At 68.2% G+C, this 55,868-nt stretch carries 51 protein-coding genes (2 of these 51 running past the window's edge); 26 read left to right on the forward strand and 25 right to left on the reverse strand.

Annotation, left to right across the window (positions count from 1 at the left end; all coding sequences use genetic code 11):
* The 5 genes from tauB to ABNQ40_RS33220 form a co-directional block, all read left to right on the forward strand.
* Nucleotides 1–60 carry the 3' portion of a taurine ABC transporter ATP-binding subunit gene (gene tauB, locus ABNQ40_RS33200; protein WP_109049854.1) on the forward strand. Its footprint begins 744 nt before the window's first position, so only the last 60 of its 804 coding nucleotides appear in the window; the start codon falls outside the window, past its left edge; its stop codon occupies nt 58–60.
* A gap of 71 nt (nt 61–131) precedes the next feature.
* A complete protein-coding gene (locus ABNQ40_RS33205; protein ID WP_199235527.1) occupies nt 132–938 on the forward strand; it encodes an ABC transporter permease subunit in 807 nt (268 codons plus the stop codon).
* A gap of 26 nt (nt 939–964) precedes the next feature.
* Nucleotides 965–1,720 carry a sulfite exporter TauE/SafE family protein gene (locus ABNQ40_RS33210; RefSeq protein ID WP_109049855.1) on the forward strand — a complete coding sequence of 252 codons (756 nt, stop codon included), beginning with the start codon at nt 965–967 and terminating at the stop codon, nt 1,718–1,720.
* A 14-nt stretch (nt 1,721–1,734) separates the two neighbouring features.
* Entirely contained in the window at nt 1,735–2,508 is a 774-nt protein-coding gene (locus ABNQ40_RS33215) for an SDR family NAD(P)-dependent oxidoreductase (protein WP_391349412.1), read from the forward strand.
* A 44-nt stretch (nt 2,509–2,552) separates the two neighbouring features.
* Nucleotides 2,553–3,950 carry an aspartate aminotransferase family protein gene (locus tag ABNQ40_RS33220; RefSeq protein ID WP_109046693.1) on the forward strand — a complete coding sequence of 466 codons (1,398 nt, stop codon included), beginning with the start codon at nt 2,553–2,555 and terminating at the stop codon, nt 3,948–3,950.
* A 74-nt stretch (nt 3,951–4,024) separates the two neighbouring features.
* Here the strand turns inward: ABNQ40_RS33220 and ABNQ40_RS33225 are convergent, their stop codons facing one another.
* Nucleotides 4,025–4,945: a LysR family transcriptional regulator gene (locus ABNQ40_RS33225; protein ID WP_109046694.1), complete on the reverse strand. Its 921-nt coding sequence runs from the start codon at nt 4,943–4,945 to the stop codon at nt 4,025–4,027.
* A 101-nt stretch (nt 4,946–5,046) separates the two neighbouring features.
* Between ABNQ40_RS33225 and speB the strand changes: the two genes are divergently transcribed.
* Genes speB through ABNQ40_RS33245 form a run of 4 tightly spaced genes read left to right on the forward strand, consistent with a single transcriptional unit; the run spans nt 5,047 to nt 8,709 of the window.
* The gene (speB, locus tag ABNQ40_RS33230; protein WP_109046695.1) at nt 5,047–6,063 is read left to right on the forward strand and encodes an agmatinase; all 1,017 of its coding nucleotides are present in this window, start codon (nt 5,047–5,049) and stop codon (nt 6,061–6,063) included.
* A 36-nt stretch (nt 6,064–6,099) separates the two neighbouring features.
* Nucleotides 6,100–7,107: an ABC transporter substrate-binding protein gene (locus ABNQ40_RS33235; RefSeq protein ID WP_109046696.1), complete on the forward strand. Its 1,008-nt coding sequence runs from the start codon at nt 6,100–6,102 to the stop codon at nt 7,105–7,107.
* A gap of 17 nt (nt 7,108–7,124) precedes the next feature.
* Nucleotides 7,125–7,919, forward strand: coding sequence for an ABC transporter permease (locus ABNQ40_RS33240; protein WP_109046697.1), 795 nt, complete (start codon nt 7,125–7,127; stop codon nt 7,917–7,919).
* Between the two features lie 10 nt (nt 7,920–7,929).
* The gene (locus ABNQ40_RS33245; protein ID WP_109046698.1) at nt 7,930–8,709 is read left to right on the forward strand and encodes an ABC transporter ATP-binding protein; all 780 of its coding nucleotides are present in this window, start codon (nt 7,930–7,932) and stop codon (nt 8,707–8,709) included.
* 81 nt (nt 8,710–8,790) lie between these two features.
* Here the strand turns inward: ABNQ40_RS33245 and ABNQ40_RS33250 are convergent, their stop codons facing one another.
* From ABNQ40_RS33250 to ABNQ40_RS33290, 9 genes are all read right to left on the reverse strand, one after another.
* Nucleotides 8,791–10,656 carry a methyl-accepting chemotaxis protein gene (locus ABNQ40_RS33250; RefSeq protein ID WP_158285478.1) on the reverse strand — a complete coding sequence of 622 codons (1,866 nt, stop codon included), beginning with the start codon at nt 10,654–10,656 and terminating at the stop codon, nt 8,791–8,793.
* Between the two features lie 46 nt (nt 10,657–10,702).
* Nucleotides 10,703–11,815: a chemotaxis response regulator protein-glutamate methylesterase gene (locus tag ABNQ40_RS33255; RefSeq protein ID WP_109046699.1), complete on the reverse strand. Its 1,113-nt coding sequence runs from the start codon at nt 11,813–11,815 to the stop codon at nt 10,703–10,705.
* A gap of 3 nt (nt 11,816–11,818) precedes the next feature.
* Entirely contained in the window at nt 11,819–12,706 is an 888-nt protein-coding gene (locus ABNQ40_RS33260; RefSeq protein ID WP_109046700.1) for a protein-glutamate O-methyltransferase CheR, read from the reverse strand.
* Nucleotides 12,703–13,221: a chemotaxis protein CheW gene (locus ABNQ40_RS33265; RefSeq protein ID WP_109046718.1), complete on the reverse strand. Its 519-nt coding sequence runs from the start codon at nt 13,219–13,221 to the stop codon at nt 12,703–12,705. Before ABNQ40_RS33265 ends, ABNQ40_RS33260 begins: the two co-directional genes overlap by 4 nt.
* 81 nt (nt 13,222–13,302) lie before the next feature.
* Nucleotides 13,303–15,531 carry a methyl-accepting chemotaxis protein gene (locus ABNQ40_RS33270; protein WP_109046701.1) on the reverse strand — a complete coding sequence of 743 codons (2,229 nt, stop codon included), beginning with the start codon at nt 15,529–15,531 and terminating at the stop codon, nt 13,303–13,305.
* 90 nt (nt 15,532–15,621) lie between these two features.
* A complete protein-coding gene (locus ABNQ40_RS33275) occupies nt 15,622–16,074 on the reverse strand; it encodes a chemotaxis protein CheW (protein WP_109046702.1) in 453 nt (150 codons plus the stop codon).
* A gap of 52 nt (nt 16,075–16,126) precedes the next feature.
* Nucleotides 16,127–18,142: a chemotaxis protein CheA gene (locus tag ABNQ40_RS33280; RefSeq protein ID WP_109046703.1), complete on the reverse strand. Its 2,016-nt coding sequence runs from the start codon at nt 18,140–18,142 to the stop codon at nt 16,127–16,129.
* Nucleotides 18,139–18,507, reverse strand: a complete 369-nt coding sequence (locus ABNQ40_RS33285; protein ID WP_109046704.1) for a response regulator — start codon at nt 18,505–18,507, stop codon at nt 18,139–18,141. Before ABNQ40_RS33285 ends, ABNQ40_RS33280 begins: the two co-directional genes overlap by 4 nt.
* 4 nt (nt 18,508–18,511) lie before the next feature.
* Nucleotides 18,512–18,835, reverse strand: coding sequence for an STAS domain-containing protein (locus ABNQ40_RS33290; RefSeq protein WP_109046705.1), 324 nt, complete (start codon nt 18,833–18,835; stop codon nt 18,512–18,514).
* A gap of 390 nt (nt 18,836–19,225) precedes the next feature.
* On the opposite strand from ABNQ40_RS33290, the gene ABNQ40_RS33295 reads away from it, so the two are divergent.
* The 5 genes from ABNQ40_RS33295 to ABNQ40_RS33315 all read left to right on the forward strand — a co-directional run bounded on the left by ABNQ40_RS33295 (nt 19,226) and on the right by ABNQ40_RS33315 (nt 23,760).
* Nucleotides 19,226–19,780, forward strand: coding sequence for a hypothetical protein (locus ABNQ40_RS33295; RefSeq protein ID WP_247879404.1), 555 nt, complete (start codon nt 19,226–19,228; stop codon nt 19,778–19,780).
* Nucleotides 19,777–21,126, forward strand: coding sequence for a GAF domain-containing protein (locus tag ABNQ40_RS33300; RefSeq protein ID WP_109046707.1), 1,350 nt, complete (start codon nt 19,777–19,779; stop codon nt 21,124–21,126). The genes ABNQ40_RS33295 and ABNQ40_RS33300 overlap by 4 nt, the downstream gene beginning before the upstream one ends.
* A 150-nt stretch (nt 21,127–21,276) precedes the next feature.
* A complete protein-coding gene (locus ABNQ40_RS33305; RefSeq protein ID WP_109046708.1) occupies nt 21,277–22,242 on the forward strand; it encodes a thiamine pyrophosphate-dependent dehydrogenase E1 component subunit alpha in 966 nt (321 codons plus the stop codon).
* A 17-nt stretch (nt 22,243–22,259) separates the two neighbouring features.
* On the forward strand, nt 22,260–23,231 hold the full coding sequence (locus tag ABNQ40_RS33310; protein ID WP_109046709.1) for an alpha-ketoacid dehydrogenase subunit beta: 972 nt from the start codon (nt 22,260–22,262) through the stop codon (nt 23,229–23,231).
* Nucleotides 23,232–23,250: 19 nt separating this feature from the next.
* Nucleotides 23,251–23,760 carry a c-type cytochrome gene (locus ABNQ40_RS33315; RefSeq protein ID WP_109046719.1) on the forward strand — a complete coding sequence of 170 codons (510 nt, stop codon included), beginning with the start codon at nt 23,251–23,253 and terminating at the stop codon, nt 23,758–23,760.
* A gap of 23 nt (nt 23,761–23,783) precedes the next feature.
* Here the strand turns inward: ABNQ40_RS33315 and ABNQ40_RS33320 are convergent, their stop codons facing one another.
* The gene (locus ABNQ40_RS33320; RefSeq protein WP_109046710.1) at nt 23,784–25,013 is read right to left on the reverse strand and encodes a plasmid replication protein; all 1,230 of its coding nucleotides are present in this window, start codon (nt 25,011–25,013) and stop codon (nt 23,784–23,786) included.
* Nucleotides 25,014–25,806: 793 nt separating this feature from the next.
* Between ABNQ40_RS33320 and ABNQ40_RS33325 the strand changes: the two genes are divergently transcribed.
* The 5 genes from ABNQ40_RS33325 (at nt 25,807) to ABNQ40_RS33345 (ending at nt 31,408) form a co-directional block, all read left to right on the forward strand.
* Complete coding sequence (locus tag ABNQ40_RS33325; RefSeq protein ID WP_109046711.1) at nt 25,807–26,628, forward strand: helix-turn-helix domain-containing protein; 822 nt, start codon at nt 25,807–25,809, stop codon at nt 26,626–26,628.
* A gap of 11 nt (nt 26,629–26,639) precedes the next feature.
* Entirely contained in the window at nt 26,640–27,272 is a 633-nt protein-coding gene (locus ABNQ40_RS33330; RefSeq protein WP_199235165.1) for a hypothetical protein, read from the forward strand.
* A gap of 160 nt (nt 27,273–27,432) precedes the next feature.
* A complete protein-coding gene (locus tag ABNQ40_RS33335; RefSeq protein ID WP_109046712.1) occupies nt 27,433–28,452 on the forward strand; it encodes an AAA family ATPase in 1,020 nt (339 codons plus the stop codon).
* A complete protein-coding gene (locus tag ABNQ40_RS33340; RefSeq protein ID WP_109046713.1) occupies nt 28,445–29,371 on the forward strand; it encodes a ParB/RepB/Spo0J family partition protein in 927 nt (308 codons plus the stop codon). Before ABNQ40_RS33335 ends, ABNQ40_RS33340 begins: the two co-directional genes overlap by 8 nt.
* 921 nt (nt 29,372–30,292) lie before the next feature.
* The gene (locus ABNQ40_RS33345; RefSeq protein ID WP_109046715.1) at nt 30,293–31,408 is read left to right on the forward strand and encodes an NADH:flavin oxidoreductase; all 1,116 of its coding nucleotides are present in this window, start codon (nt 30,293–30,295) and stop codon (nt 31,406–31,408) included.
* A 335-nt stretch (nt 31,409–31,743) separates the two neighbouring features.
* Here ABNQ40_RS33345 and ABNQ40_RS33350 read toward each other — a convergent pair whose 3' ends face one another.
* Nucleotides 31,744–32,469 carry an SDR family NAD(P)-dependent oxidoreductase gene (locus ABNQ40_RS33350; protein ID WP_109046716.1) on the reverse strand — a complete coding sequence of 242 codons (726 nt, stop codon included), beginning with the start codon at nt 32,467–32,469 and terminating at the stop codon, nt 31,744–31,746.
* Between the two features lie 114 nt (nt 32,470–32,583).
* Here ABNQ40_RS33350 and ABNQ40_RS33355 point away from each other — a divergent pair, with 114 nt between their 5' ends.
* On the forward strand, nt 32,584–32,976 hold the full coding sequence (locus tag ABNQ40_RS33355; RefSeq protein WP_109046717.1) for a helix-turn-helix domain-containing protein: 393 nt from the start codon (nt 32,584–32,586) through the stop codon (nt 32,974–32,976).
* Nucleotides 32,977–33,371: 395 nt separating this feature from the next.
* Here ABNQ40_RS33355 and ABNQ40_RS33360 read toward each other — a convergent pair whose 3' ends face one another.
* The 10 genes from ABNQ40_RS33360 to ABNQ40_RS33405 all read right to left on the reverse strand — a co-directional run bounded on the left by ABNQ40_RS33360 (nt 33,372) and on the right by ABNQ40_RS33405 (nt 44,702).
* Nucleotides 33,372–34,298 carry an electron transfer flavoprotein subunit alpha/FixB family protein gene (locus ABNQ40_RS33360; protein WP_391349426.1) on the reverse strand — a complete coding sequence of 309 codons (927 nt, stop codon included), beginning with the start codon at nt 34,296–34,298 and terminating at the stop codon, nt 33,372–33,374.
* Nucleotides 34,299–34,352: 54 nt separating this feature from the next.
* Nucleotides 34,353–35,102: an electron transfer flavoprotein subunit beta/FixA family protein gene (locus ABNQ40_RS33365; RefSeq protein ID WP_391349428.1), complete on the reverse strand. Its 750-nt coding sequence runs from the start codon at nt 35,100–35,102 to the stop codon at nt 34,353–34,355.
* Complete coding sequence (locus ABNQ40_RS33370) at nt 35,099–36,007, reverse strand: aldolase/citrate lyase family protein (protein ID WP_109047781.1); 909 nt, start codon at nt 36,005–36,007, stop codon at nt 35,099–35,101. Before ABNQ40_RS33370 ends, ABNQ40_RS33365 begins: the two co-directional genes overlap by 4 nt.
* Nucleotides 36,004–36,879, reverse strand: a complete 876-nt coding sequence (locus ABNQ40_RS33375) for a MaoC family dehydratase N-terminal domain-containing protein (protein ID WP_247879539.1) — start codon at nt 36,877–36,879, stop codon at nt 36,004–36,006. The genes ABNQ40_RS33370 and ABNQ40_RS33375 overlap by 4 nt, the downstream gene beginning before the upstream one ends.
* Complete coding sequence (locus ABNQ40_RS33380) at nt 36,876–38,354, reverse strand: FAD-binding oxidoreductase (protein WP_247879538.1); 1,479 nt, start codon at nt 38,352–38,354, stop codon at nt 36,876–36,878. The genes ABNQ40_RS33375 and ABNQ40_RS33380 overlap by 4 nt, the downstream gene beginning before the upstream one ends.
* A gap of 29 nt (nt 38,355–38,383) precedes the next feature.
* Nucleotides 38,384–39,838 carry an aldehyde dehydrogenase family protein gene (locus ABNQ40_RS33385; protein WP_109047780.1) on the reverse strand — a complete coding sequence of 485 codons (1,455 nt, stop codon included), beginning with the start codon at nt 39,836–39,838 and terminating at the stop codon, nt 38,384–38,386.
* 50 nt (nt 39,839–39,888) lie between these two features.
* Nucleotides 39,889–40,872 carry a ketopantoate reductase family protein gene (locus tag ABNQ40_RS33390; RefSeq protein WP_109047779.1) on the reverse strand — a complete coding sequence of 328 codons (984 nt, stop codon included), beginning with the start codon at nt 40,870–40,872 and terminating at the stop codon, nt 39,889–39,891.
* Nucleotides 40,873–40,891: 19 nt separating this feature from the next.
* A complete protein-coding gene (locus tag ABNQ40_RS33395) occupies nt 40,892–42,682 on the reverse strand; it encodes a TRAP transporter large permease subunit (RefSeq protein WP_109490692.1) in 1,791 nt (596 codons plus the stop codon).
* A gap of 169 nt (nt 42,683–42,851) precedes the next feature.
* Nucleotides 42,852–43,472: a TRAP transporter small permease subunit gene (locus ABNQ40_RS33400; protein ID WP_109047778.1), complete on the reverse strand. Its 621-nt coding sequence runs from the start codon at nt 43,470–43,472 to the stop codon at nt 42,852–42,854.
* A 144-nt stretch (nt 43,473–43,616) separates the two neighbouring features.
* On the reverse strand, nt 43,617–44,702 hold the full coding sequence (locus ABNQ40_RS33405) for a TRAP transporter substrate-binding protein (RefSeq protein ID WP_109047777.1): 1,086 nt from the start codon (nt 44,700–44,702) through the stop codon (nt 43,617–43,619).
* A gap of 509 nt (nt 44,703–45,211) precedes the next feature.
* On the opposite strand from ABNQ40_RS33405, the gene ABNQ40_RS33410 reads away from it, so the two are divergent.
* The 6 genes from ABNQ40_RS33410 (at nt 45,212) to ABNQ40_RS33435 (ending at nt 52,946) form a co-directional block, all read left to right on the forward strand.
* Nucleotides 45,212–46,129, forward strand: a complete 918-nt coding sequence (locus ABNQ40_RS33410; protein WP_391349295.1) for a hypothetical protein — start codon at nt 45,212–45,214, stop codon at nt 46,127–46,129.
* Complete coding sequence (locus ABNQ40_RS33415) at nt 46,060–47,895, forward strand: thiamine pyrophosphate-dependent enzyme (RefSeq protein WP_391349297.1); 1,836 nt, start codon at nt 46,060–46,062, stop codon at nt 47,893–47,895. Before ABNQ40_RS33410 ends, ABNQ40_RS33415 begins: the two co-directional genes overlap by 70 nt.
* Nucleotides 47,896–47,975: 80 nt before the next feature.
* Nucleotides 47,976–49,679: an acyl-CoA dehydrogenase family protein gene (locus tag ABNQ40_RS33420; protein ID WP_391349298.1), complete on the forward strand. Its 1,704-nt coding sequence runs from the start codon at nt 47,976–47,978 to the stop codon at nt 49,677–49,679.
* A 102-nt stretch (nt 49,680–49,781) separates the two neighbouring features.
* Complete coding sequence (locus ABNQ40_RS33425) at nt 49,782–50,741, forward strand: LysR substrate-binding domain-containing protein (RefSeq protein ID WP_391349299.1); 960 nt, start codon at nt 49,782–49,784, stop codon at nt 50,739–50,741.
* Nucleotides 50,742–50,891: 150 nt separating this feature from the next.
* Nucleotides 50,892–51,644 carry a glucose 1-dehydrogenase gene (locus ABNQ40_RS33430; RefSeq protein ID WP_109047773.1) on the forward strand — a complete coding sequence of 251 codons (753 nt, stop codon included), beginning with the start codon at nt 50,892–50,894 and terminating at the stop codon, nt 51,642–51,644.
* Nucleotides 51,645–51,740: 96 nt separating this feature from the next.
* Complete coding sequence (locus ABNQ40_RS33435; protein WP_109047772.1) at nt 51,741–52,946, forward strand: CoA transferase; 1,206 nt, start codon at nt 51,741–51,743, stop codon at nt 52,944–52,946.
* 48 nt (nt 52,947–52,994) lie between these two features.
* Here the strand turns inward: ABNQ40_RS33435 and ABNQ40_RS33440 are convergent, their stop codons facing one another.
* The 3 genes in view from ABNQ40_RS33440 to ABNQ40_RS33450 are tightly spaced (at most 38 nt apart) and all read right to left on the reverse strand, a layout consistent with a single transcriptional unit that may run on beyond the window.
* Nucleotides 52,995–54,179, reverse strand: coding sequence for an HlyD family secretion protein (locus tag ABNQ40_RS33440; protein ID WP_109047771.1), 1,185 nt, complete (start codon nt 54,177–54,179; stop codon nt 52,995–52,997).
* A gap of 38 nt (nt 54,180–54,217) precedes the next feature.
* Nucleotides 54,218–55,420 (reverse strand): ABC transporter permease, encoded by a 1,203-nt coding sequence (locus tag ABNQ40_RS33445; RefSeq protein WP_247879536.1) that lies wholly within the window; start codon nt 55,418–55,420, stop codon nt 54,218–54,220.
* A 23-nt stretch (nt 55,421–55,443) separates the two neighbouring features.
* On the reverse strand, nt 55,444–55,868 hold the 3' portion of the coding sequence (locus ABNQ40_RS33450) for an ABC transporter ATP-binding protein (RefSeq protein ID WP_109047769.1). The gene runs 268 nt beyond the window's last position; only the last 425 of its 693 coding nucleotides appear in the window; its start codon lies beyond the right edge, outside the window; the stop codon is at nt 55,444–55,446.

Genomic DNA, 55,868 nt, shown 5'->3' on the forward strand with positions numbered 1-55,868 from the left:
GGCTTCATTCACGAGCGCAGCGACCACCGCAGCGACGCCGCCACAGGAGAGGCCGCATGAAACCCACCGCCACGGAGCAGGTCCGATCCGCCAAAAGCCCAGGGGCCGGGCTGACCGGCATCCCGGCCGGGATGGTCCCGTTGAACCGGCTGCGCCGCCGGATGCAGGGATTCCGGTCGCAGCCGGTGCTGATCAGCATGGCGGCCATCCTGGCAGCGCTGGCACTGTGGGCGGCGCTGACCGGCCAGGGCGTCGTCAAGCCGCTGTTCCTGCCGAAGATCGGGACGGTCTTCCAGGCCTTCCTCGATGCGGTGGACGGACGGATCGACGGCGCGCCGCTGACCGAACACATCGCCATGAGCCTGGTGCGTGTGGTCAGCGCCTTTGTGCTGGCGGCATTGATCGGCATCCCGGTGGGGCTGGCGACCGGGTTGAGTACGACCCTGCGCGCCGCACTCGACCCCTTCATCGAATTCTACCGGCCGCTGCCGCCGCTGGCCTATCTGCCGCTGGTCATCATCTGGTTCGGCATCGGCGAGACCTCGAAGATCCTGCTGATCTTCTTCGCCTGCTTCGCCCCGGTGGCGTTGGCCGCCCGGGCCGGCGTGTCGGCGGCGGCGGCCGATCAGGTCAACGCCGCCCGCGCGCTGGGCGCCAGCCGCTGGCAGGTGGTGGTGCATGTGGTGCTGCCGGCAGCATTGCCCGACATCCTGGTCGGCCTGCGGATCGGCATGGGGGTGGGCTGGACGACGCTGGTCGCCGCGGAGATGGTCGCCGCCTCCACCGGGATCGGACAGATGGTGCTGAACGCCTCCAACTTCCTGCGCACCGACATCGTGCTGATGGGGATCTTCGTCATCGGCGCCTTCGCCACCCTGTTCGAGTTCGGCATGCGCTGGCTGGAACGCCGTCTGGTGCCCTGGAAGGGCAAGGTTTGAGTCACTGAGGGAAGGTTGCGAAACCGATGTCCATGCTCCTCTTCGGGGGCGTGACCTTCCTCGCCGCCGCGTTTCGCGGGGTGACGGGGTTCGGATACGCCCTGATCGCGGCGCTGGGGCTGCTGTTCCTGCCCTCGCCCGCCGCCGGCATCCCCTTCATCCTGGTCAGCGATCTGCTGTTGACCTGTTTCCTGCTGCTGGACCGCGAACAGGGGGCGGTGGATTGGGCGGTGGCGCGGCTGATGCTGGCGATGGGGTTCGCCGGCGCGCTGTGCGGCAGCCTGATCGCCGCCAGCCTCGACGATGGCACCTCGCGGCTGCTGGTCGCGGTGACGGTCTTCGCGGCGGCCTGCGTCGCCCTGGTGCGGGAGCCGCCGCACTGGCTGCGGCACCGGACGGTCGGGGCCGGCATCGCCTTCGTCGTCGGCGTGCTGCTGGCGGCCTTCGCCGTCGGCGGACCGCTGATCGCGGCATGGCTGCTGGCCGGGGGGCGGGACCGGCGGACCATCAAGGGAACGCTGGCGGTGTTCTTCGGCGCGGTCGATGCGCTCAGCCTTGCCGGGCGCGCCATGGTCGGGGCCATCGACCCCGGCGTGGTCGGTCTGCTGGCGACCTTCATCGGTCCCACGCTTGCCGGATTCGCCGCCGGCCGGTTGCTGTCCGCCCGCCTCAGCCTCGACGGCTGGCGGCGGCTGGCCTCCGGGGGCCTGTTCGCCGTGGCGGTGGCCGGCCTGATCCAGACCGCTGTCACCCTGGGCCTGAACTTCACCACTCCGTCATGAGGAAGAATCACAGGATGTCGAATACCGCCCCGAAGACAGCAATCGTCACCGGCGCCACCTCCGGCTTCGGCGACGCCATCGCCCGGCGGCTGGTGGCGGAGGGCTGGCGGATCGTCGCCACCGGCCGGCGCCGGGACCGGCTGGACGCCCTGGTCGAGGCGCTGGGCGGGCCGGATGTCGTCCATCCGCTGTGCTTCGACATCCGCGACGAGGAGGCGACCAGCACCGCGCTGGCCACCCTGCCCGACGCCTTCGCCGACATCTCGGTCCTGGTCAACAATGCCGGGCTGGCGCTCGGCACCTGGGCGGCGCAGGACTGCGACCTGGAGCAGTGGCGCACGATGATCGACACCAACGTCACCGGGCTGGTGACGATCACCCGGCTGCTGCTCGACCGGCTGATCGCCCGGCGCGGGCTGATCGTCAACCTCGCCTCCATCGCCTCCAACTGGCCTTATCCCGGCGGTAACGTCTATGGCGGCACCAAGGCCTTCGTGAAGCAGTTCTCGCTCGGCCTGCGCAGCGACCTGTCGGCGCAGGGCGTGCGCGTGACCTCCATCGAGCCAGGCCTGTCGGAAAGCGAATTCACCCTGGTGCGCACCGGCGGCGACAAGGCGGCCTATGACGCGCTCTATGGCGGGGCCAACCCGCTCCAGCCCGAGGATATCGCCGAGACGGTGCGCTGGGTAGTCTCGCTGCCTCCGCGCGTCAACATCAACAGCGTGGAGATCATGCCGGTGAGCCAGTCCTGGGCACCGTTCAAGCTCCACCGCGAAACGCTTTCCTGATCCCGCCGTAACCGGCACCGCATCCGACCCCTAGGAGATGACCGATGGATGACGTCCTTCGGAACGACGCGTCACGCGTCAACGACATCCGGCACGTGATCGAAGCCGACCGCGCCCATGTCTGGCACCATCTGACCCAGCACAAGGGCTTCGAGACGACCGACCCGCGCATCTTCGTCGAAGGCAAGGGGATGCGGGTGTGGGACGCCGCCGGGCGCGAGTATCTCGACGCCGTGTCGGGCGGCGTGTGGACGGTCAATGTCGGCTATGGCCGGGCCAGCATCGCCGACGCGGTGCGCGACCAGCTGGTCAAGCTGAACTATTTCGCCAATTCGGCCGGGTCGATTGCCGGCGCCCGCTTCGCCGAAAAGCTGATCGGCAAGATGCCGGGGATGAGCCGGGTCTATTATTCGAACTCCGGTTCGGAAGCGAACGAGAAGGTGTTCAAGATGGTGCGCCAGATCGCGCACCGGCACCATGGCGGCCGCAAATCCAAGATCCTCTACCGCGAACGCGACTATCACGGCACCACGCTCGGCACGCTGGCGGCGGCGGGGCAGGCACAGCGCCGCGCCCAGTTCGGCCCCTTCCCCGAGGGCTTCGTCGAGGTGCCGCATTGCCTGGAATACCGCAGCCAGTACGGCGCGGTGGAGAACTACGGCGAGCTGGCCGCCGACGCCATCGAGGCGGTGATCCTGCGCGAGGGACCCGACACGGTCGGCGCGCTGTGCCTGGAGCCGATCACCGCCGGCGGCGGCGTCATCACTCCGCCCAAGGGCTATTGGGAGAAGGTGCAGGACATCTGCCGCCGTCACGAGGTGCTTCTGCACATCGACGAGGTGGTGTGCGGTCTCGGGCGCACCGGCACATGGTTCGGCTACCAGCATTACGGCGTGCAGCCGGATTTCGTCACCATGGCGAAGGGCGTGGCGTCCGGCTATGCCGCCATCTCCTGCACCGTGACGATCGAGCGGATCTTCGAGCTGTTCAAGGACGACCCCGCCGACCCGATGTCCTTCTTCCGCGACATCTCGACCTTCGGCGGCTGCATCGCCGGGCCGGCGGCGGCGCTGGAGAACATGCGGATCATCGAGGACGAACATCTCCTCGCCAACACCCAGGCGATGGGCGAACGGCTGATGTCCGGCCTGTGGGAGCTGTCGGAGCGCCACCGCGCCGTCGGCGACGTGCGCGGCAAGGGGCTGTTCTGTGGCGTCGAGCTGGTGCAGGACCGGACGACGAAGGAACCGGCGGAGGAAAGGCTGGTGCAGGCGGTGGTCGCCGACTGCATGGCGAACGGCGTCATCATCGGCGCGACAAACCGCTCGCTTCCCGGCCTGAACAACACGCTGTGCCTCAGCCCGGCGTTGATCGCCACCGCCGATGACATCGACCGCATCGTCGCGGCCATCGACGGCGCGTTGTCGCGCGTCTTCGGCTGAAGGACAGCAATTTCCCAATCCCGAGTTGCCGCCGGGTTGCCGGTGCCCCGCTGAATGCGGGGCACGCGCCCGACCTACCGCGGTTTGCGGGCGTGGACCTCCAACAGGCATTCGCGAAAGGCCCTCGCCACCCGCGACAGCACGCTTTGCGGAAGATGGGCGAGGCAAAGCGGGATTTTGAAGCTCAGCAAATCGGGCCGCAATGCCCGCATTTCGCCGCGTTCGACATAGCGCTGCGCGAAATGCCGCGGCAGAAAGCTGACGAACCGGCCACTCAGAATCAGATGCGCCTGACCTTCCATGTTGTAGGCCGTCGCACTGGGCGCATGTTTGAAAAGCGTGTTGTAAGCGGTCGCCACGGCATAGCCGCGGCGCGCATAAGCCTGCTCTGCGATCAGCTCCAGCGACAGCCGCCCCGTGTCCGTCTCGAACAGCGGATGACGCGCGCCGCAGAACAGATTCTGTTCTTCATGGAACAGCTGCTGCAATTGGACCGCACCGTTCATCGGCTGGTTGGGGACGATGGCGATCTCCATCTGCCGGCTGAGCAGTTCGGTTTCGATCTGGTTGGGCGAGATGACCGTCAAGGTCAGATGAACGTTCGGCACCCGTTCGTTGAATATGGCAATCGCCCGGTCGAACGCGCAATTCGGGTTCTCGACGACCGCGTCGACAATCCCGATCCGCAGTTCCCCGACCAGGCTGCCGCGCATGGCCCCGACTTCGGTGCGGAAATTGTCCATGGCCGCGAAGAACTTGATGGTCTCCGTATAGATCTTCTGCCCATGTTCGGTCAGCGCGAATCCTGAACGGCCGCGCCGGCAAAGCGTAAGCCCAAGCCGCGTTTCGAGCGCCGCCATCTGCGCGCTGATGGTGGAGCGTGAAATGCCGAGTTCACCCTGTGCCTGGGTGAACCCCCTGCTCTCCACGACAGTTCGGAAAATGCGGAGCTGACGCAGATCCACGTCGCTGAGCGGCGGCAGAGTGGGCTGCATGATAGGTTGGCATCGTCGGACGTTTAGATTTGAAATCTGATATTATTGGACGTTTCATCCTATGGCAACGTTGCGGTCACCGATCCCCTGCGGAGACCGCGATGCCCTTGAAATCCGACGGCGAAAAGCCCCTGCCGGGCGCCACGCCGACTTCCTTCCAGCCGGTGTCGGCGTTCGACCTGCCGCGTTATGCCGGGCTGCCCAGCTTCATGCGGCTGCCCTATCTTGGGCTCAACGATCCCGCCACCGCGGAGGTGGACATCGCCATCGTCGGCGTGCCCTGGGATGGCGGCACCACCAACCGTCCCGGCACCCGCCATGGTCCCCGCCAGCTGCGCGACCTCTCGACCATGATCCGGCCGGTCCATCCCGTCACCGGCATGAACCCGTTCAGCCTGCGCAACGTCGCCGATCTCGGCGATTCACCGGTCAATCCGGCCGATGTCGCCGACGCGCTCGACCGCATCGCCGGCTTCTTCGGCACGCTCAAGAGCCGCGGGATCGCACCGCTCAGCGCCGGCGGCGACCATCTGGTCTCCTACCCCATCCTGAAGGCGCTGGCGGCGGACGGACCGCTCGGGATGATCCATTTCGACGCGCACACCGACCTGTTCGACAATTACTTCGGCGGCTTCAAATACACCCACGGCACGCCGTTCCGCCGCGCCATCGAGGACGGCTATCTCGATCCCCGCCGCGTCGTGCAGATCGGCATCCGCGGGACGATGTATGATGGCGCCGACGTCGTCTGGGGTCTGGAACGGGGGGTGCGGATCATCCGCATCGAAGAGGTCGAGGATCGCGGCATCGCCGCCGTGATGGAGGAGGCACGCGCCATCGTCGGCGACGGTCCCACCTATGCCAGCTTCGACATCGACTGCATCGACCCGGCCTTCGCGCCCGGCACCGGCACGCCGGAGATCGGCGGCCTGACCACGCGCGAGGCGCAGCGCATGGTGCGCCTGCTGTCCGGCCTCAACCTGATCGGCGCCGATCTGGTGGAGGTCTCGCCGCCCTTCGATCCGTCGGGCGGCACCGCCTGGGTCGGCATCTCGATGATGTACGAGCTGCTCTGCGTGCTCGCCGCCTCCCCCCTCACGCTCCGCCGCCGGACCTGACCCGCAGCAATGCCCTTCAGAAAGAGAGACCGAAGCATGAAGCAGTTCCTTTCGCGACTTCGCGGCCCGGCGCTCGCCCTTCTCGCGGCGTTCGGCGGTCTTGCCGCCCCCGCCGTCGTCGTCGGCCTCGCCTCCAGCGCAACGGCGGCCGAGCTGACCGTCGCCCATTCGACCTGGGTCGGCTACGGCCCGCTCTACATCGCCAAGGAGAAGGGGTTCTTCAAGGACGAGGGGCTCGACGTCAGGCTGGTGCTGATGGAGGACGTCAAGACCCGCATGCCGGCGCTGACCGCCGGCCGCATCGACGTGGCGGTGACGACGGTCGACGCGGTGCTCGGCTTCACCTCGGCCGACCGTCCGCTCACCTACCTGTTCGCCGTCGACGACAGCCGCGGCGGCGACGGCATCGTCGCCAACAAGGCGATCAAGGACATCGCCGGGCTGAAGGGCAGGAAGGTCGCCTTCACCGAAGGCTCGGTCTCGCAGTTCTTTCTCAGCGTGCTGCTGAAGGACGCCGGGCTGAGCGTCAAGGACGTCGAGGCGCTGAACATGACGGCCGGCGACGCCGGTGCCGCCTTCGTCGCCGGCAAGGTCGACGCCGCCGTGACCTGGGAGCCCTGGCTCAGCCGCGGCAAGGCCACGTCGCATGGCGCGCTGCTGGTCGACAGCTCGGCCAAGCCCGGCCTGATCACCGACGTGATGGTGACGACCAAGGCCAAGCTGGAGGCGCGCCGGCCGGAGATGGTCGCGCTCTACCGCGCCTGGAGCAAGGCGGTCGACTGGCAGAAGGCCCATGCCGCAGAAGCCGACGCCATCATGGCGAAGGGCGTGGGCGGCTGGCTGGAGGATCCGGCGGTCTTTGCCGAAACCCGCGCCGGCATCGCCTTCTACGATTCCGCCATGAATGCCGCCTTCATGGATCCGGCCAAACCCGATGGCATTGCCGCCACCATCGCCAACGCCAGGACGCTGGGCGAGGCGGCCGGCCTGTTCAAGCTCGACACCGATCCGGCCGCCATGATCGCCGCTGGCATCGTCAAGTAACCCACGGAGCAGGCACCATGTCGACCCGTTCCCTGTTCGCACCGAAAGTCGATATCCCGCGCAGCGCCACCCTGGCGCTCGGCACAGGCTCTGTCGCCGTCCTGATCGGTTTCTGGTGCCTGCTCACCTATGGAGGCTTCACACCTCCCGACTTCCTGGCCGCGCCCGACAGGGTGCTGGCGGCCGGGATCAAGCGGATCGGCGACCTGTCGCTGTTCCGCCACATCGGGTCGAGCCTGACCGTCATCCTGTCGGGCTTCCTGCTGGCCTCCATCCCGGCGGTGCCGCTCGGCATCCTGATGGGCAGCTTCCGGGCCGTGCAGGCGGCGATAGAACCGATCACCGGCTTCATGCGCTACATCCCGGTGTCGGCGCTGATCCCGCTGCTGATCCTGTGGATCGGCATCGGCATCGAACAGAAGATCATGGTGATCTTCCTCGGCACCTTCTTCCAGCAGTTGATCCTGATTTCCGACGTGTCGGCCCGCGTGTCGAAGGATCTGATCGACTGTGCCTACACGCTGGGCGCCAGCCGCCGGCAGGTGGTGCAGCGCATCCTGTTCCCGGCCTGCATGCCCGGCGTGCTGGACAATCTGCGCGTCACCATGGGCTGGGCCTGGACCTATCTGGTGGTGGCGGAGCTGGTCGCCGCCGACAGCGGGCTGGGCTACATGATCCTCAACGCCATGCGCGGCCTGTTCACCGACGTGATCCTGCTGGGCGTCTTCACCATCGGCGTCCTCGGGCTGATCACCGATTTCCTTTTCAAACTGCTGCGCCAGCGCCTGCTGTCCTGGTCCGCCGATCTGTAAGGAGCATCCCATGAGCCTGCTCGCGCTCGATCACATCACCGTCCGCTTCCAGCCCAAGGGCAAGCCGGAGGTGACGGCCCTCGACGATGTTTCGCTGCGGGTCGCCCACGACACCTTCGCGGTGATCGTCGGTCCGTCCGGATGCGGCAAGTCCACCCTGCTCCGTCTCGTCGCCGGACTGGAGACGCCGACTTCCGGCAACATGACGCTGGACGGCCAGCCGATTGCCGGCCCGTCGGCCGACCGCGGCATGGTGTTCCAGAGCTACACCCTCTTCCCCTGGCTGAGCGTGCGCGAGAATGTGATGTTCGGCCCGAAGCTGAAGGGGCTGCCGAAGGCGGAGTGCGAAGACATCGCCGACGACCTGATCCGCGCGGTCGGGCTTTCCGGGTTCGAGCGGTCCTTTCCAAAGGAGCTGTCGGGCGGCATGCGCCAGCGCGTGGCCCTGGCGCGGGCGCTCGCCAACGATCCGCGCATCCTGCTGATGGACGAGCCGTTCGGGGCGCTCGACAGCCAAACCCGGCAGCTGATGCAGGAATTGCTTCTCGAAGTCTGGCAGGCGCGGCGCAAGACGGTCCTGTTCATCACCCACGATATCGACGAGGCGATCATCCTTGGCGATACCGTGCATGTGATGACCGCGCGGCCGGGGCGCATCAAACGATCCATGTCCATCGATATTCCACGTCCCCGCAACCTCGATGCCCTGACCTCCACGGAATTCATGCAGTTCAAAAGGGAGATTCTGCACCTGATGCACGACGAGGCGGTGCTCGCCGCCCGAACCTGACGCGGTGGAAAGCAGACTTGCAGTTCCACGATGCCGCCGGGCGTTCCGACAGGCCGGTGTGCGGCAACTAAGGGCAGTTTCTCAAAGAAAGAACTCGTCGATCTCGCCGCCCTGCTCCTGGCCGGTTTGCCGCTGGCCGATTTGCTCCCGGCCGCCTTGCAGGCCGCCGAAAAGGTCGGAATGGATGTTTCTCTCCCGTTCCGCGGTGTAGAGCGACGCGAAGAGCCGGTTCAGGTCGTCGGAAATTCCCGGGGCATGGATGTCCCCCCGTCCGGCATAGGGCTGCATCCGGTCGACGAAGCGCTGGGTGAATCCTCCGAGCCGAAGCTCCATGCCCAATCGGCCGACCGTGCCGGTCAGCACCTTGGAGGCCTCCGCGCAATCGCCGGTCATGGTCGACAGGGAACGCATCTGATCGGCGTGCAGCCGCTTCAGGCAGTCCATGGAGCCGGTCATGGCATCCACCAGTTCCATCGCCACCCGATGGTTGGTGCCCGACCGCCGGTCCAGACCGTTCGCCCGGTCGGTGGCCGCATGGATCGCCTCGGTGATCGCCTTCGACATGTCCTCGGTCCGGCGGCTGCACGCGCGCAGTTCCTGCGCAACCACGCCCAACGCCCGCCCCGCATCGCCAAGCCGCGCGCATTTCAGCGTCGTGTTCAGCCCCATCAGCCGCATGTCGGTGTCGATTGAGCGGATGGCGAGAACGTCCCGTCCCATGGCGACGAACCCGCCCGAGACTTCGCCCACCTGCCTGCGGATGATGTCGTCGGAGCGGCGATAGTGATGCAGCAGCTCCAGCGCCCGGTCGACATCGCCCGCGACATCGTGCAGGACGGACCGCCCTGCGGGCCTGCCGGCGGCCGGGATGTCACCGCCCGCCCCGAACAGCTCACGGGCTTCCTGCGCGATGCTGTCCGCATCACGGGCAAGCGCTTCCAGATTGTCCTTCAGCGACGCCACCTGACTGCTGAAATCGGCGCACGCCTCGACGCACTGGCGGATTTCGAGGGTGCAGATCGCCGCCGACAGATCCTGCCTGTGTCCCAGCTCCAGCTCGGCGAGCCATCGCAGATCCCGTGCCAGGGCCGAGGCCGGGGGTGGGTCCGCCAGCAGGGCCAGCACATCCATGGCCACGCCGATGTGGGCCAGCCGCTGGCAGGTGAAGTCGCCGACCTGAAGATCGCTGATGCAGCGGGCGATGCGCCGGCCGATCTCCTCGACACGGCCGGCGAAGCGCTGTGAAGCAGCCTGCGCGGTGTGGCGGTATGCCGTCAAGCGGTCCAGGCTTGCCTGCAGACGGCTGCCGACATCGTCCAGCCGGGTGCGGTTGTCGCGCTCAAACGCACCGGCGCCGTCCTTTGCCGCGGACATGGTCGTGCGCAGATCGGCGAGACGCCCGATCGCCTGCGTCGTCGCCGCCTCGGCCAGACGGTGGAGCCGGTCGATTTCCCGGTTGAACACACTGAAATCGTCGCTGCCGGTGCGGATCTGGACCGACTGGACCTTCGCGTTGATCGCCAGGGCGGTGATCTCGCCGATGATCTTCGCCAGGGTGGCGAGCAGGGCGGCCATATCGGCCCCCGTCCCATCGAGATCGGTCAGATCGGTCAGCGTTTGCCGGAGATTGCCCGCCAGACCGTCGGTCACGCTGCGGACGGTGCCCAGCCGCCTGCAAGCCTCGGCGCCATCCTCGCTGTCGATCAGCATGGACAAGGCGCTGAAGCGGCCGCCGATTGCCGTCATCCGCTCCAGCGTTTGCGACAGCGTTTCGCCGACCGTCAGGAAGGTCGTCTCGATGGGCGCCGATGCGGCGCGCAGTTCGGCGCTCAGCGAGCGGATCAATCCCGTGTCCGGGCCGGACTGATCCGAGCTGGTGGGCTGGGGAGCCGCCGGGAAGGCGCCGCCCGGACCGCCGATGGCCGCTGCGTCAACGGTGCTGTACATGCCGGAAGCCTTTTCCAAACGGATGCGTCAGGGGAAACGGATGACGTCACGAGCGGTCATGGCGCAGGATCTCGCGCGGGATCGACGAAAGTCCCACCACCTTGTCCACCCCGCCCCGCGCGATCGCCTCCTTCGGCATGCCGAAGACGACGCAGCTCTCCTCGTCCTGGGCGACGGTGAAGGCGCCGGCCTGCTGCATCTCGCGCATCCCGGTGGCGCCGTCGTCCCCCATTCCCGTCATGATGACGCCGACGGCATTGCCGCCGGCGCAATGGGCGGCCGACCGGAACAGCACATCGACCGACGGCCGGTGCCGCGACACCAGCGGCCCCTCCTTCACCGCCACCAGATACCGGGCGCCGCTGCGTTGCAGCAGCATATGGCGGTTGCCCGGCGCGATCAGCACCTGCCCGCGCAGCACCGTGTCGCCGTCGCGCGCCTCGCGCACCGTCATCTCGCACAGGCTGTCGAGCCGGCGGGCGAAGGCGGCGGTGAAGCTCTCCGGCATATGCTGGACGATGACGATGCCGGGACTGTCGGCGGGCAGCGCCTCCAGCACCTCGCGCAGGGCCTCGGTGCCGCCGGTGGACGCGCCGATGCAGATGACGCGCTCGGTGGTGCGCGCCATCGCCCCGCCGCTGGGGGCCGGCATCATCACGTCGGCGCTCAGCTTCGGTTCCGGGACGCGGGTGCGGCCCAAGGGTGTGGCGAGGGAAGTGGCGGCGGTGGAAACTGTGCGGGCGGAAGGGCGCGGGCGGGCGCGGGCCGCCGCCTTCACCGTGTCGCAGATGCGGACCTGGGCGTCGAGCAGGCTCTGGCGGGTGTCGATCCGCGGCTTCAGGATGACATCGACGGCTCCGGCCTCCAGCGCCTGCATCAGCGTCTCGCTGCCGTCCTCGACCAGCGAGGAGCACATCACCACCGGAATCGGGTGCTGGCTCATCAGCTTGCGCAGGAAGGTGATGCCGTCCATGCGCGGCATCTCGACGTCGAGCGTGATGACGTCCGGCGCCTCCTCCGCGATGCGGCGGACAGCGGCATAGGGATCGGCGGCCGTCCCCATCACCTCGATCTGCGGATCGGACGACAGGATGCCGGCCAGGGTCTGGCGGACGGTCGCGGAATCGTCGACGATCAGCACGCGGATCTTCTGGCCCATCGTTCAGCTCCGGACGAAAATGGCGGAACCCACCTGTTTCACGGGCAGGTCCATGTTGGCGATGGTCTCGCTGTGGCCGACGAACAGGTAGCCGCCGGGCCGGAGATGGCCGCACAGCTTCTCCAGCACCCTCTGCTGCGTCTTCTTGTCGAAATAGATCAGGATGTTGCGGAAGAAGACGACATCCATGTCCGTCGGCATCGGATAGACCGGATCCATCACGTTGAGATGGCCGAAGCGGACCGACTGACGGACCGGCGGCACCAGCCGGACCGTGGGATTGTCGTCGTCGCGCGATCGCATCAGATAGCGTGACGCGAAAGGGGTGGGCACCATCTTTGCCATGTCGAGCGGGTAGACGCCGGTCTTCGCGGCGGCCAGCGCCTCCGTGCAGATATCGGTGCCGACGATCTCATGGCGGATCGGCGTTCCGGTGCTGGCACGGTCGAGCAGCAGCATCGCCACCGTGTAGGGCTCCGCCCCGGTCGAACAGGCAGCGCTCCAGATCTTGAGCGGGCGGTCCTGGCCGGGCCGGTGGGGGAGACGGGACAGGGCCGGAATGGCGGTGCCCATCAAATAGCGGAAATGCTCGATCTCGCGGAAGAAGTCGGTCTTGTTGGTGGTGACGGCATCGATCAGGTCGACCATCTCGCCGTCCAGCCCGCCTTCGTCCAGCACATGGCGGCAATAGGCGCTCATGTCCGGCAGGCCGAGCGCCCGCAGCCGGCGGCGCAGCCGGCCTTCCACCATGGTCCGCTTGCTGGGCGGCATCCGGATGCCGGCATGGCGTTCGATGATGACGGCGAGCCGGGCGAAGTCGCGCTCCGACAGGATGTCGGAGGACGGACGCCGCGGTCCTTCGTCTGGCTGCGGATCGTCGGGATCGATCATGACACCCCGTCCGCCATCAGCCCCGCCATACCATCGGCCATGTCCAGCAGAGCCACGTCGTCCTCGGCGAACAGCCGGGCGATGTCGAAGACGATGACGAAATTGCCGTTGGAGCGGCCGATGGCCTGGATGCAGTCCGAACGCCAGCGCCCGCCGACCTGGGGCGGCGTCTCCAGCCCGCGCTCGTCAAGCGAGGTGACCTCGAACACCCGGTCGGCGATGACGCCGACGGTGATCGACTGCCCCCGCTGCGGCACGTCGAGTACGACGATCCGGGTGTTGGCGGTGGGGTGTGCCGCCGGCAGGCCCAGCTTGACCCGCAGATCGACGGTGGGCACCCCCTGCCCCCGCACGTCGATCATGCCGACCAGGAAGGACGGCGCGTGCGGCAGGCGGGTGATCGGCTGGAGATCGAGGATCTCGCGCACGATGGCGACCTCTATGGCGAACACTTCGCGATCGATGCCGATCGTCACATATTGCGCCGGTTCGCGGGGCGCGGTCGCGCTGGTCATCTGCGGCTTCCGGTTCGGGGGACGGAACGGCGGGATGGCGCTGCTGGGCACCATCCCCTTGCATGGGAAACGGCCCAGCGATCAGAACGCGGTGTAGCGGGCATCGAGCGCGTCGGGGCCGCTGCCGCCCTCCAGCGCGATCTTCACGCCGCGGTCCTTGCCGTTCAGCTTCGCCGCCGGCTTGTGCGTCAGGGTGACCGCCGTCACCGGACGGCGGGCGGCCGGAGCCGTGGGCTGAGCCTGCGCCGGCCGGGCCTGAGCGGCCACGGAGACCGGGCTGCGGGCGGCGGAGCGGACGGCGGCCTTCTCCTCCACCGTGAAGTAGGAGATGGTGTCCTGAAGCTGCGTCGCCATCGACGACAGCTCCTCCGAGGTCGCGGCCATCTGTTCCGACGCGCTGGAGTTCTGCTGCGTCACCTTGTCGAGCTGCTGGATCGCCTGGTTGATCTGCTCGGCGCCGATGTCCTGCTCGCGGCAGGCGGCGCTGATCTCCTCGACCAGTTCGGCGGTCTTGCGGATGTCGGGCACCAGCCGGCCCAGCATCTGCCCGGCCTCCTGGGCGATCTTGGTCGATTCCGCCGACAGGGAACTGATCTCCGCTGCCGCGCCCTGGCTGCGCTCGGCCAGCTTGCGCACCTCCGAGGCGACCACGGCGAAGCCGCGGCCATGCTCGCCGGCCCGCGCCGCCTCCACCGCGGCGTTCAGCGCCAACAGGTCGGTCTGGCGGGCGATCTCCTGCACGATGCTGATCTTCTCGGCGATGGTCTGCATCGCCTGCACCGCCTTGTTGACCGCCTCGCCCGACGCCTGGGCGTCCTTGGACGACTGGCGGGCGATCTTCTCCGTCTGGGTGGCGTTCTCGGCGTTCTGCTTGATGTTGGCGGCCATCTCCTCCATCGAGGCCGAGGCCTGCTCGGCGGCGGACGCCTGCTCGGTCGAGCCCTGCGACAGCTGCTCCGAGCTGGCCGACAGCTCCTGGCTGCCCGCGGCCACATTGTCGGAGGCGGACAGCGCGTCGGTCACCACACCGCGCAGCTTCTCCAGCATGGTTTCCAGCGCCAGACCCAGCGTGTCCTTGTCGGATTGCGGGCGGGCCTGGACGGTCAGGTTGCCGCGGGAAATCTCGTCGGCGACCTCGGCGGTCGCCCGCAGGTTGGCGGTCATGCTGTTGAGCGCCGTGATCAGATCCTTGATCTCGTCGTCGGTCGACACCTCCACCTTCTGGCCGAGATCGCCGATGGCGACGGCATCGGCCAGACCGACCGCCTTGCCGAGGCCGCGGGCGATGGAAATGGCGATGTAGGCGCCGGCGGCGATGGCGATCAGCAAGGCGAGCGCGACGGCGCCGATGGTGACCGCGCGGATCTGGGAGTAGGTGGCCTCCGCCGCCTGCCTGTCCGTCGCCATGCCCTTCTCGGCATCGGCGACCAACTCGTTGGCGGCCTGTACCAGCTTGGTGGCGACGGTGCGCACCTCACCGACGGAGAGCGCCAGGGCCTTGTTCTCGGTGTTCTTCAAAGACAGGGCGAGAACTTCGTTGGTGATGCGTTCATAACCCCGAAAACGTTCGATGAAGGTGTTGAAGGCGCGGATGTCTTCATCGGCCGTCAGGCGGCTGCGGATGTTGTCCTGCTGCTGGGAAAGGCTTTTCAACAGGTCGGGCAGCGGTTTCAGCATGGCGGCCGTGCCCGCATCGTCGGACACGAGCAGCGAGTTCCTGATGATGATACGCGCATTGGCCCAGTCCGTCGTCATGTGCCGGATCATGTGGGCGATGGCCGTCTGTTCGGCAGTCGCCTGAGATCCGGTTTCCACACGGTCGAGCAAAGGCCGCAAGCTTTCCTGCGCCGAGACGACCGAGTCGTTGCCGGGACCGATCAACAGATCGGCACCCTTTGAGTTGGAATGGACACGACCGATGGAGCGAACCTTGTCCTGAGCTGTGTTGAACTCCGTCATCAGGGTTTCGATCTGGGCCAGCTTGCGCACGGCCTCCGGATCGGCGACGCGCCGGTACTGCTCCAGAATGCCCTTGAACTCCTCACGGCGGGCCAGGATTCCCTTGTCGAAGCGGTCCATGTCCTCGTCGCTGCTCGACAGCAGGAAGTTCTTCTCCTCCCGCTGGATCAGGTAGACCGTGGCCGGCATCTGGCGGGCGATGTTGATCCGCTGAGACGATACGCTGACGAGTTCCTCGATCTTCTGGTTCAGGTCCGACAGCCCGTTCAGGGCGATGCCGGCGGTGGCGGCGGACAGCAGGATGACCGTGCCGAATGCCGCGACGATTTTCGCTTTGATGGAGATGCGCATGGTCGCTCCTTGCTCCCCGGGCATGAACCGCTCCCGGTCGATGGGGCGGTGCCGGTTCGTCTGGTTTCCGTTGACCGGGTTTCGGTCGAGTCAGTGGGTCGTGAAGATCCGGACGATGTCGGGGATGACGATGAAGTCGTCGCCGCGCTTGCCGATCCCCTTGATCAGATCGGGATTCCAGCGCATGCCGATGTCGGGCGTGTCCTCGATCGAGGCGCCGGCGATGCTGGTCACCTCATGGACCTTGTCGGCCAGCAGCCCGACCACCGTCGGCTCGTCGTCCAGCAGGATTTCGACGACGACGATGCGGGTGTCGATGGTCGGCGGCGTGCGCTCCATGCCGAAGCGGATGCGCAGGTCGGCCAGCGGCACCACCTTGCCCCGCACGTTGATCAGGTGGCCGACCAGCGGTGGCGCGCCCGGAACCTCGGTCTGGGGAACGATGTCCAGGATCTCGTGGACCGCATTGGCGTCGATGGCGAAGATCTCGCCGCCCAACCCCAGGGTCAGCGCTTCGAAGGTCTCTGTCCCGGTGACGGCCATGCCGGCCTCCCTGTGACGTCTGTCGGTGGAATCGGTGCGCTTTGAGGTCTGCTCAGCAGGCTTCGCGCCGCAGCTCCTGCGTCTGGCCGGCGGCCACGATCTGCCCGATGTCGAGGATCAGCGCCACCGAGCCATCGCCGAGGATGGTGGCGCCGGAGAAGTTGGCGACGTCGGCATGCAGCTTGGACATCGACTTGATGACGGTCTGGTGGTCGCCCAGGACCTGATCGACCACCAGACCGATGCGCTTGTCGCCGGAGGAGATGATGACGATCTTCTGGTAGGGATCGGGGGGATGACGCACGGCGAAGCTGTCGCGCAGACGCAGGAACGGCACCAGCGCACCACGGATGTTCAGGAAGCTGCGGTTGGCATGGCGGCGTTCGACATCGGCCGGCAGCTCGACGCATTCCTCCACCGCGAACAGCGGGATGACGTAGCGCCCCTGCCCGACCCGGACCAGCAGCCCGTCGATGATCGCCAGCGTCAGCGGCAGGCCCAGCGTGATCTCGGTGCCGCCGCCCGGCAGACTGGACACCTCGATGGTGCCGCGCAGCCCATCGATCGTGCGTTTGACCACGTCCATGCCGATGCCGCGGCCCGATACGCTGGTCAAGGTCCGCGCCGTCGAGAAGCCGGGATGGAAGATCAACTGGAACAGCTCGGCGTCCGACAGCTTGGCGCCGGGCGGGATCAGCTCCTGCTCCTCGGCCTTGGCGCGGATGCGGTCGCGGTCCAGCCCGCGCCCGTCGTCGCGGATGGTCATCAGCACGCGGGTTCCGGCATGGCGGGCCGACAGATGGATGCGGCCCTGCGGCGCCTTGCCCGCCGCCACGCGCTCCGCCGCCGGTTCCAGACCGTGATCCAGGCTGTTGCGGATGATGTGGACGAGCGGGTCGTTCAGCCGCTCGATCATCGTCTTGTCCAGCTCGGTCTCCTCGCCGGACATCGTCAGCGCCACGTCCTTGCCCAGTTCCTGCGAGAGGTCGCGGACCAGCCGGCGGAAGCGGCCGAACAGCGATTCCACCGGCACCATGCGGATGCCCATGGTGATGTCGCGCAGGCCGTTGGACAGCCGTTCGATCTCCTCGGTCACCGACTTGATCTGGAGATCGACGCTGTCGGAGATCAGCTGCTTCAGGCGGGCGTGCGCAATCACCAGCTCGCCGACCTGATCCATCAGATCGTCGAGCCGCTCCGCCGGCACGCGGATCGAGTTGGCCGCCGGCTGAGCCCTGCCCTTCTCGGGCGCCCCGTCCGCCTTCGGCAGGGCCGGCTCCTTCGGCGGGACAGGCCCGGCCGCCATCGCCGGCACCGGCACCGGCACTGTCATCGCCACCGGCACCGGTTCCTGCTCGCCCCCAAGCTCCGGCAGCGCCGACACCGGTTCGATGGTCAGTTCGGTCTCGTCGATGACGAAGATGAACACGTCTTCGATGGTCGAGCGCGGATGTGCGGTGGTGAGGATCAGCTCCCAGCCGATGTGGCAGCGGGTCGGTTCCAGCTCGCCCAGCGGCGGAACGTCGTCGGTCAGGGCGACGATCTCCGCCTCACCCAGCCCGCGCAGTTCATCGAGCAGTAGCAGCGGGTTGGTTCCACGCTCCAGCGCGTCGGGAGCGAGCCGGAAACGGACACGCCAGGTCGCCCGGCTTTCCTCGTCGTCGCGCTCCCGGTCAAGGGGAACGGACATCGCGGCACTGCCGCTCAGGTCCGCCAGCCGGGCCAGGATGCCCTCGGCTACGGCAGGGTCGGCACTGGCGGGGTCCTCGATCAGGATGCGGATATGGTCCTTGGCGGCAAGGGCGATGCCGATCATCGCCGTCGTGGCGGCCAGTTCGCCCTTGCGCATCCGGTCGAAGGCGCTTTCCAGATGATGGGTGAAGCTCGCCGCAGCCTCGAACCCGAACATAGAGCCGGAGCCCTTGATCGTGTGCAGGGCACGGAACGCGGTGTCGAGCGGCTCGCGGTCGGTGGGGTTCTGTTCCAGATGGAGCAGTGCGGATTCCAGATCGGCCAGAAGCTCCGCCGCCTCTTCGCGGAAGACCTGGCCCGGGTCGCCGCCAGTCATGTGCCGACGATCTTTCGCACGACGCTCAGCAGCTGGTCCTGCTGGAACGGCTTGACGATCCAGGCGGTGGCGCCGGCCGCCTTGGCTTCGGCCTTCTTGCCGGCGTCGGATTCGGTGGTCAGGAAGACCATCGGGATGCCGCGATAGGCCGGCAGCGTCCGCAATTCGCGGATCAGCGTCAGGCCATCCATATTCGGCATGTTCAGATCGGTCAGCACCAGATTGAAGCTGCCAGACTTCGCCTTGACCAGAGCGTCACGCCCATCCGCGGCCTCCACCACCTGATAACCGGCGGAGGACAGGGTCAACTTGACCATCTGGCGCATGCTGGCGGAATCGTCGACGGCTAGTATGGTCTTCGCCATGATATCAGGGCACTCCAATCCAGAATTCATCCGCCTTGCGCGTCGGTCCGGACAGACCGATGAAGCCGCCCCGTTCGAGCGCATCGCGCATCGATGCGGAGATCGGCTGCTTGAGATGCAGGCCGACGCCCCGCCCGGCTGCGCTGATGCGCGCCGCCAGCAGAAGTTGAATGAAGCAGATCGATGTCTCTCCAACCTTGCTGCAATCGACATCGACCCGGCCAGCCGAACTCAGCGAATCCCGAAGCCGGTCGCGAACGTCCTCGACTTCGATGAGCGTCATCGGGCCGACGCAGTCCACAACAACGCTTCCACTGAGATCAGCCATTCGTCTTCACCGCATTCGCCGCGCCATCGCAGTCGCCACGTCACCGCAAGGCACATGTTGAAATTTTATATCTTGTTGGTCTGCGTAATTGAAATTCGGGATATCCCCAACCCCGGTTTCATCGCAACTTAATGGCAGCGAAAGATGATATGGCGTCTATATTAGATTCTTCATTGGAACCGAGCCGATTGTGACGGGCAGCGGATCATTTTGCGCCAATGGCCGACTCCTCGCTCTTGGTCATGCACGCGCCCTTCTTCGGCAGCGTCCCGCCGACGCGGCCGACGGCGCCTTCCCTTCCCCTTCCGGTCACGGCCGGCAATCGTGTGCGTGTTTGCGGCCCCTGCCCGCCTCTTGGTAGTCTGGGGCTGGACGACCGGAGAGGCTTTCGTGGCGAACGGCGGGCAACGGGGCGGGCAGCGGGCCGGGTGGCCGGAAAGATTGGGGCCGGAGGGCGGAAGGCCGGCACGGGCAGGTCTGAGCGAGGCGATCCTGACCTTCCTGGAGCGTGGCGTCAGCCTGGTCGTATCGTCGAGCGATCGGGCGAACCGACCGCGGGTCGGCCGGGCGCTGGCGGTGCAGGTGCCGGCCGACGCGGCTTGGATCGGCGTCTGCCTCGACCGGACGGCGAACGCCGCCCTGCTGGCGGCGGTTGCCGAGACCGGACGCTTCGCCCTGGCGGCGACCGAGCCGAGCACGCATCTCTCCATCCAACTGATCGGCGATGATGCCACCGTCACCGCAGCGGATGCAGAGGCGACGGCGCTGGCCGCCCGCCACGTCGACGCCTTCGCCGCCGAACTGGCGCTGATCGGCTACGGCGATGCCTTCACCCGTGCCCTGATGGCCCATGACCCGGCCACACTGGCAGTGGTCCGCTTCTGCCCGTCGCGGCTCTACGACCAGACACCGGGCCCGAAGGCCGGCACCGCGGTGCCGCCATGAGTGCCGCCATCAGCGCCTCCCTGACGCTCGATGCGATCCGCGCCTGCCTGGAGGGGGCCGTGCCGGCGACGATCGCCACCTGCGCGCCGGACGGAACGCCCAACGTCTCGCTGCTGTCGCAGGTCCATTACGTCGATCCCGACCACGTCGCGCTGTCCTACCAATTCTTCAACAAGACGCGCGCGAACATCCTGGCCAACCCGATTGCCGTCCTGCAGGTGATCGACCCGCCGACCGCTGCGCAGTACCGGATGGAGCTTTGTTACCTGCGCACCGAGACCACCGGGCCGCTGTTCGAGAGCATGAAGGCCAAGCTGGCCGGCATCGCCTCCCACGTCGGAATGCAGGACGTGTTCCGGCTGCTCGGCGCCGACCTCTACCGGGTGACGGCAATCGAGGCGGTGCCCGGCGGCGCGCCCCTTCCCGCCCCGGTCGCCCAGCGCAGCCTCCTGTCGGCGACCCGGCGGGCCTGCGAGGCCTTGCGCGGCTGCGCCGACCTGACGGAGCTGCTCGACCACAGCCTGTGCGTGCTGCGGCGGCTGTTCGGGGTCGACCATGCGCTGATCCTGATGCCGGACGAGGCGACCGGCCGGCTCTTCACCGTCGCGGCGCTCGGCTACGACTCCTCCGGCGTCGGGTCGGAGGTGGCGCCCGGCGAGGGGGTGATCGGCGTGGCCGCGCGGGAACGGGTGCCGATCCGCATCACCCACATGACCAGCGATGTCGCCTACAGCCTGACCGCCCGCGACAGGGCGGAGGACGCCGGGCTGACCGGCGGCCCGGCCCGCGAGATTCCCTTTCCCGGGCTGGACCGGCCGCACAGCCAGCTGGCGGTGCCGATCCTGGCCGGGCGGCGGCTGGCCGGCGTGCTGTTCGTCGAAAGCCGGCAGGAGATGCGCTTCACCTACGACGACGAGGATGCGCTGGCGACGCTGGCGGCCCAGCTCGGCGCGCTGATGCAGGCCCTGCCCCCGGCGGAGGAGGTGGCGCCCGTTCCCGCCACCTGCCCGGAGGCCGGCGGCGCCCCGGTGGTGGTCCGCCACTACGCCGCCGACGACAGCGTGTTCGTCGACCACGATTATCTGATCAAGGGCGTGGCCGGCGCCATCCTGTGGAAGCTGGTGCGCGACCACACCACGCTCGGCCGCACCGACTTCACCAACCGCGAGCTGCGGCTGGCACCCGACATCCCGCTGCCCGACTTCGCCGAAAATCTGGAAGCGCGGCTGATCCTGCTGCAACGCCGGCTGGAGGAGCGCTGCGGCGTGCTGCGCATCGAAAAGACCGGGCGCGGACGCTTCCGCCTGGTGGTGACGAAGCCGCTCCTCCTGCAGGACACGGCCTGAACGCCGTCCGGCTTTACTTTCGATCCCGACAGTTATCGGGCCAGAAACAGTTACGAATATTTTAGCATTCCGTTAGGCAACAGTTAGCAAGTCAACGGCGATTGCCTGCGTAGGGTCCGTTCCGCACACAACGTCACGGAGCCGACCGACATGACCGCCCTCCCTCCCGTGGAGGCCCTGGAGCGCATGATGCTGGAGCGCATGATGCTGATCCGGGCCTACGAAGAAACCCTGGTCGACCTGCATGGCCGCGGCCGCGCCGCCGGAACCTGCACCGCCATCGGGCAGGAGGCGTCGGCCGTCGGCGTCGTCGCGGCGCTGACCCCCGACGACCTGATCCTCACCAACCACCGCAGCGCCGGCCATCTGCTGGCCCGCGGCGCCGACCCCGGACGGATGCTGGCCGAGGTGCAGGGCAAGAGTGGCGGCTATTGCGGCGGCAAGAGCGGGTCGCTGCACATCTCCGCCAAGGAGCTGGGCGTCGTCCTGACCTCCACCATCGTCGGCGGCGAGCTGGCGCTGGCGACCGGCGTGGGGCTGTCGCGCTCGATGCAGGGTGGCCCCGGCATCGTCGTCTGCTTCTTCGGCGACGGGGCGGCCTGCGAGGGCCGCTTCCACGAATCGCTGAACCTCGCCGCGGTGTGGACCCTGCCGATCCTCTATGTCTGCGAGAACAACCAGTGGCAGGCCTTCGTCCACCGCAAAGAGACGATGACGGCCGACGGCGTCGCCGGCCATGCCGCCGCCTACGGCATCGACAGCGCCGTGGTCGACGGCAACGACCCGCTGGCGGTGTTCGAGGCCGCCGCCGCCGCCGTCGCCACCATCCGCCGCACCGGCAAGCCCTTCCTGCTGGAGGCCATGACCTACCGGCTGCGCGGTCATTTCGAGCCGGACGACCAGTCCTATGTCGACCCCGGCGAGCTGGCCCGCTGGCGCGAGCGCGACCCCGTCATCCTGCTGCGCGGCCGGCTGGAGCGCGACGGGCTGCTGGACGCCTCTGCCGCCGCCCGGATGGAGGAGTCGGTCAGGGCGCGGATGGAGGCGGCCGCCGCCTTCGCCGAGGCAAGCCCCTACCCTGCGCCCGAAGAACTGACCCGCGACGTCTACGCCTGACCCGGGAGACCGACATCATGACCCAGATGACCGTGAACGATGCGATCTCCGCCGCGCTGGCCGAGGAGATGCGCCGCGACCCCTCCGTGCTGATCTTCGGCGAGGGCGTCGCCACCAAGCGCCGCGACCTGCTGGGCGAATTCGGCCCGGCCCGCGTCCGCAACACCCCGCTGGCCGAGGGCATCATCGCCGGCACCGCCGCCGGGGCCGCCGCCACCGGCCTGCGCCCGGTGATCGACCTGCTGTTCGCCCCCTTCCTGTGCTACGCGATGGACGAGATCGTCAACAGCGCCGGCAAGCTGCGCTACGTCTCCGGCGGGCAGTTCAAGTTCCCGATGGTGGTGCTGGCGATGACCGGCGCCGGCTGGGGCGTCGGCGCCCAGCACAACCACAACATCGAATCCTGGTTCGTCCACAGCCCCGGCCTGAAAATGGTGATGCCCTCGACCCCCGCCGACTTCAAAGGGCTGCTGAAAGCGGCGATCCGCGACGACAACCCGGTGCTGGTCTTCGCCGACATCGCGCTCGGCTACAGCGCCGGCGAGGTGCCGGACGGCATCGATGCGATCCCGCTGGGGCAGGCCGCGCTGCGGCGGACAGGCGACGACGTGACGCTGGTCTCCTACGCCAAGACCGTAGGCATCTGCCTGGATGCCGCCGACCGGCTGGCCGAGTCCGGCATTTCCGCCGATGTCCTCGACCTGCGCAGCCTGAAGCCGCTGGACGAGGACGCCATCCTGCGGTCGGTTGCCAAGACCGGCCGGCTGGTGGTCGTCCACGAGGCGAGCCGCCTGTGCGGCGTCGGGGCGGAGGTCGCGGCGCTGGTCGCCGAGAAGGCCTTCGCCAGCCTGCGGGCGCCGGTGCTGCGGCTGACCGGCCCCGACGCCCCGGCCCCGGCCAGCTTCCCGCTGGAGCAGGCCTTCGTTCCCCAGGCCGACGCGGTGGTCGCGGCGGTTCAGTCCCTCGTCCATGGCGCGCTCGCCGCCTGATCATCCGGAGTTGCCGACGATGTTCCGCAAGACCCTGTGCGCCACCCTCCTGCTGTCCGCCGCCGTTATCGCCTCCCACGCCGGTCAGGCCCTCGCTGACGAGCAGGCGGAGCGCGGCAAATACCTCGTCGCCCTCGGCGGGTGCAACGACTGCCACACGCCGGGCAATTTCCTCGGCAAGCCCGACTTCGCCCACGCGCTGAGCGGGTCGGAGGTCGGCTTCGAGATCCCGGGCCTGGGCGTGTTCCACGGCCCGAACCTGACGCCGGACAAGGTGACCGGGCTCGGCGACTGGAGCGAGGATCAGATCGTCACCACGCTGCGGACCGGCAAGCGGCCGGACGGGCGCATGCTGGCGCCGGTGATGCCGTGGATGGCCTTCTCCGTCCTGACTGATGCCGACGCCTACGCCATCGCCGCTTATCTGAAGAGCCTGCCGGCGGTCGCCAACAAGGTCCCCGGCCCCTTCGGCCCGACGGCGAAGCCGACCGGGTTCGTGATGCGGGTGGTGGCGCCACAGAGCGAGTGAAACCGGCGTCCCGGCGGGTTCGCTCAGTCCTCGCCGATCGACACCAGCTCGGCCTTCCGGCGCCGCCGGGTGTCGGCCAGTTCCCTGGAATCGACCCGGACGAAGCTGCCCGGAGCCTGTTCGGATTGGGCCGCGCGGGCGATTTCCCGCCGGTTCCAGGCGGACACCCGATGCGCCTCGGCGATCTGATGCAGGAACAGGTCGGACGGACGCAGGCGGAAAATGATGTCGTCGTGCCGCTTGCCGACCTTGATGACCTCGCGTTCGACCTCCGCCAGCGCGCCGACCTTCTGCAGCACATCGACGATGTCGGAAATCCAGCGGAGCATGTTCGACCAGCGCGCCCATTCCGTCATGCCGCTGTCGCGCATGATCTCCCGCGCGGTGATCTCGATGCTGGACCGGTCCTGGTGATGGCGTTGCAGGAGCGTGAAGGCGACGCGCTTGAACAGCCAGCGTGAGAACGGATTGGCGATGCGCATCAGCCATTCATAGGAGATGCGCTGCTGCTCGACGCTGCGGATGGTGTTTTCCACCATCCAGTTGAACTGCACGGCGGTTTCGACGTCGGCCCGGCCGTTCTCGTCCGGCGAGCCGCCGGCGTTGACGTCCTGGTTGCGCATCCACAATTGCGGGAAGACGCTGGAATCGAGCAGGGCGTTCTTCCCGCCCTTCTCCGCGATGACGATGGTCGAGCGGCGCAGGACGAGAAGCGCTTCCTTGAGTTCCGGCAGGCTCAGCGTGTGCTTGACCCGCCGAAGCTCCTGCATCACCTCGTAGAGGGTGAATTTGAAGACGATGGAGTCCTTGTCCCCGGTCGACAGCCGGGCCTTCTCGGCCGCAAGCCGGCGGATGACCTCCTCGACGACCTGCTCCTTCTCGCCGGGGAACATGTCGATTTCCTCGACGACCTCGGTGGCGCCCTCCTTCACCCGGCGCTCGATGCGGGCCGGCAGGATCTTGAGCGAATAGCTCTTGTCGTTGAAGACGAACTCGCGCTTCACCTGGCGCAGGAAGCGCGGCTTGGCCGGATCGGGCTCCGCAGCGTCGACCGCGCCGGCGGAGCGCTTGCGGCCGTTGGAGCGTGCGACATCGGAGGCGAAGAAGACCCATTTGGGCGCGACATCGTAGAGGCCGACGAAATGGGTCGTGCGTTTGGCGTCGTCGGGTTCATCGATCTCGAACAGCGCGAACTGGAGCGGCAACGCCATCTGCTTCAAGTCGCCCTTTCCGCCCGGTGTGTTGCTCGACATCTTGGGGTCTCCAGCCACGTCTCCAACGACACACGCTATGGGGTCGGACGTCCGATGCGCAACGACGGATTTGGCATGCCCTTCTCCACGTCGGTAGGTGCCGGGTGCAGATAGGCAGGTTGCGGGTGCAGAAGCGATAGGTGCCGGGTGCAGACCGGTAGGTCCTGGGTGCAGGAAACGCTGGGACAGGCAGCCGGACACTCCTTTCTGCACCCGGCACCTACCGGCAACCCGTCCGAATCGGGCTGGAATTGCCCGGCCGGCTTCCGGTGACGGCCCCTGGGGCGCCCCCTGAGGCGCCAGGATCTCCAGCCCCCGCAGCGAACTGCACCCGATGCCTACCCATCGCGCCGGTGCTCACGCCGGCAGGCCCCTTCCCCTGCCGCGCAGGCAGGCGAAAACCGCAAGCGGTCGATAGGTGCCGGGTGCAGCAGAGCCTCCGGCGCTTCCGGGATCGCCCGGCAGCCTTCCCCCCTGGCGTAACGGTAGGCACCGGGTGCAGAAAGCGGACTATCCTCCGGCCCCGTCGGCCGCGGCAGAAGGGTGCAAAGTCCAGCGCCGACAGCCGATAGGAACCGGGTGCAGATGGAGCGCTCCGATTCGCAGTGCTTCTGCACCCGATGCCTATCCATCGGCACCTGCACCCTACCGGGCTGCATCCGGCACCTACGCATCTGCACCCGACACCTAACGGTGGGCGCCGGGTACAATTTGGCCGATGCCCATCCCTCGGAGAATCCTGCCCGCAGATCCGTCGGCCCATGCCGATTGCCAGACCTCGCAGGAGCACCCGATGCGCAGCTCGCCGACCGACAGCACCAGCCGCTGGGGCAGGATCCCCGCCTGGTGGCTCGACCACCCCGATCTCGACGCCGACGGGTTCGCCATCCTGGCGGCGCTCGCCACCTTTGCAGACGAGCACGGCGTCTGCTGGCCGTCGCAATCGACGCTCGCCGCCAAACTCAAGCGGTCACGCCCGACAATCAACCGAATCCTGCAACGGCTGGACGACATCGGTCTGGTCCGCATCGAGCACCGCCGCGGCCGCGACGGCTCCCGGCTGTCCTGCCTGTACCGGCTGCGCGTCGAGCAGGATGGGAACATGACTGCGAAGGAGGCGCCGCGCCCTGCCGCCGCCGGGGATGTTCATGCGGAGAACAGTGATGACTCGGTGGTGAACGCCCCCTGTCCGCCGGCGAGTCAGGAACACCTCCATTCCGAACAGATTCCGGACTCGCTCGCCACGGGCGGGCGCGGGCAGAAGTCCGATGTGCCTGCGGATTGGATGCCGAACGCCGACGACCTCGCCTGGGCCCGCAGCGGTTTCGGCACGGTCGATCTCGGTCGGCATGTCGAGGGCTTCGTCCTGCGCTGCCAGGCGCATGGCTACCGTTACCGCGACATCTCCGCGGCATGGCGCGCCTGGCTGATCCAGGATGCGGTCGCCGGCAAGGCACCCGCGGTCAGGAGTGCCGCGGCCGGTGTCTCCCTTGCGCCGTCCGCTTCGCCGCCCGCCCGGCCACGCGAAAGCGCTGCCGAACAGCGCGTCAATGCCTGGATGACCGTCGCGGCGCGGCTCAAGGATGCGAAGCCCGAATCCCGTTCCTGGCTGTGAGGAGAACCGCCATGCCAGTCGCGAAGTCAGCCGCCGCCGTCATGCCGGTGCCGGAGCGCTCGCCGCTACCGTTCGACCCCGCGATGCCGCCGGCCGACCGCCGCCGGCTGCTCGTTGCCGCCTTGCCGGAACAGCTGCGCGAGACCCTGGCCGCCGGCCGGCTCGAACACCGCCCGCGCTTCGGTGACAATGGCTTCGACGGCCTCTCAGAGATCTGGTCGCCGCCCGCGAACGTCACCGCCCGGCAGGCCGCCATGGCGCAATGGGCGCTGGCCGATCTCGAAGGGTCGGTCCTGGCTCCGGCGGAGCCCGAGCGGCTGCTCGGCCGTATCCTGGCGCTGCTGTCGCATTACCCAGCGAAGGGGCTGACGCCCGAGGTGGAGCAGCTGGTTGCGATGGACTGGGTCGAGGATCTGGGGGAGTTTCCGGGCTGGGCAATCGATCAGGCGGCGCGCAGCTGGCGCCGGACACGGAAATGGCGGCCAAGCATTGCCGAGATGCGGGCGCTGTGCGAGGAGGCCTGCGCGAAGGAGCGCCAACTGGCCGAGTGTCTCCGCAAACTGTCGGGCGCCGCCCTGCCCGGATCGTCGGTTCCGGGTTTCTCGCGGCTGGCCGAGGCTCCTTGCATCCGCCGTTTTCCCTGATCCCAGGCCTTGAACGCGGCTCTCACCGGTGTTGCCGAAAAGCCAGGGTGGCGGCGAGACGCTAACGCGGGCACGGCCGACCCATCCGAACGGCGTTGACAGGTGTGAGTGTCTCACACTATCGGTGACCCGGCTGGATTCGACGGATTGGGGAGGGGGCATGCTCGGCGAACAGTTGAAGGCGTACCGCGAGGCTCGCGGGCAATCGAGGGAAGACTTCGCGGCCTTTCTGAACGAGGGCTTGGACCGCTCCTACGACCGCCAGCGGATTTCGCGCTGGGAGAATGGCGGCGAGCGCATTCCGCAAGCCGTCGTCGCCTTCGTCCGCAAGCACCCGGTGCTTCCGGTCGAGAAGCCCGGCCCGGCGCTTGTGGTGTCGCTCGCGAACCAGAAAGGCGGCGTCGGCAAGACCACGGGCTGCGTCAATGTCGGCCGCATGCTGGCCGACCGAGGCTATTCCGTCGTGCTGGTGGATTCCGACCCCCAGGCCAACGCCGGCATTCATCTCAGCGTCGACGTCGTCGCCTGCGAGGATGCCGAGAGGACTCTCTACTATGTCCTCAAGGGGGCGGCGAAGGCGGAGGAGTGTCTGGTCGAGACGCGCAACCCGCGCCTCCGGGTGCTGCCCTCCTCCCTCAAGCTGGCTGAGAGCGAGACCGAGCTTGCCGCCCAGCAGTTCTCGCACAACACGCTGCGCAGCCGCCTCGTCGAACTGCGCCGCAGCGTCGATTTCATCCTCATCGACTGCCCGCCCACGCTGGGGCATCTGGTGACCAACGCCCTGGTGGCCAGCGACACGGTCCTGATCCCGTGCCAGACGCAGCCGCTCGCCTTCATGGGCATGGGCACACTGCGCAGGCAGATCGACTTCGTGCGGGAACGCGGCAATCCCACCCTGTCGCTGCTCGGCATCGTCCCGACCTTCTATTCCGGCCGTACGACCCAGGATCAGGCCACCCTGAAGGACATGCACGACACCTACGGGCAGGAGGTTCACATCTTCCCGCCGATTCCCAACACCACGCTCTACCCGCAATCCTCAGCCGGCGGCGATGCGCTGGTCGCCTTCAACGCCAAGGCGCCGGGGATCGGAACCTTCGATCTGGTGGTGCAGACCCTGATCGCGGAACGCGACCGCCGCATCGTGCCGGCCGGTCATGGAGTGATGACGCATGGCTAAGGGCATTCCGCGCTCCAACATGGGGCTTATCGCCAAGAGCAGCGATCAGAACAGCGCCAGCCCGGTGCGGCTCGACAGCAATGCGCTGACCGGCAAGGCCGTGCCCTTCGAGCGGCCTTTCGCCTGCGACATCGGGCTGGTGGTGACCAATCCCGACCAGCCGCGCAAGATCTTCCGGGAGGAGGATCTGGCGTCTCTGGCCGCCTCGCTCGACCGGCATGGCCTGAAGCAGCCGATCGGTGTGCAGCAGCAGGCCAACGGCGAGTATCTCCTGGTGTGGGGCGAGCGGCGTTGGCGAGCCGCCCGGGCGCTCGGCTGGCCGACCATCACCGCGGTCCTGACCGCCGGCGATCCGCTCGAGGTGGCGCTGGTCGAGAATGTGCAGCGCGTCGACCTGTCTCCGTTCGAGCAGTCCGATGCGCTGCAGGGGCTGAAGGAGCGTCACGGTTACACGGACGAGGCGCTTGCCGGCATCGTCGGCAAGGACCGCAGCATGATCTCCAAGCTGCTCCGCCTGCAATCCCTGCCCGGGGTGATCCGCAAGGAATATGCCGAGCATGAGCCGACGCTCCGTTTCCTCCTCACCCTGAGCCGGGCGGCGTCGGAGGCGTCCGCCCTTGCCATGTGGACCCAATGGAAGAGCGGTGACGGGCTGGAAAATCCCAATCCGGACGGCGAGCCGCCACAGCGGAAGAGCGCCGGCGATGAGAGTGAGCGCTCCCCCCACAACCCCGCCGACAGCTCGCCGGAGATGGCGCTGAGCGCCCTGCCGCAGCGGGTGTTCCGCGTGCTCAACCGGGCTCAGGAAACCATCAGCGCGATGGTCGAAAAGCCGCGCCCGCTGACCGACGAGGATTGGCAGCGGCTGATGCGGATGCGGTCGCTGATCGACACGCTGCTTGAGCAGCGCAAGGCGTAATGGAAGGATCGTGCAATGGGAACGGTTCCCATTGCACGGCCTTCTCGGCCTCGGACGTGCCGATGACCGCCGACCCGGTCGAACGTCTATTCCTGCCGGTCTGTTCGATGGGAACGGTTCCCATTGACCACCCTGGACCCCCGCCTTGCGCCAGGGGCAGAAGCGGTTCGCCGCCGTCTGCCAGGGACCGAACTGCATGCTTTGCCGGCCACCGAGCCCGCAGACCTGTCGATTTAAGAGAGCCGGCGACAGGAGGGTATGGCCGCCTGACGAAAGCCGACAGTCCCTCCATGAGCTTGGAGTGGGCCGTCCGGTGGGGGATAATGGGGCGGCGGGTCCGTTACTGAGACCGCCTGCGCTCGACACCCTTAAAGGAAAACAGAAAGTGATGTTGAACACGGACTTCGGGGAACCCCTCGACAAGCTCTGTCCGGAGTGCGGGAGCGCAAACCTTGTCCACAGCGTGGAAACGCAGGCGGTCCGTTTCCCCTATGGACCCGGGGACGTTCTGATGGCGACTGTCGATGTGCAGGTCCCGGTCACCACATGCGGCGCCTGTGGGGACGCTTGGACCGATGCCCGAGCAGAGAGCGTCCGGGAGGAAGCCGTCTTGCAACGCCTTGCTGAGTTGAAGGCCTGAGAGGTTTGCCGCGACTGAGGCGGTGCTGGAGTCTCGGCTCTCCGGGGGCGGGTATATCAGCGGAGGAAATCCGATGCTGTGCGCCGTCATCATCGAAGCCGCCCGACGAAACGGTGTTGTGAAAGGGAGATCTCATCACCACGAGCACGATACTCGTGGTGACGGTCTAAGCGCTGCCAGAGCGGTTTACTTTCATATACCTAGGCGACTCTAAGTGCGTTATTGTAACCTATTGTCTCCTGTATATCTTGGCGGTCTTTCCAAAGGAGGCATGTACTCTGATGACCGCTACTGATGTCCTGTTTCGCCCGTTCCGTATTGGCGCCATGGAACTGGCGAACCGCATCGTCATGGCACCCATGACCCGCAGCTTCGCAGTGGATGGGATCCCCGGTGCGGCGCATGCGGCTTACTATCGCCGTCGGTCGGACGGCGGGGTGGGCCTCATCCTCTCCGAAGGCACGGTGATCGATCGGCCGGCGTCGCGGAACGACCCGGGCGTCCCGTTCTTTCATGGAGAGGCGGCACTGGCGGGTTGGAAGGGCGTGATCGATGCGGTTCACGATGGCGGCGCCAAGATGGGCCCACAGCTTTGGCACACCGGAGCGCTCAAGAGCTTCCTGACGGAGTGGGTGCCGGACACGCCCGTCGAAAGCCCGTCCGGATTGCAGGCACCGGGCGTCGAGCGCGGCGTCGCCATGAGCGATGGCGATATTGCCGAGACGATTGCCGCCTTTGCCCGCGCCGCCGGCGACGCAAAGCGTCTTGGCTTCGACACCATCGAACTGCACGGGGCGCACGGCTACCTGTTCGACCAGTTCTTCTGGGCCGCCACCAACCGTCGGACCGACCGCTACGGCGGTGCCACGATTGGGGAACGTTCGCGCTTTGCCGCAGAGGTCGTCGCGGCGGTCCGGGCGAGCGTCGGCCCCGACTTCCCGATCATCCTGCGTCTCAGCCAGTGGAAGGTACAGGATTTCACCGTGCGGCTCGCGGAGACGCCGGCTCTCATGGCCGACTGGCTGACCCCTCTGGTAGAGGCCGGCGTCGACGTGCTGCACTGCTCGCAGCGCCGATTCTGGGAGCCCGAGTTCCCGGACATCGATGGCGAACAGGGCCTGAATTTCGCCGGCTGGGCCAAGAAGCTGACCGGCGCGGCTACGATCAGCGTCGGCTCGGTCGGCCTTGCGGGAGACTTCATGGGCGCGTTCGGCGGCGAGGGTTCGTCCACGGCCAAACTCGACAAACTCTTGGAGCGGATGGAACGCGATGAGTTCGACCTGATCGCCGTCGGTCGCGCCCTGATCGCCGATCCGGCATGGGTGGAGAAGGTCCGGACCGGCAACGGCCGTGCCCTGAAGGGCTTCGACGCAGCCGCGCTCGCGGAACTGGTCTAGGACTTGGAAGTGCCGTTCGCCACACCGAACCAAGCGGCCCCGAGACGCGGCACCATCGAGCTTCGGCCCCGTAGATCCGAGACCTGGATTAAGGCGCGGTCCATGATCAAATAGCCGCGCCGCTCGGCCGGTTTCGTAAAGGCGCCAACGGCCGTTGCGTGATCATCTGCCTTTTCGGAGACCGTCGCCTACAGTCCGGCGCGGATCGAGGCGCCCGACGAACAGCGCCTCGATCCATGAGCGGTCAGTCCCTACCGGGCGGTGAGTCCAGTCCTGCCGAGGACGCCGGGCGCGTGCGAGGGCTGCGCCCTGTCGTCCGGCAGGCGGCGCACCGGTCAGACCTGCGCCATGCCGCCGTCGACCGGCAGCTCGGCCCCGGTGATGAAGCTGCTTTGGTCGCTGGCGAGGAACAGCGCGGCCGAGGCCACCTCCTCGGCACGACCCATACGGCCGAGCGGGATCAGCGTCGTCAGCGTCTCGCGCACCTCGTCGGACGCCGCCGCCATCATGGCGGTATCGGTTGGTCCCGGTGCCACGACGTTGACGCGGATGTTGCGGGGCGCCAGCTCGTTGGCCCAGGTCCGCGCGAACGAGCGTACGGCGGCCTTGGTCGCCCCGTAGACGCCATAGCCTTTGGTGCCGATCGCGCCGGCGATCGAGCCCACCAGCACGATAGAGCCGCCATCCGGCATGATCGCCGTTGCAGCCTTGGCGGCAAACAGCAGCGTGCGCACGTTGAGGCCGAAGGTCCGGTCGAAATGATCCTCGCCGATGCCGTCGAGGGTCGCGAACTCGGAGATGCCGGCGTTGACGGCGAGCACGTCCACCCGCCCGGCCTCGCTGCCCACCGCCTCGAAGAAGGCGGCGAGCGCCGTCAGATCGGAAGCATCGATGCGGTGCGCGCGCAGCCTGCCGGTCCCAAGTTCGACCTCCCCCTCTTCGGCGCGACGGCTGGTGGCGTAGACCGTGGCGCCTTCCGCCGCGAACCGCTCTGCGATGGCGCCACCGATGCCGCCATGGCCACCGACCACGACGGCGATTTTTCCTGAAAGCCCGCTCATACGTCCTCACATCGCTGGTGATGACGAACAGCTATCATTCCTATATCTAATTACAAGAAGGCACCTGATGGTGCTCAGATACCTGATAGTGCTCAGATAGTGAGGTGTATACCCATGGCCAGAGACGTGCTCGAACTGCCGCTCGATGTCACCGCGACGCGGCCCATCCTCGAACACATCGCCAACAAGTGGACGGTGCTGATCCTGAGCGTCCTCTGCACGCAGCCGGCGCGGTTCAACGACCTCAAGCGCCGCCTCGACGGCATCACCCACAAGGCTTTGTCCGAGGCATTGAAGCGTCTGGAGCGCAACGGCCTCGTCAGTCGCAAAGTCCTGCCGACGCAGCCGATTGGCGTGGAGTACACGATTACCGATCTTGGCTGCTCGCTGCGCGAACCCTTCGCCGCCCTTTACAACTGGTCGCTCGCCAACGGTCCCGCGATGGAAAGAGCGCAGCGCGCCTATGACGCATCGAGAAGCGACGGAGGGTTGGAAGAGGAGATCTAGCAGCCGGAGGGCATGCTGCCTCCTTCGCACAGCGTCCCGGATTGCGATCCTTTGCGAGACGGGCGGCAGGGGAGGGATGGCTTTTTTCGACAGTCCCGGCGGTAAGGCGGACACTCCGATTTGCGGGAATTCAGACGTCGAGAAAAGGCACGGCGATGACGGATGAAGAGTTCGACGCTGACGCCCTCCGCCGGCTGAATGGTCGGTCGATGGTCTGCAAGATCGCATCCCGATCATCGACATCGGTCCACCCGGCCGGATAGGAGCCCGCGTCACCGCTCGCTGCCTTTGGACATGGCCGAGCGTGCTGAGAAACTGCCGCGAAAGGGGCGGCTCGGCAGTGATGCCCGTAACCATCATCTCGCGCCTGCCGTCAAACTTCGCGACGGACCCCGTCACAGCGCCTGCTGCAACTCCGGCAGGGCCTTGAACAGGTCGGCGACGAGGCCGTAATCGGCGACCTGGAAGATCGGCGCCTCCTCGTCCTTGTTGATGGCGACGATCACCTTGCTGTCCTTCATGCCGGCCAGATGCTGGATGGCGCCCGAGATGCCGACGGCGACATAGAGGTCCGGCGCCACGATCTTGCCGGTCTGCCCGACCTGATGGTCGTTCGGTACGAAGCCGGCATCGACGGCGGCGCGGCTGGCGCCCACCGCGGCACCCAGCTTGTCGGCGATCCCCTCCAGCAGGTGGAAGTTGTCGCCCGACTGCATGCCGCGCCCGCCGGAGATGACGATCCGGGCCGAGGTCAGCTCCGGACGCTCCGACTTCGACAGTTCGGCCGAGACGAAGCCCGACAGGGCGGGATCGGCGACGGCGGCGATGCTCTCGACCGTGGCGCTGCCGGTGGTGGCGGCCGCCGCAAAGGCGGTGGTGCGGACGGTGATCACCTTCACCGGGTCGGCCGACTGCACGGTGGCGATGGCGTTGCCGGCATAGATCGGCCGCTCGAAGCTGTCGGCGGCAACCACGGCGGTGATGTCGGAGATCATCGCGACATCCAGCAATGCCGCGGCACGCGGCAGCACGTTCTTGCCGGCCGAGGTGGCGGCGGCGAGGACGTGGCTGTAGCCGGCGGCGAGCGACACCAGCAGGGCCGCGACCGGCTCGGCCAGAGCGTGTTCATAGGCGGCATCGTCGGCGAGCAGCACCTTGGCGACGCCGGCCAGCTTGGCGGACTGCTCCGCGGCCGGGGTGGCGTTGCGGCCGGCGACCAGAACATGAATGTCGCCCCCGAGTTTGGTGGCCGCGGTCACCGCATGGGCGGTGGCGGGCTTCAGGCTGGCGTTGTCGTGGTCGGCAAGGATCAGGATGGGCATGGGGCGGCTCCTCTGTCGGGCGGGGTGCGGAGAGTGCTGGCACGGGGCCGACGCTCAGATTACCCGCGCCTCGGTCTTCAGCTTGTCGACCAGGGTGGCGACGTCCGGTACCTTGATGCCGGCCTGACGCTTCGGCGGCTCGGCGACCTTCACCGTCTTCAGACGCGGCGTGACGTCGACGCCAAGGCTGTCCGGCGTGACGGTCTCCAGCGGCTTCTTCTTCGCCTTCATGATGTTCGGTAGCGAGGCATAGCGCGGCTCGTTCAGGCGCAAATCGGCGGTCACCACCGCCGGCAGCTTGAGATTCACCGTCTCCAGCCCGCCGTCGATCTCGCGGGTCACGGCGACCGTGCCGTCACCGGTGGCGATCTTCGAGGCGAAGGTGCCCTGGCCCCAGCCGAGCAGCGCCGCCAGCATCTGGCCGGTCTGGTTGCAGTCGTCGTCGATGGCCTGCTTGCCGAGGATGACGAGGCCGGGGTCCTCCTTCCCGACCAGCGCCTTGAGGACCTTGGCGACGGCCAGCGGTTCGGTCGTCACGTCGGTCTGCACCAGGATGGCGCGGTCGGCGCCCATGGCCAGCGCCGTGCGCAGCGTCTCCTGGGCCTGGGTCGGGCCGACGGACACCACCACGATCTCGGTCGCCTTGCCGGCTTCCTTGCACCGCACGGCTTCTTCGACGGCGATCTCGTCGAAGGGGTTCATGCTCATCTTCACGTTGGCGGTCTCGACGCCGCTGCCATCCGCCTTGACGCGGATCTTCACGTTGTAGTCGACCACTCGCTTAACGGGGACGAGGATTTTCATGGGAGGCGATCCTCTTGCGGCTGGTTGGCACATGTGGCGCGGGACAGGATGCGGCGGGCCTTGCGCGCCATCGCTTCGTCGATCATGCGGCCATCGACCACCGCGACGCCCTTTGCACTTTCAGCCAGGATACGGCGGGCTTGGAGGATCTCGGCTTCGGTCGGGGTGAATGTCGCGGTGATGGTGGATAGCTGGCCGGGATGGATCGCCGCCTTGGCGCCGAATCCCAACGACAGGGCGGATGCTGCTTCCCGTTGCAACCCGGCGCTGTCCGTCAGATCGAAGAAGGGGGAATCCACCGCTTCGATGCCCGCAAGCGCTGCGGCATTGATCAGCCGGGACCGCGCCGACAGAAGCGGCTCCCACGCGGTGGCGCAGCCCAGATCGGCGGACAGGTCGGCGGCACCGAAGAACAGGGCGGCCAGCCGGGGCGATGCGCGGGCGATGTCCTCCACCGCCGCGATGCCGGGGGCGGACTCGATCAGCGCCACCAGCGGCAGGGGCCTGCCCGCGCCGCTCAGAAGTGTGTCGATCCAGCGGATCGTCTCGGGACTGTCGACCTTCGGCACGATGACGAAATCCGGCCCGCCGCCTTGCGGGAGGCGCATCAGGGCCAGCAGATCCTCCAGCCCCTCGGGCGTCACCGGCGCGTTGATGCGCAGCGCCCGCAGGATCGGCGCGGCGGGTGCCGCCGCCAGGGCTGTCAACGCCGCATCGCGCGCCGCCGCCTTGTCGGCAGGTGGCACGGCGTCCTCCAGATCGACGATCAGAACATCGGCACCGGACCGGGCGGCACGGTCGAAGCGGTCGGGGCGCGTCGCCGGGGTGAACAGCCAGCTGCGCCGGGGCCGCCCGCTGGAAAATCCTCCCTCCCGAACCGGTTCATTCACGGTGTGTCCGCTCATGGCCTGTCTGCTCCCGGCGTGACCGCGAATTCGGCCGTCATGGCGACCTGACCGTCAGGGCCGACCGCCCATCCGTCGATCTCGCCATCCCCCCGTGCCACCGCGTTCAGCGTGAAGGGTGCGGTGTCGAACAGCGGCCGGCGGGCGCGGAAGCGGAAACCGGCGACCCGCCGGCCATTGGCATCGCCGCCAAGATTGCGCAACACCAGATCCATCAGCAGGGTCGCCGTCAGCGGTCCATGCACCACCAGCCCCGGATAGCCTTCCACCTCGCGGCAGTAGGGGCGGTCGTAATGGATGCGGTGGCCGTTGAAGGTCAGGGCGGAATAGCGGAACAGCAGCACCGGATCGGGGGTGACGCTGCCGGTCCAGTCGGCCGCGGGGAGGGGATCGGCGGATGCCGGGGGCGGCGCCTCGCCCGGCCTGGCGGCCTCGCGGTAGACGATGTCCTGCTTTTCGCGGATGGCGACGCCGGCGTCGGTCGCGATCTCATGCCTCACGCTGACGAACACCATTTCGCCCGACCGGCCGGCCTTGTGCTCCACCGATTCGATGGTGGAGGTGCGCCGCATCTCCGCACCGATGGGGATCGGCGCCAGGAAGCGCATGTCGCTGCCGGCCCACATCCTGCGGGGCAGCGGGACCGGCGGCAGGAAACCGCCCTTGTGCGGGTGGCCGTCCTCGCCGATGTCCCGCTGCGGCGCGTTGGGGAGGAAATGCAGCCAGTGGCCGAGCGGCGGCAGCTCCCCCGCCGGCCAGGGCGGGGTGTCGTGGTCCAGCGTCGCCGCCAGCCCGGCCAGCGGCGCGGCGATGGCGGTGTCCGTCCGCATCTCCACCCGGCCGATCCAGTCCTTCAGAGTGTCGAACGTCACGGCGTCACTCCGGATGAATGCAGGATCTTGCCCGGATTCATGAGGTTGTGCGGATCGAAGGCACGCTTCAGCGTCGCCATCATCTCCAGTTCCACCGGCGACTTGTAGCGCGGCATCTCGTCGATGCGCAGGCGGCCGATGCCATGCTCGGCCGAGATCGACCCGCCGAGATCGACGACGATGTCGTGGACGATGGCGTTGACCGTTGCCAGCTTCGCCCGCCATTCGGCCGGGTCGCCGTCTTCCGCCTGGATCGGGTTGTAATGGATGTTGCCGTCGCCGAGATGCCCGAAGGAGAAGGGGCGGATGCCCGGACAGGCCCGCTCCAGCGCCGCGTCTGTGCGGTCGAGGAAGCGCGCGACGCGGGAGATCGGCACGGAAACGTCGTGCTTGAAGGACACGCCCTCGCGCTTCTGCCCTTCCGGGATGCCTTCGCGGATGCGCCACAGCGAATCGGCCTGGGCCTTCGATGCGGCGACCACGCCGTCCAGCACCTCGCCGGCCTCCATCCCCGCCTCCAGGATGCCTTCCAGCATCTCGGCCAGCCGGTTGCCGGAATCCTGGTCGGCCAGCTCCACCAGCACGTACCAGGGATAGCGGTCGCGCAGGGGATCGGGCACGTCCGGCACATGTTTGCGGGCCACGTCGATGCAGGCGCGTTGGATCAGCTCGAAGGTGACGATGCGGTCGCCCGCCACGCCCTTGGCGCGGGTCAGCAGATCGACGGCGTCGCTGGGGGCCGACACGGCGACCAGGGCGGTGGCGGTGGCGCGCGGCAGCGGCGACAGCTTCAGCACCGCGGCGGTGACGATGCCCAGCGTGCCTTCCGAGCCGATGAAGATCTGTTTCAGGTCGTAGCCGGCATTGTCCTTGCGGAGGCCGCGCAGCCCGTCCCAGATCCGGCCGTCGGGCAGCACCACCTCCAGCCCGGCCACGAGGTTGCGCATGTTGCCGTAGCGCACGACCTGCACGCCGCCGGCATTGGTCGCGATGTTGCCGCCGATCTGGCACGACCCTTCGGCGGCGAGGCTCATCGGGAACAGCCGGCCGACGTCGCGCGCCGCGCTCTGGATGTTGGCGAGGATGCAGCCGGCCTCCACCGTCATCGTGTCGTTGTCGATGTCGATTTCGCGGATGCGGTTCAGCCGGTTGGTGGAGATGACGATCTCCGATCCGTCGGCATGCGGCTGGCTGGCCCCGGTCAGGCCGGTGTTGCCGCCCTGCGGCACGATCGGCGTGCGGGTTTCGGCGCAGATGCGGACCACGGCGGCGAGAGCCTCGGTGCTGTCGGGAAGCACGACGGCGGGCGACCGGCCGACCCAGCCGTCGCGCCAGGATTCCATGAAGGGCTTCATGGTTTCGGCGTCGGTGATCAGGCCGCGGTCGCCGACGATGGCGCGGATGGGGGCGAGCACGGCCGTCGCGAAGTCCGGTCGCAGGGTGGTTTGCCCGGTGGTCGGGATGTCGTTCGGCAAGGGAGCTCTCCCTGGGCTTCGGGCCTGCGTCACAGCGCGCGGTAGGCCGTCTTGATGATGGTGTAGAATTCGATGGCCGAACGTCCCTGCTCGCGCGGGCCGTAGCTCGACATCTTCCGCCCGCCGAAGGGGACATGGTAGTCGACGCCCGCCGTCGGCAGGTTCAGCATGGTCATGCCGGCCTGGATGTTGGCCTGGAAATGGCGGGCATGCTTCATCGAGTTGGTGATGATCCCCGACGACAGGCCGTAATCGGTGTCGTTGGCGACGGCTAGGGCCTCCTCGTAATCCCTGACGCGGATGACGCTGGCGACCGGGCCGAACACCTCCTCCCGGTTGATGGTCATGGCGTTGCCGGTTTCGGTGAACAGCGTCGGCGCCAGGAAATGCCCGCGCGTCGGCCGCTCCAGCCGCGTGCCGCCGGACGCCAGCCGGGCGCCCTCGTTCAGGCCGGTATCGATGTAGTGCAGGTTCTTGGTCAGCTGGAACTCGTCGATCACCGGGCCGATCTGGGTCTCCGGCAGAAGGGCATGGCCGACGCGCAGGGCCGCCATCCGCTCGACCATCGCGGCGACGAAGGCGTCGTGGATGCTGTCCTCGACGATGAAGCGGCCGGTGGCGGTGCAGCGCTGTCCGGCGTGGAAATAGGCGCTGTTGACGCCGATCTCGGCGGCACGCTCCGGGTCGGCGTCGCCCAGCACCACCAGCGGGTTCTGGCCGCCCAGTTCGAGCTGGACACGGATCATGCGCTCGGCGCAGCGCACGGCGATGCGCCGTCCGGTGTTGACGGACCCGGTGAAGGACACCGCGTCCACCGCATCGACCACCGCGGCGCCGACGTTCGGACCGGCGCCGATCACCAGATTGAACAGGCCGGCCGGCATGCCGTGCGCCTCCAGCGCCGACGCGATGATGCGGGTGACGGCGATGGAGATGCCGGGGGTCTTTTCCGACGGCTTCCAGATCACCGCGTTGCCGAAGGCGAGCGCCGGGGCGATCTTCCACATCGGCGTGGCGACCGGGAAGTTCCAGGGCGTCACCAGACCGATGACGCCGACCGGCTCGCGCGTCACGTCCACCTCGACCCCCGGACGCACCGAGCCCAGCGTCTCGCCCGGCGCCCGCAACGCCTCGGCGGAGAAGAAGCGGGCGAGATGGGCGGCGCGGACGATCTCGCCCAGCGCGTCGAGGATGGTCTTGCCGCCCTCGGTGGCGGCGATCCGCGCCAGCTCGTCCTTGCCGTCGAACAGCGCGCGGGAGATGGCATCGAGCACCAGGGAGCGCTGCTCCACCGTCGCGGCGCGCCAGTGCGGCTGGGCGCTGCGGGCGGCGGCCACGGCTTCGGCCACGTCGTCGGCGGTCGCCAACGTGTAGGAGCCGGCCAGCTCGTCCAGGTCCGACGGGTTGAAGATGTCGAGCCGGTCGCGGCCCGGCCGCCAGCTTCCGGCGATGAAGTTGGTGTTTTGACTGATGTCGGAAGGCATGTCGGGTCTTCTCCGGAAATCCGTTCGGTCGAGGGGGGCGGCGGGCGGACTCAGCCGGCGCGGGCCACCCGCTCCTTCAGGGCGGTCAGCGCCCACAGCGTTTCGATGGTCGGCACCGGCACGCCGCGGCGGCGGGCCAGTTCGAGGACGGCGGTCACGATGGGGTCGATCTCCATGCTGCGCCCGGCTTCGAAATCCTGCAGCATCGACGGCTTGTGGCCGGGGACGCCGCTGCCGCGGCCGAGCCGCTCGTCGATGTCGTCGGGCAGCTCGACACCCCAGGCGCGGGCCACGGCCAGGCATTCGCGCATCAGCCGGCCCTGGACGGCGGTCATGCCGGGGGCCTGCTCCATGGCGCCCATGGTGGCGCCGGTCAGCACGCTGGTCGGGCCGACGGCCATGTTGAGCATCAGCTTGCTCCACAGCGGTATGCGGATGTCGGCGGGCAGCCGGGCGGTGGCGCCGGCGGCGTTGAAGGACTCGGCCAGCGCCGCCAGCTTTTCGGCGTGGTCGCCGGGCCGGGGGCCCCCGAAGGCCAGCACCGGCATGGCGCTGTGGGCGACGACGCCCGGCTCGACGATGCGGGCGGGCAGCACCTCGATCACGCAGGCGGCGATCCGCTCCGGACCGATGGCCGCCCACAGGGCGCCGCCGGGATCGACCACCTCCAGCGGCTCCGCCGTCACGCCGTTGCCGGCACCATGCAGATACCACCAGGGAATGCCGTTCTGCGCCGCCACCACCAGTGTCTCCGGACCGCAGAGCGCCGGGAAGGACGAGGCCAGCGCCGGCAGGCCGTGCCCCTTGACCGTGACGATCACCATGTCCTGGTGGCCGAGGTCACCGGCATCGTCGCTGGCCTGCGGCCGGCAGGCCAGCGTGCCCGTCGGCGTCTGGACGGTCAGGCCGCGCTCGCGGATCGCCGCCAGATGGGCACCGCGCGCCAACAGCGACACGTCGTGCCGGCCGGTCGCGGCCAGGTACCCCGCCAGCGCGCCGCCCACGGCGCCGGCCCCTACGACGGCGATGCGCATGTCGTCTTCCCTTCCTGTCTCACTTGAATTCCAGCGGCGGCAGCTCGTTGTCCATGCCGCTGCCCAGCCCCTGGAACTGCTCCTCGATCTGCTTGTCGTCCAGTTTGACCGCGGCCGACTTGTAATGCATGACCATCTGCGGGAAGGCGATCACCAGCGCCACCATCACCAGCTGGATGACGACGAAGGGCACGGCTCCCCAATAGATCTGGCTGGTCAGGACAGGCGCCGTTTCCTTCTTCGTCACGCGGTCGATGTAGGGCAGTTTCGGCGCCACCGAGCGCAGGAAGAACAAGGAGAAGCCGAAGGGCGGGTGCATGAAGCTGGTCTGCATGTTCACCGCCAGGATGATGCCGAACCACACCAGATCGATGCCCAGCCGGTCGGCCGCCGGAGCCAGCAGCGGGATGACGATGAAGGCCAGCTCGAAGAAATCGAGGAAGAAGGCCAGCAGGAACACCATCACGCTGACGGCGATCAGGAAGCCCATCTGGCCGCCCGGCAGGGAGACCATCAGCTCCTCGACCCAGACATGGCCGTTGACGCCGTAGAAGGTCAGCGAGAACACCCGCGCCCCGATCAGGATGAACAGCACGAAGGCCGCCAGCTTGGCCGTCGAGTAGGTCGCCTGCCGCACCATGTCGAAGCTCAGCCGCTTCTTCATCGCCGCCAGCGCCAGCGCGCCGACCGCGCCCATGGCGCCGCCCTCGGTCGGGGTGGCGAGCCCGATGAAGATGGTGCCGAGCACCAGGAAGATCAGCGCCAGCGGCGGCACCATCACGAAGGTCGCCTGCTCCGCCATCCGGGAGATAAGACGCCGTCCGCTGGCCCGCTCCACCAGCGCCACGGCCAGGGCGTAGAGCGCACCGGCCGCGATTGAATCGCCCAGCAGCGCCAGCGTGGTCGAGCCGTTCAGCGTCAGCCAAGACGCTCCCGCCGTCAGCACCGCCGTCACCGCGGCTTGCAGCGCCAGACGCTGCGCGCCGAAGGTCCGGTTGAAGGTGGCGGCCAGGAAGGCCACCGTCACCGCCACCGACAGCAGCAGCACGACATAGTCGGCGCCGGACTTCACCCCGGTTCGCCCCATCACCCAGTAAGCGACGGCGCCCGAGAACAGCGCCAGCACGCCGAGCTGCCAGACGCCGCGCGCGCCGTTGGGCTCGCGGTAGGCGATGGCTTCCGGCGGCAGGCCGGGGGCGGCCTTGGGCCAGATCAGCGAGACGACGAAGACGTAGAGGGCGTACAGGCCGGCCAGCAGCAGGCCGGGGATGAAGGCGGCCTCGTACATGTCGCCGACGGAGCGGCCGAGCTGGTCGGCCATGACGATCAGCACCAGCGACGGCGGGATGATCTGGGCCAGAGTGCCGGACGCGGCGATGATGCCCGACGCCAGACGGCGGTCGTAGCCGTAGCGCAGCATGATCGGCAGCGAGATCAGGCCCATGGAGATCACCGAGGCGGCGACCACGCCGGTCGTCGCCGCCAGCAGCGCGCCGACGAAGATGACCGCATAGGCAAGCCCGCCGCGGATCGAACCGAACAGCTGCCCGATGGTGTCGAGCAGATCCTCGGCCATGCCGGAGCGTTCCAGCACCAGCCCCATGAAGGTGAAGAAGGGCACGGCCAGCAGCACGTCGTTGTTCATCGTGCCGTAGACGCGTTCCGGCAGCGCCTGGAACAGGTCGGGCCGGAACAGGCCCAGCTCGATGCCGATCAGGCCGAACAGAAGGCCGTTGGCGGCCAGCGCGAAGGCGACCGGATAGCCCAGCAGCAGCATGACCACCAGCACGCCGAACATGATCGGCGCCATGTTGTGGCCGAACCAGCCGCGCCAGCCGTCCTGTTCGGCGAGCGCGCCGGCGCCCGGCACCGGAAGCACGTAGAGCGCTACGGCGACGGCGGCCAGCAGCAGCAGGGAGATGACGGACAGCCGGACGGTGCGCGGCGACAGGGAGGGGGAGGTCGTGCTCATCGCGCGTCTACCGGCTGGGAATGGTGTCGGAAGGGGTGGCCCGCTCGCGCTCGGCGGCGAGCAGCCGCTCGGCCTCGGCCTCGGCGGCCGCCTGATGGCCTCCGGCCCGCTGGGTCCCATCCTCCAGATGGCCGGCCATGATCGCGGCGCGCTTGACCAGTTCCGACAGGCCCTGGACGAACAGCACGGTGAAGCCCAGCGGAATCAGCAGCTTCGCCGGCCATTGCGGCAGGCCGCCGGCATTCATCGACTGTTCCTCGATGGCGTAGGAGGCAAGCGCGAAGGGCCAGGAGGTGATCATCATCACGAAGCTGAAGGGCAGCAGGAAGGCGATATGGCCGAACAGGTCGATGCCGTCGCGCGCGCGCTTCGTCAGCATCGCGTTGACGATGTCGATGCGGATGTGCTCGTCCTCCCGCAACGTCCAGGGCGAGCAGAGCAGGAACACCGCGGCGAACAGCACCCATTGCAGTTCCAGCCACGAGTTGGAGCTGACGTCGAACAGCTTGCGGATCACGGCGTTGACCGCCGAAACCAGGATCGCCAGCAGGATCAGCCAGGAGATCGCCTTGCCCAGCCGCGCGGTGACCGCGTCGACCAGCCGGCAGACCCCGACCAGGGCCGTCATCAGGGGGGAGGGGGATGGGCTCGTCATGGAGGGCAGCTTCTCCCGGAAGGCCGATCGCGACCATCGCGACGATGCCACGGGCCGGGTGCGGCGGTGCCGGCACCCGGCCCCTTGGCTGGGAAATCGTGAAAGGGCGGCGGCCGATCAGCGCCGCGTCAGGCGGAGGGTCGCACTGTCATAGGCATATTCCGAAGCCTGCAACCAAAGATTGGAATCATTCTGGAAGCGGCGATAGCTCTCGTAGAACTTCTTGAAGGCCGGATTCTTGTCCGACAGCTCGTCGTAAAGCTCCATCGCCGCCTTGTGGCTGGCTTGCAGCACGTCCTGCGGGAAGGCGCGCAGCTTTGCGCCATTGGCGACCACGCGCTTCAGCGCGGCCGGGTTCAGCACGTCGTAGCGCGCCACACTGTCGATGTTCGCCAGCGCCGCCGCCGCCGTCAGCGCCGCCTGATAGTGCTTCGGCAGGTCGTTCCAGCGCTTGGTGTTGATGAAGAAGTGCTGGAGCGAGGTGCCGTCCCACCAGCCCGGATAGTAATAGTTGGGCGCGATCTTGTAGAGCCCGAGCTTCTCGTCGTCGTAGGGGCCGTTGAACTCGGCGGCGTCGATGGTGCCGCGTTCCAGCGCCGGATAGATGTCGCCGCCGCCGACCTGCTGGGCCACCACGCCGAGCTTGGCCAGGATCTGGCCGCCCAGGCCGGAGATGCGGAACTTCAGCCCCTTCAGGTCCTCGACGCTCTTGATCTCGTTGCGGAACCAGCCGCCCATCTGCGCGCCGGTGTTGCCGCCGGCGAGCGCCTTGAGATTGTAGCCGGCGTAGAACTCCTCCAGCAGCTTGCCGCCTTCGCCGTGATAGAACCAGGCGTTCTGCTGGCGGGTGTTCAACCCGAAGGGCAGGCAGCAGCCGAAGGCGAAGGCCGGATCCTTGCCGACATAATAGTAGGACGCGGTGTGGCACATCTCGACCGTGTCGTTGCTGGCGGCATCCAGCGCCTGGAGCGCCGGGACCACCTCGCCGGCGGCGAAGACCTGGATCTGGAACTTGCCGTCGGTGGCCTCGGCGACGTTCTTCGCCATCACCTCGGCGCTGCCATAGAGCACGTCGATGTTCTTCGGGAAGCTGGACACGCAGCGCCAGCGGATCGTCGGCTCCGACTGCGCGATGGCCGGAGCCGCAAGCGTGGAGGCACCGGCGGCGACGGCGGCACCCTTGAAGAATTGACGGCGCTTCATGCTGTTGTTCCTCCCGAAGTTCTTGTTGTGTGACGGCACGATGACGGTTGATCGTCCACGACCGCTTTTACCGTCAAGACATCCATCGAACTGCCAAAGATCTGATGGAAATCATAGTTTGCGGTGTCTGGCGGTGGGCGCGACATCTCCTTGCTCGCGGTGTCCGGGGAATTGGCGGCGGCTGGTTCCGGGGACGATGGTGACTGTCCGGGAACGGACGGGTCGGTTTGGTGACCCTGACAGTGGAGCAACCGTCCGCACAGAGGAATGCGTTTCGTGGGCATACCAGCCATAAGCTGGGCAAGCCATCAGCCACACGAACCGTTTCCACCGGGCCCCGCAGCCCCCCCGCGAAACCGGGATGAATGCTGACGGTTTGCTATGCCCGCAATGAATATCTGTTACAGGCACGCCATGCGCTCCGCGATGCGAGGCTGATCGGTAGTCTGTGGGGAACTGTTCCCAATGCCTCAAACGACGGATGTTCAACCGCATGAACGGTAAGCGCCATGTCTAGGCCGTCCTCTCCGCTCAACGCCGCCGGGGCCGCCTATCTCGAAGCGTTGCAGGAGCGCTTCCGCGACGATCCTGCGTCGGTGGACGTGAGCTGGCGCGCCGTCTTCCAAATCCTGGACGAATTGGGCGCGGTCGCTCCGGCCTTGTCGGCATCAGGTGGGCCAGCGTCCGGGCCGCTGTCGCTCCGGCACGAGGACATCCGCCAGCGCGGCCATGCCGCCGCCGCCCTCGATCCGCTGGGCCGCGCCGCACCTTCCGCCAGACCGGCGTCCGGGGATGCGGAGACCACGCGGCTGCGCCGGCTCTATCAGGGCACGCTGACGCTGGAAACCGCCCATATCGACGATCCGGCCCTGCGGTCCTGGCTGCGCGACGCCTATGAGGGAGCGGCTGCCGCTCCGCCGGCCGAGGCCCGTCGCCGGGCGCTGTCGCTGCTGAGCGCGGCGGAGGAGTTCGAAAGGCTGCTCGGCACCCGCTACCCGACGAAGAAGCGGTTCGGCGCCGAGGGGATGGAGACGCTGATTCCGCTGCTGGACCGCATCCTCGCGGCGGCGGCGGCGGCGGGCGTCACCGAGGTGCAGGTGGGGACCATGCATCGCGGCCGGCTCAGCCTGATGGCCAACGTGCTGGGCAAGCCTCTGGTCGAGCTGTTCGCCGGCATCAAGGGCATGCATCCCTTCCAGGCCGACCCGCCGGTCCCCGCCGATGTCCCCTATCACATGGGGGTGGAAAGCAGCCTGTCCTTCGGCGAAGGGACGATGGCGCTGACCCTGTCCCCCAACCCGTCGCATCTGGAGGCGATCAATCCGGTCATTCTGGGCCGTGCGCGGGCGCGTCAGGATTGCTCCGCGAGCAGGGCGGCGAGGCGCGCCGGGTGCTGTGCGTGCTGCTGCACACCGACGCCAGCGTGATCGGCCAGGGCAGCGTGACCGAGGCGCTGCAACTGTCCGGCGTCGCCGGCTTCACCGTCGCCGGCACCATCCATGTCATCGTCAACAACCAGATCGGCTTCACCACCGAACGCGACGAGGCGCGGACCTCCCTCCATTGCACCGGGCTGTGGAAGGCGGTGGACAGCCCCATCCTGCACGTCAACGCCAACGATCCGGACGCGGCGCTGCGGGCTGCCGACCTCGCGGTCGCCTTCCGGCAGACGCACGGGCGCGATGCGGTGATCGACCTCGTCGGCTACCGCCGCAACGGTCACAACGAGATCGACGAGCCGCGCTTCACCCAGCCGCTGGATTACGCGGCGATCGACGCCCACCCGCCCGTCCGCGCGCTCTACGCCGGGCGTCTCGCCGCCGAAGGAGCGGTCGGGGAGGGCGATGTCGACGCTCTTGCCGCCGGTCACAAGGCCCGCTTCCAGGAGGCGTTGGCCGCCGCCGCCGATCACCGGCCGAACCACGACGGCTTCCCCGGCGGACGCTGGGCGCCGTTCGCGTCCGGTGGATCTGCTGCCGGCGGTTCAACAGCGGCCGAACCGGACACCGGCATCGGCCCCGACCGGCTGCGGGCTCTGCTGGCGGCGCTGGCCGCCATTCCGGATGGCCTGACCGTCGACCGCAAGGTGGAGCGCGTCATCCGCCGCCGCGCCGAGGAGCCGCTGGACTGGGCGACCGGCGAGGCGCTGGCCTTCGCCACGTTGCTGGCCGACGGGGTGCCGGTACGGCTGACCGGCCAGGACGTGGTGCGCGGCGCCTTCTCCCACCGGCATTTCGCCCTGACCGATGCCGTCACCGGGAAGCGCCATGTCAGCCTGAACCATCTGGGCGTCGCCCAGGCCCGCTTCGACGTGGTCAACAGCCCGCTGTCGGAATATGCCGTGCTCGGCTTCGAATACGGCTACAGCCTGGAACGGCCCGACGCGCTGGTGATCTGGGAGGCGCAGTTCGGCGATTTCGCCAACGGCGCCCAAATCCTGATCGACCAGTTCATCGTCAGCGCGGAAGACAAGTGGCGACAGCCCTCCGGCCTCGTCCTCCTGCTGCCGCACGGTCTGGAAGGGCAGGGGCCGGAGCATTCCTCCGCCCGGCCGGAGCGCTTCCTCCAGATGGCGGCGCGCGACAACATCCGCATCGCGCATCCGTCCACCCCGGCGAACTATTTCCACCTGCTGCGCCGGCAGATGCTGCGGCGCGACCGCAAGCCGCTGGTGGTGCTGAGCCCGAAGACCCTGCTGCGCCTGCCGGCGGCGGTGTCGGCGCTGGCCGATGTCGCGCCCGGCACCGGATTCCAGCCGGTCGTCGTCACCGCCGGCGAGCGCGTCGGTCGCATCCTACTGTGCAGCGGCAAGCTGGCTTACGAGCTTGAGCGGGAGCGGGCCGCCCTGGACGCCGGGGATGTGGCGGTGGTGCGGCTGGAGATGCTGTATCCTCTGCCCGCGGCCGAATTGTCGGCCCTGTTCCGCCGTTGGCCGGATGCGTCCTGCGTGTGGGTGCAGGAGGAGCCGGAAAATCTGGGCGCCTGGGCCTACCTCGACCGCCGGCTGGAGGCTTTGCGGGAAGCGGCCGGCTGCGTCGAGCCACGCATCGCCTGCGTGGCCCGCGCCGAAGCGGCCTCTCCCGCCGGCAGCTTCCACGGCGACCATGACGCCGACCAGCGCCGGCTGGTCGAGCAGGCCTTCGCCGGGCTCGCAACCGCCTTGCCGTCCCAAGGGAAAGCGGCGGCGGAGTGACGAGCCGTCCGTCCTCAGCGACGGTCGGACCCGACAGCAAACACCGAACACCGTATAACGGACACTGGGGAAACGCGCCGATGTCTTCCAGCCTGAGCACCGTCAGCCCGTCCGAAGCCTCTCCGCTTCTGCTCCCCGATCTGTTGCAGGCCACGGCCACGGCGCTCGACGTGGTGGCGCAGCTGGCCGAGGCGGCGGAGCGCGGCGTCGCGGCGCTGGTGGCGCCGGATGGGCGCGTGGACGCCACCCTGCTCGACCGCCATCAGGTGGCGGCGCATGGCTTCGCCTGGGTAGCGACCTATGCCGCGGCATTGCGCCAGATGCGGGGCTGGGCGGAACGGCTGAACCATGCCGGCCGGCTGGGCGAACTGGAAGCGGCCATGCTCCAGGCGGCGTTCGGCGAGTATCTGGCCCAGCTCGATGGCGGTCTGGCGATGAGCCAGGGCGAAATCGTCCGTCCGGCCGATTTCGGACTGGGCGAGGCGGAGCGGGACGCCTTCCGCACCGAGGCGGTGCGCCGGCTGATCGCCGCCGGCAACGCCTCCGGCCTGCGGCTGCGCATCGCCGAGCTGCTGACTGATGCGCTGCATGGCGGCGGCTTCGGCGACGCCGCCCTGGAGGACGAGGCGCTGGACATGGTCCGCGACCAGTTCCGCCGTTTCGTCGCCGACGCGGTGGAGCCGCATGCCCACGACTGGCATCTGAAGGACGAGCTGATCCCGCTCCCCGTCATCGAGCGGATGGCGGACATGGGGGTGTTCGGCCTGACCGTGCCGGAGGAGGACGGCGGGCTGGGCATGGGCAAGCTCGCCATGTGCGTGGTCACCGAGGAACTGTCGCGCGGTTACATCGGCGTCGGCTCCCTCGGCACCCGCGCGGAGATCGCGGCCGAACTGATCCGCATGGGCGGCACCGCCGAACAGCGGGCGCGCTGGCTGCCACGCATCGCGTCGGGCGAGATCCTGCCGACCGCCGTGTTCACCGAGCCCAACACCGGTTCCGACCTGGGCAGCCTGCGCACCCGCGCGGTGCCGGACGGCGACCTCTATCGCGTCACCGGGGCGAAGACCTGGATCACCCATGGCAGCCGGTCGGATTCGATGACGCTGCTGGTGCGCACCGATCCGGACGCCCCCGGCTATCGCGGCCTGTCGGTGCTGCTGGCCGAGAAGCCGCGCGGCACCGAGGCGGACCCCTTCCCGGCCGAGGGGATGAGCGGCGGCGAGATCCCGGTGCTGGGCTATCGCGGCATGAAGGAATACGAAATCGGCTTCGACGGCTTCGTCGTCCCCCGCGAAAACCTGCTGGGCGGTGTCGAGGGCCAGGGCTTCAAGCAGTTGATGGCGACCTTCGAATCCGCCCGCGTGCAGACCGCCGCCCGCGCCGTCGGCGTGGCGCAGAACGCCATGGAGCTCGGCCTGCGCTATGCACAGGAACGCGTCCAGTTTGGCCGTCCGCTCGCCGCCTTCCCGCGCGTTGCCGGCAAGCTGGCCTGGATGGCGGTGGAAACGATGATCGCCCGCCAGTTGACCTATTTCGCCGCGCGGGAGAAGGACAGCGACCGCCGCTGCGACATCGAAGCCGGCATGGCGAAGCTGCTGGCCGCGCGCGTCGCCTGGTCGAACGCCGACAACTCGGTGCAGATCCATGGCGGCAACGGCTACGCCGTCGAATATCCGGTCAGCCGGGTGCTGTGCGACGCGCGTATCCTGAACATCTTCGAAGGAGCGGCGGAAATCCAGGCCCAGGTCGTCGCCCGCGGTCTGCTGTCGCGCCGCAATTGAGGGGTGCCGGCCGGGCGGAACTGACCTGTCGCGACCACGCTTGTATCATACCGGCGTATTCGCTATCGGACGGGGAGGACTGAAAGGACAAGGCCGCCCGCGATGGAACTTCTGGAACTGCGCTATTTCGTTCAGGTGGCTGACCTTGGCAGCTTCTCCAAGGCCTCGGTCAAGCTGGGCATCACGCAGCCGGCGCTGAGCCGGCAGGTCCAGAAGCTGGAGCACGAGCTGCGCACCAGCCTGTTCTACCGTCACGGCCGCGGCGTCTCGCTGACCCAGCAGGGGCGCAAGCTCTACGACGTGGTGCGCCACCTGCTGGGCGCGCTCAGCGAGATCAAGGAGGAGATCCAGGACCAGTCGGAACGGCTGACCGGGACCGTCACGCTGGGGCTGCCGCCGTCGATCTGCGCCACGCTCGGCGCTCCGCTGGCCCGCCGCTTCCACGAGAACTATCCCGACGCGACCCTGCGCATCCACGAGGTGTTCAGCGGCACGCTGCTGGAATGGGTGGAAGGCGGGCGGCTGGACCTCGCCGTCCTCTACGACGCGCGGCGCGGACGCAGCATGCTGTCGTCTCCCCTGCTGGTGGAAAGTCTGCAGCTGGTCCAATCGGCCAAGGACGCGGTGGCCGGCGACGATGGGCCGGTCGGGGTCGAGATGCTGGCCGACCTGCGTTTCGTGCTGCCCGGTTTGGAAAACGGCCTGCGCCGCGTGGTGGATGCGGCGGTGCGCCGGGCCGACATCGATCTTCAGGTCGATATGGAGATCGACTTCGTCACCGCCATCAAGCAGTTGGTGGAAGAGGGAATGGGATCGACCATCCTTCCCTTCGGCGCAGTCCACCGCGAGGTGCGCCAGGGCCGGCTGATCGCGCGCGAGATCGCGTCGAAGGACATGCACGCCATGCTGGTCACCGCGACGCCGCTGCATCAGCCGGTGTCGAAGGCGACCCGTGCCCTGCTGCGGCTGATCCATGTCGAAGTCGTCAAATGCGTCGCCAACGGCGTGCTCAAGGGCAAGGTCGTCGCTCCCGGCAGTGCCGGAGAAGACAGCGCGCTTTGATGGAGTCTCTTGAAGGCGCCTGGAGCCGTTTTCTCCCCTGTTATGCTTTGTCTGCTGATAGCAGTTATGACGGATGGTCCATAGCACGGCCGGTTCGGCGCGGATAGCCTCCCCCCATCACCACATAATTCCCTGGGGAAGGAACCGAGAATGACGAAGCGCCTGGACGGCAAGGTTGCCCTGATCACCGGGGCGGCGCAGGGCCTGGGCCTTGCGATGGCCGAAACCTTCGTGCGCGAGGGCGCCCGCGTGGCGGTCGTCGACATCAACGGCGACGCCGCCGTCGCGGTGGCGGAGCGGCTGGGCGAGGCCGCCATCGGCATCGAAGCCAACGTGACCAGGACCGCCGATGTCGAGATGACCATCGCCGCGACGGTCGAGAAATTCGGGCGCCTCGACATCCTGGTGAACAACGCCGGCTCCACCCACGCCAACGGCCCGTTCGAGAGCGTGACCGAAGAGGAGTTCGACCGCGTCTTCGCCCTGAACGTCAAGTCGATCTACCTCTATTCCAAGGCGGTGGTCGCGACGATGCGGGCGCAGAAGTCCGGCGTGATCCTCAATCTCGGCTCCACCGCCGGGTTGCGTCCGCGTCCGGGCCTGGTCTGGTACAACGCCACCAAGGGCGCGGTGCACAACATCACCCAGTCGCTGGCGCTGGAACTGGCGCCCGACAACATCCGCGTCTGTGCGCTGGCGCCGGTCGCCACCGAAACGCCGCTGCTCGCCACCTTCATGGGCGGCGATACCCCGGAGAAGCGGGCGCGCATGCTGGGCATCGTTCCGCTCGGCCGCCTGGGCCAGCCCGCCGACGTCGCCAACGCCGCGCTGTATCTCGCCTCCGACGAGGCGGCCTTCATCACCGGCGTGGTGCTGGAGGTCGACGGCGGCCGCTGCGTCTGAGGACGGGTCGGACAAGGCCGGGGTTGCGTCCGCGCCCCGGCCTGACCGGCTCCCGCCGCCCTCTCTGCATCCACCCCCGAGCGGAATCCGTCCCCCATGTCCTTGCTCCTTTCCGATCTGCGCATCGTCGAAGTCTCGGCCTTCGTCGCGGCTCCGCTGGGCGGCATGACCCTGGCCCAGCTGGGTGCGGAGGTGATCCGCATCGACCCCATCGGCGGCAACATCGACTACCGCCGATGGCCGCTGGCGCCCAATGGCACCAGCCTCTATTGGACGGCGCTGAACAAGGCGAAGCGGTCGGTCACCCTGGCGCTCGACAAGCCGGAGGGGCGGGAGATCGCCCAGGCCATCATCACCGCGTCGGGCGAGGATGCCGGCTTTCTGCTGACCAACCTGCCGGCCAGCGGCTGGATGGGCTACGAGGCGCTTTCCGCCAAGCGCGACGACCTGATCATGCTGCGGCTGACCGGCAATCCGGACGGATCGGCTGCGGTGGATTACACCGTCAATTGCGCCGGCGGATTCCCGATGGCGACCGGCAGGGGAGGGGAGCCGGTGAACCATGTTCTGCCGGCCTGGGACGTGGCGGCCGGCCTCTATCTCGCCACCGGGTTGCTGGCGGCGGACCGGCAGCGGCGCCGCACCGGCCGGGGGCAGGAGGTGACGGTCGCGTTGGCCGACGTGATGCTGGCGACCGTCGGCAATCTCGGCTACCTCGCCGACGTGCGGGTGAACGGTGCCGTGCGCCAGCCGATGGGCAACGACCTCTACGGCGCCTATGGCCGCGACTTTCCCACCGCCGATGGGCGGCGCGCGATGGTGGTCGCCATTTCCAACCGCCAGTGGAAGGCGCTCGGCAAGGCGACCGGGCTGGCCGACAGGCTGGCGATGATCGGCCCGCTGATGGGCGTGGACATGGACGACGAAGGCGGACGCTTCCAGGCCCGCGATGCGATCTCTGCCGTGCTCGCCCCCTGGTTCGCCGCGCGCACGCTGTCGCAGGTGGAAGTCGAGTTCGCCGGCTCGGGCGTGCTGTGGGGGCCCTACCGCGATTTCGGCCAGCTCGTCGCCGAGGATGCGCGCTGCTCCACCGCCAACCCGCTTTTCCGCGAGATCGACCAGCCCGGCGTCGGGTCGCTGCTGGTTCCCGGATCGCCGCTCGGCTTTCCCGGCATGGGCGAGCGCACCGACCATCGCCCGGCCCCCGGTTTGGGGCAGGACACCGACGCGGTGCTGGCCGACCTGCTGGGGCTGCCGTCCGCGGAGATCGGCCGCCTTCACGATGCCGGCATCGTCGGATAGGGCGGATAGGGCGATCTGGCGGAACCCGTCCGGCGAGGCCGGAACGGTTCACTCGGCAAGGCGCGGCCCTGCAGTCGTTCCGATCGTCAAAGTCGCGGACATGCCGACACGGATGCGTTGTTTCTGCGTGTCGGACAGGGGCGGCAGCGCCACGCGAACGGCGAAGGATGAGCCGGTCGACGCCCCCCCGTCACCGGCCGTCGCCTGCTGCGCGACCCAGGCGACCCGTCCGGACATCCGACTGTCCGGAAAGGCTTCGCCGGTGACGTCGACCGGCTGACCGACGCGCAGGCTGTTGATGTCCATCTCGTCGACCTGCGCCGTGACCGCCAGGCTGTCCATCTCGGCAATCAGGAACAGGCTTTGGTTTTGGGACAGCCCGGCCCCGACCTCGACCGCTGCGACACCGGGCGTATTGGCCGAAGAGGCGGTCGGCGCCTTCATGACCATGCCGGAGGCCGGAGCCCTCACCACCGCACGCTCCACTTGCCGGCGCAGATCCTCGACCTTCGCCAGGGCGCCCGCATGCTCCAGTTCAGCCATGCGGACGGCGTCGCGCCCGCCCCTTTTCGCGGTGGTGGCCAGTTCCTCTTCCGCCGCCTGACGGTTGAGCGCCTGTGCGTCCGCCTGCCTGAGCAGATCCTCATACTCCTGCCGCGGAATGATGCCCTGGGCAATCAGGGGCTTGGCATCCTGCACACGGCGTTGCGCCTGCTCGGCCTCCCGCCGCGCGGCGGCCACCTGACGCTGCGCACGCGCCATCTCCGCGCCGGTCGCCCAGTTCCTGACCTCGTCCAGATGCTGCGCGGTCTTGAGACGGGCAGCCTCCGCGTCGCGCGCGCGCATATCCATATCGAAGCCGTCGATGACCAGCAGGACCTGACCGGCTTCGACCAACTGGCCATACTCGAACCGCTTTTCCTTCACCGATCCGGCGAAGGGCGCCACCACCGCCACCGTGCGGCCCGGTTCGACCGTTCCGGCCACCGACAGGACGGGAAGGGACAGGACGGGAAGCGGCACGGCCATCTCCGGTTCACCCTCCCGCGGCGTCGGCGCGGCCCTGTCGGCCGGGACTCGGCTTGCCGACAGCATTGCCTGCGCATCCTCGAACCAGGACGGGCCGCTCAGGGCGAGGCCAGCGCACAGGGCGCCGCCGCAGAACCAAGCCAGCCTGTCCAGGACCCGCCGCCGCGATCCGCCGGCCGCCGATCGCGGTGCCTGCACGCTCATCGACCCGCTCCTTGCATTCCTCTCGACCGCATCGGCGTTCACTCCCCGCGCAACGCCGCGACCGGCTCCAGGCGGGACGCCTGCATCGCCGGGTAAAGCCCGAAGAACAGCCCCACCCCGCTGGACATGCCGAGCCCCAGCGGCAGCGACGGGACGGACGGCGCGAACGCCCACCCCGCATTCCATGCATAGACCGCCGCCGCCGCGAGGCCCAGGAGGGCGCCCGCCATCCCACCGCTGAGCGAGAGGGCCAGCGCTTCGGCCAGAAACATCGCGCAGACATCGATGGGCCGGGCGCCCAGGGCCATGCGCAAGCCGATTTCGCGCCGCCGCTCGACCACGCCCATCAGCATCACATTCATCACGCCGACCCCGCCGACAATCAGCGACACGCCGCCGATGGCGGCCAGCAGCAGGGTGTGGACCCGCGCCTGATCGCTCATGGCGACGATCAGCTGGCGGGCGCTCTGCACCATGACCGGGCGGGGATGGGCGCCGCCGGAGAAATGATTGGTCATCGACTGCCGCACGTCCCGATCGGCGGCAACCGACATCTTGCGGACCACGAGGTTGGTGATGTCGCTGTTGGCCGACACCCGCCGCGCGCCAGGCAGGGGCACGAAGGCCGTGCTGTCGACATCCAGCGGCAACACCGGGTTCGGCGTGCTGCCGGCGAGAACGCCGACCACCGTATGATTGTATCCCCCCATCCGCAGCAGGCTGCCCGGCACCGGGGGGTGGCCGTCTTCCGCCAGTCGGCGGGCCAGCCCGGCCCCGAGAACGACGACGGTCGCGGCGCGGTCCCCCTCCGTCAGCGTCCGGCCCTGCGCTGCTTTGGCCTGGACCAGCGCAAAGAACTCCGGGGTGACGCCGGCGACGGCGCTGGGCAGGCGGGTGCGCCCCTGGCGGATCTCCACCCCCAGCATCGCCAGCGGCGCGACCTCCTCGACGCCGGGAAGCGCCCGCAGCCGGTCGACATCGGCACGGGTCAGGACCGCCGGCCGGCCGGACAGGCTGAAATCCTTCTGGACCGTCAGGATGTCCGCCCCCATGGCGAGGAACTGGCGCATGGAGTGTTCCCTGGCATTCTCGCCGATGGAGATCAGGGCGACCACCGCCGCCGTTCCGATGGCGATGCCGAGCAGGGCCAGGAGCGAGCGCTGCCGCATCGCCCCGAGGTTGCGCAACGCGTCCGCCGCCAGCGCCCGCCACCGCCGCCCGCCGCTTTCCCCGTCATCCATCGGCCTCACGAGCCTGACACGCCTCATGGGACGGCCCCGGACGCCGCGCTGTCCAGCCGTCCGTCCCGCATCACCAATTGACGCCCGCAACGCGCCGCGATGGCGGGATCATGGGTGACGAGCGCCACGGTCACCCCCAGATCGGCGTTCAGGGCGAAGAACAGGTCGATGATCTGGCGTGCGGTGGCGCTGTCCAGATTTCCCGTCGGCTCGTCGGCCAGCAGCAGGGCGGGATCGCCGACCACCGCGCGGGCAACCGCGACGCGCTGGCGCTGGCCCCCCGACATCTCCTCCGGCCGGTGATGCAGCCGGTCGGCCAGCCCGACCCGCTCCAGCATCGCCGCCGCACGGTCGCGGCCCAGGCGCGGCGGCACGCCGCGGTACAGGAACGGCAGGGCGACATTCTCCAGCGCCGTCAGCCGGGGCAGCAGATGGAAGGACTGGAAGA

The organism is Azospirillum sp. A23 (assembly GCF_042938965.1).
Taxonomy (GTDB): domain Bacteria; phylum Pseudomonadota; class Alphaproteobacteria; order Azospirillales; family Azospirillaceae; genus Azospirillum; species Azospirillum melinis.

What these genes read in the sequence shown, in the direction of transcription:
- ABNQ40_RS33420 (WP_391349298.1), top strand. Translation starts at nt 47,976, where the DNA reads ATGTCTTCCAGCCTGAGCACCGTCAGCCCGTCCGAAGCCTCTCCGCTT.
- ABNQ40_RS33205 (WP_199235527.1), top strand. Translation starts at nt 132, where the DNA reads ATGGTCCCGTTGAACCGGCTGCGCCGCCGGATGCAGGGATTCCGGTCG.
- ABNQ40_RS33215 (WP_391349412.1), top strand. Translation starts at nt 1,735, where the DNA reads ATGTCGAATACCGCCCCGAAGACAGCAATCGTCACCGGCGCCACCTCC.
- ABNQ40_RS33325 (WP_109046711.1), top strand. Translation starts at nt 25,807, where the DNA reads ATGCGCAGCTCGCCGACCGACAGCACCAGCCGCTGGGGCAGGATCCCC.
- ABNQ40_RS33265 (WP_109046718.1), bottom strand. Translation starts at nt 13,221, where the DNA reads ATGACCAGCGCGACCGCGCCCCGCGAACCGGCGCAATATGTGACGATC.
- ABNQ40_RS33425 (WP_391349299.1), top strand. Translation starts at nt 49,782, where the DNA reads ATGGAACTTCTGGAACTGCGCTATTTCGTTCAGGTGGCTGACCTTGGC.
- ABNQ40_RS33385 (WP_109047780.1), bottom strand. Translation starts at nt 39,838, where the DNA reads ATGCCTTCCGACATCAGTCAAAACACCAACTTCATCGCCGGAAGCTGG.
- ABNQ40_RS33365 (WP_391349428.1), bottom strand. Translation starts at nt 35,102, where the DNA reads ATGAAAATCCTCGTCCCCGTTAAGCGAGTGGTCGACTACAACGTGAAG.
- ABNQ40_RS33445 (WP_247879536.1), bottom strand. Translation starts at nt 55,420, where the DNA reads ATGGATGACGGGGAAAGCGGCGGGCGGCGGTGGCGGGCGCTGGCGGCG.
- ABNQ40_RS33440 (WP_109047771.1), bottom strand. Translation starts at nt 54,179, where the DNA reads ATGAGCGTGCAGGCACCGCGATCGGCGGCCGGCGGATCGCGGCGGCGG.
- ABNQ40_RS33250 (WP_158285478.1), bottom strand. Translation starts at nt 10,656, where the DNA reads ATGTACAGCACCGTTGACGCAGCGGCCATCGGCGGTCCGGGCGGCGCC.
- speB (WP_109046695.1), top strand. Translation starts at nt 5,047, where the DNA reads ATGCCCTTGAAATCCGACGGCGAAAAGCCCCTGCCGGGCGCCACGCCG.
- ABNQ40_RS33435 (WP_109047772.1), top strand. Translation starts at nt 51,741, where the DNA reads ATGTCCTTGCTCCTTTCCGATCTGCGCATCGTCGAAGTCTCGGCCTTC.
- ABNQ40_RS33240 (WP_109046697.1), top strand. Translation starts at nt 7,125, where the DNA reads ATGTCGACCCGTTCCCTGTTCGCACCGAAAGTCGATATCCCGCGCAGC.
- ABNQ40_RS33305 (WP_109046708.1), top strand. Translation starts at nt 21,277, where the DNA reads ATGACCGCCCTCCCTCCCGTGGAGGCCCTGGAGCGCATGATGCTGGAG.
- ABNQ40_RS33330 (WP_199235165.1), top strand. Translation starts at nt 26,640, where the DNA reads ATGCCAGTCGCGAAGTCAGCCGCCGCCGTCATGCCGGTGCCGGAGCGC.
- ABNQ40_RS33320 (WP_109046710.1), bottom strand. Translation starts at nt 25,013, where the DNA reads ATGTCGAGCAACACACCGGGCGGAAAGGGCGACTTGAAGCAGATGGCG.
- ABNQ40_RS33395 (WP_109490692.1), bottom strand. Translation starts at nt 42,682, where the DNA reads ATGGCGCCGATCATGTTCGGCGTGCTGGTGGTCATGCTGCTGCTGGGC.
- ABNQ40_RS33410 (WP_391349295.1), top strand. Translation starts at nt 45,212, where the DNA reads ATGTCTAGGCCGTCCTCTCCGCTCAACGCCGCCGGGGCCGCCTATCTC.
- ABNQ40_RS33345 (WP_109046715.1), top strand. Translation starts at nt 30,293, where the DNA reads ATGACCGCTACTGATGTCCTGTTTCGCCCGTTCCGTATTGGCGCCATG.
- ABNQ40_RS33430 (WP_109047773.1), top strand. Translation starts at nt 50,892, where the DNA reads ATGACGAAGCGCCTGGACGGCAAGGTTGCCCTGATCACCGGGGCGGCG.
- ABNQ40_RS33285 (WP_109046704.1), bottom strand. Translation starts at nt 18,507, where the DNA reads ATGGCGAAGACCATACTAGCCGTCGACGATTCCGCCAGCATGCGCCAG.
- ABNQ40_RS33235 (WP_109046696.1), top strand. Translation starts at nt 6,100, where the DNA reads ATGAAGCAGTTCCTTTCGCGACTTCGCGGCCCGGCGCTCGCCCTTCTC.
- ABNQ40_RS33280 (WP_109046703.1), bottom strand. Translation starts at nt 18,142, where the DNA reads ATGACTGGCGGCGACCCGGGCCAGGTCTTCCGCGAAGAGGCGGCGGAG.
- ABNQ40_RS33300 (WP_109046707.1), top strand. Translation starts at nt 19,777, where the DNA reads ATGAGTGCCGCCATCAGCGCCTCCCTGACGCTCGATGCGATCCGCGCC.
- ABNQ40_RS33310 (WP_109046709.1), top strand. Translation starts at nt 22,260, where the DNA reads ATGACCCAGATGACCGTGAACGATGCGATCTCCGCCGCGCTGGCCGAG.
- ABNQ40_RS33335 (WP_109046712.1), top strand. Translation starts at nt 27,433, where the DNA reads ATGCTCGGCGAACAGTTGAAGGCGTACCGCGAGGCTCGCGGGCAATCG.
- ABNQ40_RS33360 (WP_391349426.1), bottom strand. Translation starts at nt 34,298, where the DNA reads ATGCCCATCCTGATCCTTGCCGACCACGACAACGCCAGCCTGAAGCCC.
- ABNQ40_RS33350 (WP_109046716.1), bottom strand. Translation starts at nt 32,469, where the DNA reads ATGAGCGGGCTTTCAGGAAAAATCGCCGTCGTGGTCGGTGGCCATGGC.
- ABNQ40_RS33405 (WP_109047777.1), bottom strand. Translation starts at nt 44,702, where the DNA reads ATGAAGCGCCGTCAATTCTTCAAGGGTGCCGCCGTCGCCGCCGGTGCC.
- ABNQ40_RS33225 (WP_109046694.1), bottom strand. Translation starts at nt 4,945, where the DNA reads ATGCAGCCCACTCTGCCGCCGCTCAGCGACGTGGATCTGCGTCAGCTC.
- ABNQ40_RS33290 (WP_109046705.1), bottom strand. Translation starts at nt 18,835, where the DNA reads ATGGCTGATCTCAGTGGAAGCGTTGTTGTGGACTGCGTCGGCCCGATG.
- ABNQ40_RS33340 (WP_109046713.1), top strand. Translation starts at nt 28,445, where the DNA reads ATGGCTAAGGGCATTCCGCGCTCCAACATGGGGCTTATCGCCAAGAGC.
- ABNQ40_RS33220 (WP_109046693.1), top strand. Translation starts at nt 2,553, where the DNA reads ATGGATGACGTCCTTCGGAACGACGCGTCACGCGTCAACGACATCCGG.
- ABNQ40_RS33260 (WP_109046700.1), bottom strand. Translation starts at nt 12,706, where the DNA reads ATGATCGATCCCGACGATCCGCAGCCAGACGAAGGACCGCGGCGTCCG.
- ABNQ40_RS33315 (WP_109046719.1), top strand. Translation starts at nt 23,251, where the DNA reads ATGTTCCGCAAGACCCTGTGCGCCACCCTCCTGCTGTCCGCCGCCGTT.
- ABNQ40_RS33370 (WP_109047781.1), bottom strand. Translation starts at nt 36,007, where the DNA reads ATGAGCGGACACACCGTGAATGAACCGGTTCGGGAGGGAGGATTTTCC.
- ABNQ40_RS33270 (WP_109046701.1), bottom strand. Translation starts at nt 15,531, where the DNA reads ATGCGCATCTCCATCAAAGCGAAAATCGTCGCGGCATTCGGCACGGTC.
- ABNQ40_RS33275 (WP_109046702.1), bottom strand. Translation starts at nt 16,074, where the DNA reads ATGGCCGTCACCGGGACAGAGACCTTCGAAGCGCTGACCCTGGGGTTG.
- ABNQ40_RS33400 (WP_109047778.1), bottom strand. Translation starts at nt 43,472, where the DNA reads ATGACGGCCCTGGTCGGGGTCTGCCGGCTGGTCGACGCGGTCACCGCG.
- ABNQ40_RS33255 (WP_109046699.1), bottom strand. Translation starts at nt 11,815, where the DNA reads ATGGGCCAGAAGATCCGCGTGCTGATCGTCGACGATTCCGCGACCGTC.
- ABNQ40_RS33210 (WP_109049855.1), top strand. Translation starts at nt 965, where the DNA reads ATGTCCATGCTCCTCTTCGGGGGCGTGACCTTCCTCGCCGCCGCGTTT.
- ABNQ40_RS33355 (WP_109046717.1), top strand. Translation starts at nt 32,584, where the DNA reads ATGGCCAGAGACGTGCTCGAACTGCCGCTCGATGTCACCGCGACGCGG.
- ABNQ40_RS33245 (WP_109046698.1), top strand. Translation starts at nt 7,930, where the DNA reads ATGAGCCTGCTCGCGCTCGATCACATCACCGTCCGCTTCCAGCCCAAG.
- ABNQ40_RS33390 (WP_109047779.1), bottom strand. Translation starts at nt 40,872, where the DNA reads ATGCGCATCGCCGTCGTAGGGGCCGGCGCCGTGGGCGGCGCGCTGGCG.